Annotated in this window: 53 protein-coding genes (2 of these 53 only partly in view); 22 read left to right on the top strand and 31 right to left on the bottom strand. The window is 60.6% G+C overall.

Going from position 1 to position 56,020, the window contains the following annotated elements:
• From BLU24_RS08915 to BLU24_RS08890, 6 genes are all read right to left on the bottom strand, one after another.
• A protein-coding gene (locus BLU24_RS08915; protein WP_093099340.1) for an alpha/beta fold hydrolase crosses the window boundary here: on the bottom strand, positions 1-546 show its 5' portion. Its footprint begins 261 nt before the window's first position; 546 of the gene's 807 nt are visible here — the first part of the coding sequence; the start codon lies at positions 544-546; its stop codon lies beyond the left edge, outside the window.
• Between the two features lie 315 nt (positions 547-861).
• Positions 862-1,305: a hotdog fold thioesterase gene (locus BLU24_RS08910; protein WP_093099337.1), complete on the bottom strand. Its 444-nt coding sequence runs from the start codon at positions 1,303-1,305 to the stop codon at positions 862-864.
• Between the two features lie 32 nt (positions 1,306-1,337).
• Positions 1,338-2,993, bottom strand: a complete 1,656-nt coding sequence (locus tag BLU24_RS08905) for an AMP-binding protein (protein ID WP_093099335.1) — start codon at positions 2,991-2,993, stop codon at positions 1,338-1,340.
• 201 nt (positions 2,994-3,194) lie between these two features.
• The gene (sixA, locus tag BLU24_RS08900) at positions 3,195-3,647 is read right to left on the bottom strand and encodes a phosphohistidine phosphatase SixA (RefSeq protein ID WP_093099332.1); all 453 of its coding nucleotides are present in this window, start codon (positions 3,645-3,647) and stop codon (positions 3,195-3,197) included.
• Positions 3,644-3,991 (bottom strand): DUF4389 domain-containing protein, encoded by a 348-nt coding sequence (locus BLU24_RS08895; RefSeq protein WP_090285288.1) that lies wholly within the window; start codon positions 3,989-3,991, stop codon positions 3,644-3,646. Before BLU24_RS08895 ends, sixA begins: the two co-directional genes overlap by 4 nt.
• Before the next feature lie 30 nt (positions 3,992-4,021).
• Positions 4,022-5,047, bottom strand: coding sequence for an NAD(P)H-dependent glycerol-3-phosphate dehydrogenase (locus BLU24_RS08890; protein ID WP_093099329.1), 1,026 nt, complete (start codon positions 5,045-5,047; stop codon positions 4,022-4,024).
• 196 nt (positions 5,048-5,243) lie between these two features.
• Between BLU24_RS08890 and BLU24_RS08885 the strand changes: the two genes are divergently transcribed.
• The 6 genes from BLU24_RS08885 (at position 5,244) to BLU24_RS08860 (ending at position 12,776) form a co-directional block, all read left to right on the top strand.
• Entirely contained in the window at positions 5,244-7,367 is a 2,124-nt protein-coding gene (locus BLU24_RS08885) for a TonB-dependent receptor plug domain-containing protein (RefSeq protein ID WP_093099326.1), read from the top strand.
• A gap of 1 nt (position 7,368) precedes the next feature.
• Positions 7,369-8,301, top strand: a complete 933-nt coding sequence (locus tag BLU24_RS08880) for an ABC transporter substrate-binding protein (protein WP_093099323.1) — start codon at positions 7,369-7,371, stop codon at positions 8,299-8,301.
• Positions 8,298-10,202 (top strand): ATP-binding protein, encoded by a 1,905-nt coding sequence (locus tag BLU24_RS08875; RefSeq protein WP_093099320.1) that lies wholly within the window; start codon positions 8,298-8,300, stop codon positions 10,200-10,202. The genes BLU24_RS08880 and BLU24_RS08875 overlap by 4 nt, the downstream gene beginning before the upstream one ends.
• Before the next feature lie 247 nt (positions 10,203-10,449).
• A complete protein-coding gene (fabA, locus tag BLU24_RS08870; protein WP_003227150.1) occupies positions 10,450-10,965 on the top strand; it encodes a 3-hydroxyacyl-[acyl-carrier-protein] dehydratase FabA in 516 nt (171 codons plus the stop codon).
• An 11-nt stretch (positions 10,966-10,976) separates the two neighbouring features.
• The gene (gene fabB, locus BLU24_RS08865; RefSeq protein WP_090285297.1) at positions 10,977-12,197 is read left to right on the top strand and encodes a beta-ketoacyl-ACP synthase I; all 1,221 of its coding nucleotides are present in this window, start codon (positions 10,977-10,979) and stop codon (positions 12,195-12,197) included.
• 390 nt (positions 12,198-12,587) lie between these two features.
• Positions 12,588-12,776 (top strand): hypothetical protein, encoded by a 189-nt coding sequence (locus BLU24_RS08860; protein ID WP_093099317.1) that lies wholly within the window; start codon positions 12,588-12,590, stop codon positions 12,774-12,776.
• Positions 12,777-12,844: 68 nt separating this feature from the next.
• On the opposite strand, the gene BLU24_RS08855 is transcribed toward BLU24_RS08860, so the two are convergent.
• The 8 genes from BLU24_RS08855 to BLU24_RS08820 all read right to left on the bottom strand — a co-directional run bounded on the left by BLU24_RS08855 (position 12,845) and on the right by BLU24_RS08820 (position 22,451).
• Positions 12,845-13,387, bottom strand: a complete 543-nt coding sequence (locus BLU24_RS08855; protein WP_090285301.1) for a DUF2058 domain-containing protein — start codon at positions 13,385-13,387, stop codon at positions 12,845-12,847.
• A 25-nt stretch (positions 13,388-13,412) separates the two neighbouring features.
• Positions 13,413-14,246: a nucleoside triphosphate pyrophosphohydrolase gene (gene mazG, locus BLU24_RS08850; protein ID WP_093099314.1), complete on the bottom strand. Its 834-nt coding sequence runs from the start codon at positions 14,244-14,246 to the stop codon at positions 13,413-13,415.
• Between the two features lie 130 nt (positions 14,247-14,376).
• Positions 14,377-16,620, bottom strand: a complete 2,244-nt coding sequence (gene relA / locus BLU24_RS08845; RefSeq protein WP_090285304.1) for a GTP diphosphokinase — start codon at positions 16,618-16,620, stop codon at positions 14,377-14,379.
• A gap of 101 nt (positions 16,621-16,721) precedes the next feature.
• Positions 16,722-18,098 (bottom strand): 23S rRNA (uracil(1939)-C(5))-methyltransferase RlmD, encoded by a 1,377-nt coding sequence (rlmD, locus tag BLU24_RS08840; protein WP_093099312.1) that lies wholly within the window; start codon positions 18,096-18,098, stop codon positions 16,722-16,724.
• Complete coding sequence (cysM, locus tag BLU24_RS08835; protein ID WP_163004698.1) at positions 18,098-19,000, bottom strand: cysteine synthase CysM; 903 nt, start codon at positions 18,998-19,000, stop codon at positions 18,098-18,100. Before cysM ends, rlmD begins: the two co-directional genes overlap by 1 nt.
• 107 nt (positions 19,001-19,107) lie before the next feature.
• Entirely contained in the window at positions 19,108-20,133 is a 1,026-nt protein-coding gene (locus BLU24_RS08830) for a PDDEXK nuclease domain-containing protein (RefSeq protein WP_093099308.1), read from the bottom strand.
• Positions 20,134-20,317: 184 nt separating this feature from the next.
• Positions 20,318-21,742 carry a sensor histidine kinase gene (locus BLU24_RS08825; protein WP_093099305.1) on the bottom strand — a complete coding sequence of 475 codons (1,425 nt, stop codon included), beginning with the start codon at positions 21,740-21,742 and terminating at the stop codon, positions 20,318-20,320.
• Positions 21,729-22,451, bottom strand: a complete 723-nt coding sequence (locus BLU24_RS08820; protein ID WP_093099302.1) for a response regulator transcription factor — start codon at positions 22,449-22,451, stop codon at positions 21,729-21,731. The genes BLU24_RS08825 and BLU24_RS08820 overlap by 14 nt, the downstream gene beginning before the upstream one ends.
• Positions 22,452-22,670: 219 nt before the next feature.
• On the opposite strand from BLU24_RS08820, the gene BLU24_RS08815 reads away from it, so the two are divergent.
• Together BLU24_RS08815 and BLU24_RS08810 are read left to right on the top strand one after the other, a co-directional pair.
• A complete protein-coding gene (locus tag BLU24_RS08815) occupies positions 22,671-25,424 on the top strand; it encodes a response regulator (RefSeq protein WP_093106549.1) in 2,754 nt (917 codons plus the stop codon).
• An 81-nt stretch (positions 25,425-25,505) separates the two neighbouring features.
• Positions 25,506-26,495: a 2-hydroxyacid dehydrogenase gene (locus tag BLU24_RS08810; protein WP_093099299.1), complete on the top strand. Its 990-nt coding sequence runs from the start codon at positions 25,506-25,508 to the stop codon at positions 26,493-26,495.
• A 10-nt stretch (positions 26,496-26,505) separates the two neighbouring features.
• On the opposite strand, the gene BLU24_RS08805 is transcribed toward BLU24_RS08810, so the two are convergent.
• Positions 26,506-26,958 carry a hypothetical protein gene (locus tag BLU24_RS08805; protein WP_093106546.1) on the bottom strand — a complete coding sequence of 151 codons (453 nt, stop codon included), beginning with the start codon at positions 26,956-26,958 and terminating at the stop codon, positions 26,506-26,508.
• 133 nt (positions 26,959-27,091) lie between these two features.
• Between BLU24_RS08805 and BLU24_RS08800 the strand changes: the two genes are divergently transcribed.
• Both BLU24_RS08800 and BLU24_RS08795 read left to right on the top strand, forming a co-directional pair.
• Positions 27,092-27,526 carry a hypothetical protein gene (locus BLU24_RS08800; protein WP_090285316.1) on the top strand — a complete coding sequence of 145 codons (435 nt, stop codon included), beginning with the start codon at positions 27,092-27,094 and terminating at the stop codon, positions 27,524-27,526.
• Positions 27,526-27,930: an META domain-containing protein gene (locus tag BLU24_RS08795; protein ID WP_093099296.1), complete on the top strand. Its 405-nt coding sequence runs from the start codon at positions 27,526-27,528 to the stop codon at positions 27,928-27,930. The genes BLU24_RS08800 and BLU24_RS08795 overlap by 1 nt, the downstream gene beginning before the upstream one ends.
• Positions 27,931-28,072: 142 nt before the next feature.
• On the opposite strand, the gene BLU24_RS08790 is transcribed toward BLU24_RS08795, so the two are convergent.
• On the bottom strand, positions 28,073-28,540 hold the full coding sequence (locus BLU24_RS08790) for a TlpA disulfide reductase family protein (protein ID WP_093099293.1): 468 nt from the start codon (positions 28,538-28,540) through the stop codon (positions 28,073-28,075).
• Positions 28,541-28,653: 113 nt separating this feature from the next.
• Here BLU24_RS08790 and arsC point away from each other — a divergent pair, with 113 nt between their 5' ends.
• From arsC to BLU24_RS08775, 3 genes are read left to right on the top strand one after another with little or no spacing between them, the layout of a single operon-like run.
• Entirely contained in the window at positions 28,654-29,007 is a 354-nt protein-coding gene (arsC, locus tag BLU24_RS08785; RefSeq protein ID WP_093099291.1) for an arsenate reductase (glutaredoxin), read from the top strand.
• Positions 29,004-29,600, top strand: coding sequence for an NAD(P)H:quinone oxidoreductase (gene wrbA / locus BLU24_RS08780; protein WP_093099288.1), 597 nt, complete (start codon positions 29,004-29,006; stop codon positions 29,598-29,600). Before arsC ends, wrbA begins: the two co-directional genes overlap by 4 nt.
• Before the next feature lies 1 nt (position 29,601).
• Positions 29,602-30,027 carry a DUF2069 domain-containing protein gene (locus BLU24_RS08775; protein ID WP_093099286.1) on the top strand — a complete coding sequence of 142 codons (426 nt, stop codon included), beginning with the start codon at positions 29,602-29,604 and terminating at the stop codon, positions 30,025-30,027.
• A gap of 99 nt (positions 30,028-30,126) precedes the next feature.
• Here the strand turns inward: BLU24_RS08775 and BLU24_RS08770 are convergent, their stop codons facing one another.
• A complete protein-coding gene (locus tag BLU24_RS08770; protein WP_093099283.1) occupies positions 30,127-30,801 on the bottom strand; it encodes a DNA-3-methyladenine glycosylase I in 675 nt (224 codons plus the stop codon).
• A 128-nt stretch (positions 30,802-30,929) separates the two neighbouring features.
• Positions 30,930-31,754, bottom strand: coding sequence for a tRNA 2-thiocytidine(32) synthetase TtcA (ttcA, locus tag BLU24_RS08765; protein WP_090285330.1), 825 nt, complete (start codon positions 31,752-31,754; stop codon positions 30,930-30,932).
• Positions 31,755-32,040: 286 nt separating this feature from the next.
• Here ttcA and BLU24_RS08760 point away from each other — a divergent pair, with 286 nt between their 5' ends.
• Entirely contained in the window at positions 32,041-32,643 is a 603-nt protein-coding gene (locus tag BLU24_RS08760) for a Yip1 family protein (RefSeq protein WP_090285332.1), read from the top strand.
• A 130-nt stretch (positions 32,644-32,773) separates the two neighbouring features.
• Positions 32,774-33,268, top strand: coding sequence for a SprT family zinc-dependent metalloprotease (locus tag BLU24_RS08755; RefSeq protein WP_090285334.1), 495 nt, complete (start codon positions 32,774-32,776; stop codon positions 33,266-33,268).
• A 116-nt stretch (positions 33,269-33,384) separates the two neighbouring features.
• On the opposite strand, the gene BLU24_RS08750 is transcribed toward BLU24_RS08755, so the two are convergent.
• Positions 33,385-34,566 carry a CaiB/BaiF CoA transferase family protein gene (locus BLU24_RS08750; protein ID WP_093099280.1) on the bottom strand — a complete coding sequence of 394 codons (1,182 nt, stop codon included), beginning with the start codon at positions 34,564-34,566 and terminating at the stop codon, positions 33,385-33,387.
• 145 nt (positions 34,567-34,711) lie between these two features.
• On the bottom strand, positions 34,712-36,046 hold the full coding sequence (locus BLU24_RS08745; protein ID WP_093099277.1) for a dicarboxylate/amino acid:cation symporter: 1,335 nt from the start codon (positions 36,044-36,046) through the stop codon (positions 34,712-34,714).
• A 346-nt stretch (positions 36,047-36,392) separates the two neighbouring features.
• Here BLU24_RS08745 and BLU24_RS08740 point away from each other — a divergent pair, with 346 nt between their 5' ends.
• Positions 36,393-37,391: an AraC family transcriptional regulator gene (locus tag BLU24_RS08740; RefSeq protein ID WP_093099274.1), complete on the top strand. Its 999-nt coding sequence runs from the start codon at positions 36,393-36,395 to the stop codon at positions 37,389-37,391.
• A gap of 169 nt (positions 37,392-37,560) precedes the next feature.
• On the opposite strand, the gene BLU24_RS08735 is transcribed toward BLU24_RS08740, so the two are convergent.
• From BLU24_RS08735 to BLU24_RS08725, 3 genes are all read right to left on the bottom strand, one after another.
• Positions 37,561-38,907: an ATP-binding protein gene (locus tag BLU24_RS08735; RefSeq protein WP_093099270.1), complete on the bottom strand. Its 1,347-nt coding sequence runs from the start codon at positions 38,905-38,907 to the stop codon at positions 37,561-37,563.
• A complete protein-coding gene (locus BLU24_RS08730) occupies positions 38,904-39,581 on the bottom strand; it encodes a response regulator transcription factor (protein ID WP_093099267.1) in 678 nt (225 codons plus the stop codon). The genes BLU24_RS08735 and BLU24_RS08730 overlap by 4 nt, the downstream gene beginning before the upstream one ends.
• Positions 39,582-39,730: 149 nt before the next feature.
• Entirely contained in the window at positions 39,731-40,336 is a 606-nt protein-coding gene (locus BLU24_RS08725) for an outer membrane beta-barrel protein (protein ID WP_090285344.1), read from the bottom strand.
• A gap of 144 nt (positions 40,337-40,480) precedes the next feature.
• Between BLU24_RS08725 and BLU24_RS08720 the strand changes: the two genes are divergently transcribed.
• Positions 40,481-41,272, top strand: a complete 792-nt coding sequence (locus BLU24_RS08720) for a dienelactone hydrolase family protein (RefSeq protein WP_093099263.1) — start codon at positions 40,481-40,483, stop codon at positions 41,270-41,272.
• 129 nt (positions 41,273-41,401) lie between these two features.
• A complete protein-coding gene (locus BLU24_RS08715) occupies positions 41,402-42,127 on the top strand; it encodes a 4'-phosphopantetheinyl transferase family protein (RefSeq protein WP_093099260.1) in 726 nt (241 codons plus the stop codon).
• A gap of 141 nt (positions 42,128-42,268) precedes the next feature.
• On the opposite strand, the gene BLU24_RS08710 is transcribed toward BLU24_RS08715, so the two are convergent.
• Positions 42,269-43,879, bottom strand: a complete 1,611-nt coding sequence (locus tag BLU24_RS08710) for an ATP-binding protein (RefSeq protein WP_093099257.1) — start codon at positions 43,877-43,879, stop codon at positions 42,269-42,271.
• The gene (locus BLU24_RS08705) at positions 43,876-44,598 is read right to left on the bottom strand and encodes a response regulator (protein WP_093099254.1); all 723 of its coding nucleotides are present in this window, start codon (positions 44,596-44,598) and stop codon (positions 43,876-43,878) included. Before BLU24_RS08705 ends, BLU24_RS08710 begins: the two co-directional genes overlap by 4 nt.
• Positions 44,599-45,368: 770 nt before the next feature.
• On the opposite strand from BLU24_RS08705, the gene BLU24_RS08700 reads away from it, so the two are divergent.
• On the top strand, positions 45,369-48,263 hold the full coding sequence (locus BLU24_RS08700) for a ribonucleoside-diphosphate reductase subunit alpha (protein WP_093099251.1): 2,895 nt from the start codon (positions 45,369-45,371) through the stop codon (positions 48,261-48,263).
• Positions 48,264-49,313: 1,050 nt separating this feature from the next.
• On the opposite strand, the gene flgE is transcribed toward BLU24_RS08700, so the two are convergent.
• From flgE to BLU24_RS08665, 6 genes are all read right to left on the bottom strand, one after another.
• Entirely contained in the window at positions 49,314-50,642 is a 1,329-nt protein-coding gene (gene flgE, locus BLU24_RS08690; RefSeq protein ID WP_090285355.1) for a flagellar hook protein FlgE, read from the bottom strand.
• A 31-nt stretch (positions 50,643-50,673) separates the two neighbouring features.
• A complete protein-coding gene (flgD, locus tag BLU24_RS08685; protein ID WP_093099245.1) occupies positions 50,674-51,399 on the bottom strand; it encodes a flagellar hook assembly protein FlgD in 726 nt (241 codons plus the stop codon).
• Between the two features lie 15 nt (positions 51,400-51,414).
• A complete protein-coding gene (gene flgC / locus BLU24_RS08680) occupies positions 51,415-51,858 on the bottom strand; it encodes a flagellar basal body rod protein FlgC (protein WP_007899122.1) in 444 nt (147 codons plus the stop codon).
• 3 nt (positions 51,859-51,861) lie between these two features.
• Entirely contained in the window at positions 51,862-52,269 is a 408-nt protein-coding gene (gene flgB / locus BLU24_RS08675; RefSeq protein ID WP_093099242.1) for a flagellar basal body rod protein FlgB, read from the bottom strand.
• A 367-nt stretch (positions 52,270-52,636) separates the two neighbouring features.
• Positions 52,637-53,464, bottom strand: coding sequence for a protein-glutamate O-methyltransferase CheR (gene cheR, locus BLU24_RS08670; RefSeq protein ID WP_016773612.1), 828 nt, complete (start codon positions 53,462-53,464; stop codon positions 52,637-52,639).
• Between the two features lie 46 nt (positions 53,465-53,510).
• The gene (locus tag BLU24_RS08665; protein ID WP_090285360.1) at positions 53,511-54,443 is read right to left on the bottom strand and encodes a chemotaxis protein CheV; all 933 of its coding nucleotides are present in this window, start codon (positions 54,441-54,443) and stop codon (positions 53,511-53,513) included.
• Positions 54,444-54,525: 82 nt separating this feature from the next.
• Here BLU24_RS08665 and flgA point away from each other — a divergent pair, with 82 nt between their 5' ends.
• From flgA to BLU24_RS08650, 3 genes are all read left to right on the top strand, one after another.
• Positions 54,526-55,287 carry a flagellar basal body P-ring formation chaperone FlgA gene (flgA, locus tag BLU24_RS08660; protein ID WP_093099239.1) on the top strand — a complete coding sequence of 254 codons (762 nt, stop codon included), beginning with the start codon at positions 54,526-54,528 and terminating at the stop codon, positions 55,285-55,287.
• A 161-nt stretch (positions 55,288-55,448) separates the two neighbouring features.
• Complete coding sequence (gene flgM, locus BLU24_RS08655; protein WP_090285364.1) at positions 55,449-55,775, top strand: flagellar biosynthesis anti-sigma factor FlgM; 327 nt, start codon at positions 55,449-55,451, stop codon at positions 55,773-55,775.
• 48 nt (positions 55,776-55,823) lie between these two features.
• A protein-coding gene (locus BLU24_RS08650) for a flagella synthesis protein FlgN (RefSeq protein WP_093099237.1) crosses the window boundary here: on the top strand, positions 55,824-56,020 show its 5' end (the start). 271 nt of this gene lie beyond the right edge of the window; 197 of the gene's 468 nt are visible here — the first part of the coding sequence; the start codon lies at positions 55,824-55,826; the stop codon falls past the right edge of the window.

Below are 56,020 nucleotides of genomic sequence, written 5' to 3'. Positions count from 1 at the left end.
TTCGGTGGCCGGATCGAAACGCAGGCGCAATTTGTCGCCGACCTTGTGCAAACCGTGGTGCAGGTAGGCGTCGAAGCATTCCGGGTCAAAACCGCGAAACAGTGTCTTGCCGGCAAAATAACTGCGCGCGCTGTCGAGGTCGGCGAACTCTTCACGCCGGCCCAATGTGCGTCCGGCGGGCGTCAAGCGGTCGATAAAACCAAAGCGCTTGGCCGCACGGATGACCCATTGATCGGTGCGGGTCAGCACCGGCGAATCGAGCATCACCACACCGCGATACAACTCGGGGCAACGCAGCGCCGCGTGCAGGTGCAGCACACCGCCAAACGAATGGCCGACGCCCCACACTGGCTGATCCTGTTGCTGCAAGTGATGGATGAGTTCGTCGACGAGGTTGTACCAGTTGTCGTCTGCGGGAAAACGCGGGTCGTGGGCATGCTGTTCCAGATGCGCTACCCGATATTCCGGCGCCAGCGCCGCGAACAACTTGCCGTAGGTGCCCGAAGGGAAGCCGTTGGCGTGGGCGAAGAAGATCGGTTGCGACATGCTGGGCAAATCCATGGATGGAAAACGTGGCGTTGATTGTCCGTAAGAGCGGCGCTCACAGCAATGACTGTAAGTGCCAGGAATGATGACAGTCTGGCCAGGGTGATGGGTGTCAGTTAGATCGCCCCACCCCCCTCACCCCAGCCCTCTCCCCCAAGGGGCGAGGGGAAAGGGAGCAGATCGGGGGAGTATCCGGGACCTGAGCTCGACTCGATTTATCAGGTCGACGAGGATTGCGAAAACCACACGGTAGGCCCCCTCTCCCTCTGGGAGAGGGCTGGGGTGAGGGCTCGCCCTGACGGAACCCGATAAATGTCAACGCAGCGGCGGCTGCTCACCCAACGGCACCACCGCCATGGTCAGACGCGACACACAACTGGCCTTGCCCTCATCGCTGGTCAGGCGGATGTCCCAGACATGCGTGGTGCGGCCAATATGGATCGGCCTGGCCACTGCCGTCACCCGGCCACTGCGCAAGCCGCGCAAGTGGTTGGCGTTGATCTCAAGCCCCACGCAATAAAATTTGCTCGCATCGATGCACAGATAACTGGCCATCGAACCGACCGTTTCCGCCAATACGACCGAGGCGCCGCCGTGCAGCAAGCCGTAGGGCTGATGGGTGCGATGGTCGATGACCATGCTCGCCGTCAGCGAGTCGTCATCGAACGCCTCGAAACGAATGTCGAGCACTTCGCCGATGGTGTTTTTCTGAATCGCGTTCAACTGCTCGATATTCGGAGTGGTACGCCACACGCTCATCGCAGACTTCCTTTTGTTGTTCTGGTCGTCGCTCAATCCTGCCACAGCACCGCCTCGTTGCGCTCGCTCCATTCTTCGAAGCGGCTGCCATAGGTGTCCTCGATGACATTGCGCTTGATCTTCAGGGTCGGCGTGAGGAAGCCGTTTTCCACCGCCCAACTGTCTTTGACCACCACCAGACGGCGCAGGCGTTCATGCTTGTCGAGGGCGGCGTTGACCTCTTCCAGCAACTTTTCCAGACTCGAATGCAGGCTCGCCCGCCCCTCTTCCTGATTGACGCTCGACAACACGCACAAGCCCAACGGCGCGCTCAATCCGTCACCGACGACACAGACCTGCTCGATGCGCGAATGCACCGCCAAACGGTTCTCGATCGGCGCCGGGGCGACGTATTTGCCCTTGCTGGTCTTGAAGATTTCCTTCAGTCGCCCGGTCAGGCGCAGGCGCCCTTCGCCGTCCTGTTCACCCTTGTCACCGGTGCGCAGGAACCCGTCTGCGGTGATGGTTTCGGCGGTTTTCTGCGGCTCCTTGAAATAGCCGAGCATGGTCGCCTGACTGCGCACCTGCACTTCGCCCGACTCATCGATGCGCACCTCGACCTGCGGGCACGGTTTGCCGATCCAGCCCTGCCGGTATTGCCCCGGCAGGCAGATGTGCGAATAGCCGCAGCCCTCGGTCATGCCGTACACCTCCAGCACGTCGAGGCCAAGTTTCTGGTACCAGGCGAGCAAGGTCTGCGGCACTGGCGCGGCGCCCGACAACGCCACGCGCAGAGCATCCAGACCGAGCCCGGCAAGGACTTTGTGGCCGACGCGCTTGCCGATAAACGGCAGACCAAGAAGAAAATCCAGACGTTTTGCCGGCATCTTGCTGTACACGCCCATCTGGAATTTGGTCCAGATCCGCGGCACACCGAACATCGCGGTCGGCCGCGCGCGCTTCAGATCAGTGATGAAGGTGTCGAGGCTTTCGGCAAAGAACACCGTCTGCCCGGTATAGATCGACGCCAGCTCGACGAACATCCGCTCGGCGACGTGGCACAGCGGCAGGTAAGACAGCAGCCGGTCGTTCTCGTTGAGCCCGAACAATTGCGTGCCATGCGTCGTGGCGAACCCGAGATTGGCGAAACTGTGCATCACGCCTTTCGGGAGACCCGTGGTGCCGGAGGTGTAGATGATCGTCGCCAGTTGCTCGGCGGGCGGGCGCGGGTCGTCCTGGATCGGCGAACTTTTCAGCAGATCAGCCCAACTGAAATCAAATTCGCCGGGCGGATGCAGCGGCAGGCTGATGATTGGCAAACCGGCCGGGATGCCCTTCGACATGCCCGGCCAGTCATCAAGCTTGCCGATAAACGCAATCACGCTTTCGGAGTGCGTCAGCACCTGCGCCACGGAATCGGCAGTGAGATTGGGATACAGCGGCACCGAGACGTGCCCGGCCATCCAGATGGCCAGATCGGCGATGATCCAATGCGCGCAGTTTTTCGAGATCAGGGCGATGTGGCTGCCGGGTGGCAATTCACGCGCACGCAGCCAGTGCGCGGCGCAGCGGGCCTGATGGCCGACATCGGCCCACGTCAGGGTCTCGACCTGCCCGCCGCCGATCGGCTGCACCAGAAAGCGCTGGCGCGGGTGCCGGGCTTCCCGTTCGTAGAACACGTCCAGCGGCAAACGGAAGGCGGCAGACATGCGACTCGCTCCTGTTTTTTTGGTCTGGAGCAAGCGTAGTCAACCAAGCAAGTGCTTGGTTGGATTTTTCAAACAAATATTTCAGATGAATGCGTTCACCTGTAGGAGTGAGCCTGCTCGCGATAGCCATTCAATATCAGCGGTGAGTGACACACCGCTATCGCGAGCAGGCTCACTCCTACAGGGGGCGGTGTTTACAGCTTAAGGGTGTTTCAGGCTGTTGAGGGTCATGGAACCAATCAACAATTCGCTGTGCTCAAGCTCGGCCAGGCCAGCGGTGCTGACCCGCTCCGGCGGATGTCCGGCGCCATGCTGCAGATAGCTGAGCAAATTGCCCACCAACGGGTTGTGGCTGACCAGCAAGACATTGCTCACCGACACCAGTTGCTCGGCGACCTTGTCCGGATCGGACTCCGGAGTCAGCCACTCGACCGTGCGAATCTCCGGCTGGAATCCCAGTGCCTCGCGCACGATCTGCGCGGTTTGCTGTGCACGTATATAAGGGCTGGCATAAATGGCCGTCAGCGGCTGGCCGAGCAAATGCGCCGCGCTACGCAAGACTTCCTGGCGACCGTGTTCGGTCAATTCGCGCTCGGGGTCGACTTTCGAGCCATGAGGCACCGCCTCACCGTGACGCAATACCCAGAGTTTCATAGCTTCGGTTCCTCATCTCGAACCGGATGCGCGGCTGGCGCCACGGCATGCGGCGCTTCGCCTTCCGGGGTGCGCGGCGCCGGCCAGTCGGCGAACGGCCAAGGCTTCTGGTCACTGTGGAAGGTGCCGAAGCGGCCGATCTGCGCGAGAAACTGGCTCAGACTGTCACCGAAATTCATCAGGCTGGCGCTCGGCGCGCCGTAGATCAAACGGTAGATCAGTTGCACCAGGACCACGGCGCCGAGGATGAACTGCGCCACTTGCCAGACCAGCAGGTAAACGATCATCCACAACACCCGCAGAAGGATGGATTCGTACTGGGCTTCGGTTTTCGGATCTTGCATGGCTTGCTTCCTGTCCGTGTAACAGCTGAGTCAGTTGAACCCGCTGGTGGAAATAAAGTCGACGTCGGTTTTCGGCTCGGCGCGCATCAGTAGACCGATCACCTGCTCCAGCGTGCGGCCTTCGAACAGAATTGCATGGAGCCCGGCGACCAGCGGCATATAGACGCCGACTTCCTGCGACTTGGCCTTGAGCACTTTCAGGGTATTGACCCCTTCGGCGACTTCACCCAGACGCGACACCGCTTCATCGAGGCTCAAGCCCTGACCGAGAGCGAAACCGACCTGATAGTTGCGACTCTTCGGTGATGAACAGGTGACGATCAGATCACCGACGCCGGCAAGCCCGAGGAACGTCATCGGGTTGGCGCCCTGATTCACCGCAAAGCGGGTCATTTCCGCCAGCGCGCGGGTGATCAGCATGCTCTTGGTGTTTTCGCCCATTTCCAGCGCCACGGCCATGCCGGCAATGATCGCGTAAACGTTTTTCAACGCCCCGCCCAGTTCGACGCCGAACCGATCGGCGCTGGCGTAAACCCGGAAAGTACGGCCGTGCAGTGCAGCCTGCACCGCTTTGCACAATTCTTCGTCTTCGCTGGCGACCACCGTGGCGGTCAGCGCATGCTCGGCGATTTCCCGCGCCAGGTTGGGCCCGGACAACACGCCGATGCGCGCTTGCGGAGCGATTTCTTCGAGAATCTGGCTCATCAGCTTGAAGGTCTGCGCTTCGATGCCTTTGGTCAGGCTGACCAGCATCTTGCCGCTCAACCGCTCGGCGTGGGCGGCGAGTACCGTGCGCAACGCACTGGAGGGCAGCGCGACGAAGCACAAATCACAGGCGTCGAGGGTTTCCTGCAGGTCGGTGACCGCGGTCACTCCCGGGAGAATCTTGATGCCTTTGAGGTAACGCGGGTTTTCGCGATTGAACCGGATGGCTTCGGCCTGCTCGGGGTCACGCATCCACTGCCGGACTTGATGGCCGTTTTCGGCCAGCAGATTGGCCACGGCGGTACCAAAACTTCCGCCTCCCAGGACCGCAATCGGGCGCTGTTCAGTCATATGCAATCCGTTAATCCATACCAGTGGCGATGGCGGCATTATACGGGGCGACCCGGTCGCGGCCAGCCCCAGCAACAATTACCGACACTTGTAGGAAGAAGACCAATAAAACCTAGGAAAATGCCTGCAACGTAACTGGAAAAGTCGCTGCCCTCGGTTAACATGCGCGCCAATTCTTCGCTTTCAAGGCTGTGTCGTGTCCGCCGGTTCTCTTCCTTCGCGTTCATCCCTGTTGCTGGCGCTGCTGGTCTGCCCGGCCGCGCAGGCGGATGACCTGTTCGTTGACAGCGAAGCACTGCCGCAAGTGCTGACGGCCACGCGCCTGAAGCAAACGCCCGCAGAAGTGCCCGGCAGCATGACCGTACTCGACAACGAATTGATCAACGCCAGCGGCGCCCGCGACATCAGCGAACTGCTGCGCCTGGTGCCGGGCATGATGGTCGGCAACATCAGCGGCAATCAGGCCGCGGTCAACTATCACGGGACCAACGCCAGCGAAGCACGGCGCATGCAGGTGCTGATCGACGGTCGTTCGGTGTATCGCGCCGGGCTGGCGACGGTGGACTGGAGCGACATTCCGGTGGCCATTGAAGACATCGAGCGCGTCGAAGTCTTTCGCGGCCCGAATACCGTCAGCTATGGCGCCAATGCGCTGATGGCGGTGGTCAACATCATTACCCGCCACCCGGCAGACAGCCACGGCACCCGGCTGAAGTACACCCGCGGTCAGCGCGGCATCAATGACTTTTATGCCAGCCAGGGCAGCAGCTGGAATGGCGGCGACTTGCGCCTGTCGTTGTCCGGTCAGGAAGATGATGGCTTCGACAGCGATCGCAGCGGCGCCGATTATCGCGACAGCCGCCGCCTGAATCGCCTGAGCCTCGCCGTCAGTCACACCCTCAGCGATGATCAGAGCCTCGATTGGCAGATCAACGCCAAGGACGGCACCAACCAAAGGCCATATACCTACCAACCGGTGTTCTCTGGGATTACGGCCGCCGGGAACAATTCGGACGTAGTGGCCAAGGATTACGCCGGCTCGGTGCGCTGGAACCTCGACATCAACCCGCAGCACAGCCTGTATGTTCAAGGCTCGGCGCAACACTGGGACCGTCAGCAAACCTGGCGCGCCTGCGATGCCGAGGTATCGTTCAGCCCCGAGCTGACGCAATTGTGGCAACTCAACCCCAATTACACCGAGCGGCTGGCGCGCAACATCACCCGTTTCACCGGCCCCGGCGCGGCACCCGGTACACCACAGGAAATGGCCCTGGCCAATCAGGTGCTCGACCAATGGCGCAACGGCGCGAGCCGAACCCTGTGCGGTGACATCGACCAGAGCGCGCGCGAATCGCGCTATGACCTTGAACTGCAGGACACCCTCAGCCTGTCCGACAGCCTGCGCCTGGTCAGCGGCCTGAACTACCGTTACGACCGCGCCGACTCCGAAACCTATTTCAACGGCACGCTCGACGACACCACCTGGCGCGCGTTCGGCCAACTGGAATGGCGCGCGACCGAACACTGGCTGTTGCAGGGCGGCGCAATGTTCGAAGACACCCGACTGGTCGGCAATTCGCTGACCCCGCGCTTCGCCGTTAATTACCTGATCAACCCGCGCCACAGTCTGCGCGCGGTGTACTCGGAGGCGATCCGCTCGCCGGACATGTTCGAGAACAATGTCAACTGGAGCTATCAGGTCAGCAATCTGCGGCCCTCGGCCTATGGCCAATCCTCGGCACGCTACTTTGTCAAAACCCGTGGCCCGGGTGATCTCGATCAGGAGCACATGCGCTCGCGAGAGCTGGGCTATAACGGTTATTTCGCCGAAATCGGTCTGGCGCTCGACGTAAAGCTGTTTTACGACGAGATCACCGGAATGATCAGCGAACCGCTGCGCAACAACCAATACATCGCCAGCAATGCCAATAATTCACGGTTTCGCGGCACCGAGACCCAGCTCGACTGGCGCGTGAGCCGCGCCGACCGTTTGCGCATCACCTACGCCTTTGTCGATGCCGAGGCGAGCAATCCGCTGGATCAGCAATTCACCTCGCGCAACAGCGGCTCGGCCGGCTGGCTGCGCGATTGGGGCCACGGCTGGAACAGCGCCCTCTTCTATTACGGCGACAACGCGCTCAATGGCTACCGCTTCGAGCGGGTCGACACGCGTATCGCCAAACGCATCCCACTGGGCAAGGCGCAACTGCAGCTGGCCGGCGTGTTGCAGCAGCGCCTGGACCATGAACCGAACACCTTCGTCGACAATAACTACGACGAGCGCCGGGTCATGTATTTCAGCGCCGAGCTGGAGTTCTAGGATGCGCTACGGCCGGTCACGGAAGACGCCGACCCTGAGTCACTGGCTGGCCGGGGTGTTTCTGTTCGTCAGTGCGTGGCTGCACGGGGTCGCGGTGCAGGCCGCCGACATTCTGTTGACCGGCTCCGAAGACAGCCCCGGCGTGCAAGCCTTCGTCCAGGCGCTGAGCGAGTTGCGCCCGACCGACAGCGTCCGTTTCCAGCCATTGGCCAGTCTGCCGGCGCCGGGCAAATTACCGGCCAGCCTGCGCTTGGTTCTGCTGGATCTGCCGAGTCTGGACTGGCGGCTGCAAGAACCCCAGGGCCCGGCGACGCTGGTGTTGCGCATCAGCCGCTTGCAGGCGCGGCAACGCTTGGGCAGCAGCCAGCCGGCGCGCTTGAGCCTGCTGTGGAGTGATCCGCCGTTGAGCCGGCAATTGCAATTGATCCGGCAAATTCTGCCGCAGGCGCGACGCGTAGGTGTGCTGTTCGGCGAGCACAGCGAATTTCTCCTCAAGGAACTCAACCTCGCCGCCGAACCGTTGGGCCTGCACGTGTTCAGTCAACGCTGGGACAACATCCACGACAGCCGCCCGTTGCAAGCCGTGCTGAAAAACAGCGATGTGCTGCTCGGCCTCGACGATCCCGACCTGTACAGCCCGAAAACTGCGAAAAACCTGTTGCTCAGCAGCTACTCGCGGCAGACGGCACTGGTCGGCCCCAACATCGCCTTCGTCCGGGCCGGCAGCCTCGCCAGCACCTACAGCGATCAGCACGACTGGCTGAGCCTGCTCGACCAATTGCTCGACCAGCCACCGGCCAGTTGGCCGCGAGCGCTCTATCCCGCACGCTTCAAAGTCTCAAGTAATGCGCAGGTGGCTCGTTCTCTGGGTATCGAACCGCCCGATGATGTGTCTGTCGCCAGCCTGCTGGCCGAAGGAGAGCGCCGCCCATGAATTTCCGTCGCCGTTGGGACATCAACACCCGTACCCAGTTGATCAGTCTGGGCCCGGCGCTGTTGCTGACCTTGCTGTTGATCAGCTTCTTTACCTTTGTGCGGATTCAGGATCTGCGTCAGGAGCTGACTCACACCGGCCAGTTGATTGCCAATCAACTGGCGCCCGCCACGGAATACGGAGTGATTTCCGGCAATAACGAGGTGCTGGAAAGCCTGCTCAAAGCCACACTCGCTACGCCCAACGTGCGTTTTCTTGAGGTCCAGGACAGCGCCAACCGGATTCTGGTCTACGTCGAGCAACCCGCCGATGCGCACCGCCGACCGCATCAGGTCGAAGTGTTCCAGGCACCGGTGCGCCTGCAACGCATCGCTCTGCACAATGATTTTTTCCAGGATGGCAAAGTCAGCAATGGCGGGACCGGCGAGGATTATCTGGGGCGGGTGATCGTCGGTCTGTCCAACGATGCGTTCAGTCAGCGCCAACAGGAAATCCTCCTCAAGGCCGCCATTCTCGCGTTGTTCGCCCTGCTCTTCACGTTTGTGCTGGCGCGGCGCCTGGCCGGCAGTCTGTCGCAGCCGATCCGTGAAATCGGCGATGCGGTCAAGGCGATCCAGGACGGTGACTACAAAGCCCCGCTGCCGATAGTCGACGACACCGAACTCGGCGCCCTGTCGCAACACATCAACAACCTTGCCCAGGCGTTGGAACAGGCTAGCCGCGAGCAGCATCAGGCGATGGCGCAGCTGATCCAGACCCGTGAAGAGGCAGAAAAGGCCAACAACGCCAAATCCGACTTTCTGGCGATGATGAGCCATGAACTGCGCACCCCCATGAACGGTGTGCTGGGCATGCTGCAGTTACTTGAAACCACCGAGATGACCGAGGAGCAGGTCGAATACGCCGCCCTCGCCTCGGAGTCCACCGAACACCTGCTGAAGGTGATCAACGACATTCTCGACTTCTCGCGCATCGAGCGTTCGGAACTGGAGCTTGAGCACATTCCGTTCAACCTTGCCGAACTGATCGGCGCCTGCGCCCAGTCGTTCCAGCACAGCGCGGCGCAACGTGGCCTGGCCTTGAACCTGCGCATCCCCGATGACCTGCGCGGCCTTCAGGTGCAGGGTGATCCGACGCGGATCCGGCAGGTTCTGGTCAATCTGGTCGGCAACGCGCTGAAGTTCACCGAACAGGGCCGTGTCAGCATCGAGGCGCAGTGGCAATCGCTGGATCACGAACTGCTGTGGTTCACCTGCTCGGTGCGCGACACTGGCATCGGTATCTCTTCGGAAAGTCTGGAGTTGATGTTCAACGCTTTTCAGCAGGCCGACAGCTCGATTTCCCGGCGTTACGGTGGCACCGGTCTCGGCTTGCCGATCGCCCGTACGCTGGCCGAGCGCATGGGCGGCACGTTGCGCGCGCAAAGCGAGGAAGGTCGCGGCTCGGTATTCACTCTGGAAATCCCCCTGGCGCTGTACAAGCAGGCCTTGCCGCCGCTGGCCGCGCCGCGTGCACTCAACGCCAGGGAACACGGCGAAGGCCGCCACGTGCTGCTGGTCGAAGACAACCCGGTGAACCAGACGGTGATCGAAGCGATGCTGCGCAGCCTGGGCTTTGCGGTCAGCGTCGCCACCGATGGCGCGCAAGCGGTGCGCAGTGCCGAGAGCGCCGACTTCGAAGCGATTCTGATGGATTGCCGCTTGCCGATCATTGATGGCTACGAGGCTACGCGGCAGATCCGCCGCCTGCCCGGACGCAGCGAGGTGCCGATCATCGCCCTGACCGCCAACGCCTTGCAGGGCGACCGCGAAACCTGCCTCTCGGCGGGGATGAACGATTATCTGGCGAAGCCGTTCAAACGTAATGATCTGCAGCAGATTCTGCAGCGCTGGGTGTCGTAACGTGGGCCTTTCGACCATCTGCGACTGGCGTGAAAAGCGAAAGTGCGGCAGTCTTAGGCACCCGAACGAGCCCTAAAAGGGGCTTGAATAAAAATTTCAGTGCACAAGTGTACATTCATGTCCTTGGTGCTGTGACTTTCACCACAACGCAATAGTCTATGAGTAGGCTGCCGGTTCGAGGCATGAACGCTTCGAACGGTCGGGAAGATTTGCCCCACCTGCCGCATGGGATTATTGAGGAGCTCGCATGACCAAACAAAACGCCTTTACTCGGGAAGATCTGCTGCGCTGCAGTCGCGGTGAGCTGTTCGGCCCAGGTAACGCGCAACTGCCCGCCCCGAACATGCTGATGGTGGATCGCATCACCCTGATCAGCGAAGAAGGCGGCAAGTACGGCAAAGGTGAATTGGTCGCCGAGCTGGATATCAACCCTGACCTGTGGTTCTTCGCGTGCCACTTCGAAGGCGATCCGGTGATGCCGGGCTGCCTGGGTCTGGACGCCATGTGGCAACTGGTCGGCTTCTTCCTCGGCTGGCAAGGCCTGCCGGGCCGCGGCCGTGCGCTGGGTTCGGGCGAAGTGAAATTCTTCGGCCAGGTCCTGCCGACCGCCAAGAAAGTCACCTACAACATTCATATCAAACGCGTCCTCAAGGGCAAGCTGAACCTGGCCATCGCCGATGGTTCGGTGACTGTCGACGGTCGCGAAATCTACACCGCCGAAGGCCTTCGCGTCGGCGTGTTCACCTCCACTGACAACTTCTAAGGGTTATTCGCATGCGCCGCGTCGTTATCACTGGTCTGGGCATCGTTTCGTGCCTGGGCAATGACAAAGAGACCGTCTCCGCTAACCTGCGTGCAAGCCGCCCTGGCATCCGGTTCAACCCGGAATACGCCGAAATGGGTCTGCGTAGCCAGGTTTCCGGCTCCATCGACCTCAACCTTGAAGAACTGATCGATCGCAAGATCTATCGCTTCGTCGGTCACGCAGCGGCTTACGCCTACCTGGCCATGAAAGACGCCATTGCTGACTCCGGCCTGACCGAAGAGCAAGTGTCCAACCCGCGCACTGGCCTGATCGCCGGTTCCGGTGGCGCCTCCACGCTGAACCAGATGGAAGCACTGGACATCCTGCGCGAGAAAGGCGTGAAGCGCGTTGGTCCGTACCGCGTGACGCGGACCATGAGCAGCACCGTTTCCGCTTGCCTGGCCACCCCGTTCAAGATCAAGGGCCTGAACTACTCCATCGCTTCTGCCTGCGCCACCAGTGCTCACTGCATCGGTACCGCCATGGAACAGATCCAGATGGGCAAGCAGGACATCGTCTTCGCCGGCGGCGGTGAAGAAGAACACTGGAGCCAGTCGTTCCTGTTCGACGCCATGGGCGCGCTGTCCAGCAAGCGTAACGAAACGCCTGAACAGGCTTCCCGTGCCTACGACGCCGACCGTGACGGTTTCGTCATCGCGGGCGGTGGCGGCATGGTCGTGGTCGAAGAGCTGGAACACGCTCTGGCCCGCGGCGCAAAAATCTACGCGGAAATCGTTGGCTACGGTGCGACTTCCGACGGCTACGACATGGTTGCCCCAAGTGGCGAAGGCGCGATCCGTTGCATGCAGCAGGCGCTGTCCACCGTCGACACCCCGATCGACTACCTGAACACCCACGGCACCTCGACTCCGGTCGGTGACGTTGCGGAAATGAAAGGTGTGCGTGAAGTGTTCGGCGACAAGGCTCCGGCGATCAGTTCGACCAAGAGCCTGTCCGGTCACTCCCTGGGCGCCGCCGGCGTTCACGAAGCGATCTACTGCATGCTGATGATGGAAGGCAACTTCATTGCCGGCTCCGCCAACATCGACGAGCTGGACCCTGAAGTGGCCGATCTGCCGGTGCTGACCAAGACCCGCGAAAACGCCACCATCAACACCGTGATGAGCAACAGCTTCGGCTTCGGCGGCACCAACGCCACGCTGGTGCTGAAGCGCTGGGAAGGCAAGTAATTCCCCGCAGCTGAGCCGCACATGAAAACGCCCCGACTGGTTCGGGGCGTTTTTTTTAACCTGCAGAAAACCCAGCACACCTCTGATCCCTGTGGGAGCTGGCTTGCCAGCGATAGCGGAGTGTCAGGTAACGAAGATGTTTGTTGTGCCGACGTCATCGCTGGCAAGCCAGCTCCCACAGGGGTTCTGCGGTGCGCTGGAGATGAAACGTTTGTCATGAAACCAAACGCCCTGCGACCGAATGTCGCGGATTACGCGGGCTGCAGCACTCTTGCAAAATACGCAACAACACCTTGCGCGAATCGGCCGTTTACTTAGCTGACTAACAAATTCTATAACAGAGTCCTGCACAGGCCTTGCTGCAGACAACCTGAGATTTGGAGCTAGCAGATGACTGTAAAAGTAACTGAACGCGACGATTCACACATGTCCCACGAAGGCGTAGCCGCCGGTATCCGCATCTGGGATGTGCATCAACAAGACTTGCTGGTCGGCATGTTCCACAGCGAAGTCGATGCCCACAACTACAAGGCCGAACTCGAAGTCCAAGAGCAGCAACGCGACGCCCGCTCCTCCTGAAGCCACCACAGCATTGAAAACGACAAACCCCGCCATGAGCGGGGTTTGTCGTTGTAGCTTTCAGCGGATTACCACATCAGGTCATCCGGGATCTGGTACGCCGCGTACGGATCGTCCTCGGTGCTGACCTCTTCGGTCTTCACGTTGAGCTGGACGATGCGCTGTGGGTCGCGCTCCTGAATCTTCAGCGCCGCTTCACGCGGGATCACTTCGTAACCGCCGTTATGATGGACGATTGCCAGCGAACCATTGCTGAGCTTGTTGCGCATCAGCGTGTTGACCGAGATGCGCTTGACCTTCTTGTCGTCGACGAAGTTGTAGTAGTCCTCGGTGGTCAGCTTCGGCAGACGCGAGACTTCGATCAATTGCTTGACCTGCGCGGCACGCGCCTTGGCTTCGGCCTTCTCTTTCGCCTGACGGTTCAGCTCCTGGTCGCGCTTGACCTTCTCGGCCATGGCTTCCTGGGCGGCGCGCTGCTGCGAGTCATCCAGTTCGATCTGACCCTTGTGAGCCAGGCGCTGCTGCTTCTGCTTGTCCTTGCTGACCTGCTTGGCCTGCTTTTGGTTGACCAGGCCTGCTTTGAGCAACTGGTCGCGAAGGGAAATACTCATGGTGCTTACTCACTTGGGCAGTGGCTCAGCCGCAGCCGGGCACATTCTTTTCCTGACGTTTGGCTTCGCCCCAGAGGGCGTCCAACTCTTCGAGGGTGCAATCTTCCATGGGACGGTGGGTGTCGCGCAATGCCTGTTCGATAAAACGGAAACGTCTTTCAAACTTGCCGTTGGCGCCACGCAATGCGGTTTCCGGATCGACTTTCAAATGGCGGGCCAGATTGACCACGGAAAACAGCAGGTCGCCGATCTCGTCAGCCACCGCGACGGGGTCGTTTTCGGACATGGCTTCGAGCACTTCGTCGAGCTCTTCACGCACCTTGTCGAGCACCGGCAAGGCGTCCGGCCAGTCGAAACCGACCTGCGCGGCGCGCTTCTGCAATTTCGCCGAACGCGACAATGCCGGCAGCGCGGACGGCACATCGTCGAGCAGTGACAGTTGCTCGGGCGCTGCGGATTTCTCGGCGCGCTCCTCAGCCTTGATTTCCTCCCAGCGCTGCTTGACCTGCTCTTCGCTCAGACGCGGCACGTCGAACGGCGCGTACAGATCGCCGGTGGGGAATACGTGCGGATGCCGGCGGATCAGCTTGCGGGTGATGCTGTCGATCACCCCTGCGAATTCGAAGCGACCTTCTTCCTTGGCCAACTGGCTGTAATACACCACCTGAAACAGCAGATCGCCGAGCTCGCCCTGCAAGTGATCGAAATCGCCACGCTCAATGGCGTCGGCCACTTCGTAGGCTTCTTCAAGGGTGTGCGGAACGATGGTGGCGTAAGTTTGCTTGATGTCCCACGGGCAACCGAACTGCGGATCGCGCAAGCGGGACATCAGGTGGAGCAGGTCTTCAAGGCTGTACATCATTTCTCAGTCTCACCACAAAACCCTGTGGGAGCTGGCTTGCCAGCGATTGCATCACCTCGATTCTCCTGAGAGACCGAGTTGTCTGCATCGCTGGCAAGCCAGCTCCCACATGGGATCAGAGTCATCTTCACGGGGTACGGTTACGCCGCGTTTCGATGATGTTCGGCAATTGCGAAATCCGCCCCAGCAAGCGCCCCAGCGCGTCCAGGCCCGGAATCTCGATGGTCAGCGACATCAACGCGGTGTTGTCTTCCTTGTTCGAGCGGGTGTTGACCGCCAGCACGTTGATGCGCTCGTTGAGCAGCACCTGCGAGACGTCACGCAGCAGACCGGAACGGTCGTAGGCGCGGATGACGATGTCCACCGGATAGGTGAGCACCGGCACCGGTCCCCAGCTGACCTGGATGATCCGCTCTGGCTCGCGCCCCCCCAGTTGCAGCACCGAGGCGCAGTCCTGACGGTGAATGCTCACGCCGCGGCCCTGAGTGATGTAGCCGACGATCGCATCGCCCGGCAGTGGCTGGCAGCAGCCGGCCATCTGCGTCATCAGGTTGCCGACGCCCTGGATCTGAATGTCGCCACGCTTGCCCGGTTTGTAGCCGGTGGCCTTGCGCGGAATCAGTTCCAGCTGCTCGTTGCCGCGCTCCGGCTCGACCAGTTGCTGCGCGAGGTTGACCAGTTGCGCCAGTCGCAGGTCGCCGGCACCGAGGGCGGCGAACATGTCTTCGGCGGTTTTCATGTTGGCCTTGTCGGCCAGCTTGTCGAAGTCCACCGCCGGCAGGCCGAGACGGGTCAGTTCGCGCTCGATCAGGGTCTTGCCGGCCGCGACGTTCTGGTCGCGCGCCTGCAATTTGAACCAGTGCACGATTTTCGCCCGTGCCCGCGACGTGGTGACGTAACCGAGGTTCGAGTTCAGCCAGTCGCGGCTCGGCGTGCCGTGCTTGCTGGTGATGATCTCGACCTGCTCACCGGTCTGCAGGCTGTAGTTGAGCGGGACGATGCGCCCGTTGATCTTCGCGCCACGGCAGTTGTGGCCGATCTCGGTGTGTACGCGATAGGCGAAGTCCAGCGGCGTCGCGCCTTTGGGCAAGTCGATGGCGTGACCGTCGGGGGTAAAGATGTAGACCCGGTCCGGCTCGATATCGACACGCAGCTGTTCGGCCAGCCCGCCGATGTCGCCCAGCTCTTCATGCCACTCGAGGACCTGACGCAGCCAGGAGATTTTCTCTTCGTAGTGGTTGGAGCCGGATTTGACGTCGGTGCCCTTGTAGCGCCAGTGTGCACAAACGCCGAGCTCGGCCTCTTCGTGCATCGAGTGCGTACGGATCTGTACTTCGAGAACCTTGCCTTCCGGGCCGATCACCGCAGTGTGCAGCGAGCGGTAGCCGTTCTCTTTCGGGTTGGCGATGTAGTCGTCGAATTCTTTCGGAATGTGGCGCCACAAGGTGTGGACGATGCCCAGCGCGGTGTAGCAGTCGCGCATTTCCGGAACCAGCACGCGCACCGCACGCACGTCGTAGATCTGGCTGAACTCCAGCCCCTTGCGCTGCATTTTGCGCCAGATCGAATAGATGTGTTTGGCCCGCCCGCTGATGTCGGCCTCGACACCGGTGGCCTGCAATTCGTCCTTGAGCTGGGTCATCACGTCAGCGATGAAACGCTCGCGGTCCAGCCGCCGCTCGTGGAGCAACTTGGCGATCTGTTTGTATTGATCGGGCTCCAGGTAACGGAAGGACAAATCCTCCAGTTCCCACTTGATATGACCGATGCCGAGGCGGTGCGCGAGCGGCGCATAGATGTCGAAGACTTCACGGGCGACGCGGTTACGTTTTTCGTCGTCGGCGGTTTTCACCGCACGGATCGCGCAGGTGCGTTCGGCCAGTTTGATCAGCGCGACGCGCACGTCATCGACCATGGCCACGAGCATTTTGCGCAGGTTCTCTACCTGCCCCTGCGTGCCCATGACCATCGACTGGCGCGGGCTGAGGCTGGCGCTGATGGCGGCCATGCGCTGCACGCCGTCGATCAGCTTGGCCACCACCGGGCCGAAACGCTGGCCGACGGCGGCGAGTTCGATCTGGCCCTCGCGTACGCCGCGATACAGGACCGCCGCGACCAGCGAATCCTGATCGAGCTTGAGGTCGGCGAGGATCTCGGCGATTTCAAGCCCGGTGCTGAAACTGCCGGAGCCCTCGGCCCACAGATTCTTTTTCGCGTTGGATTGCTGCTCCGCCTCGCGAGCGAACTCACAGGCTTCTTTCAAGGCTTCGCGATCCAGTGCCAGATCGACACTGACCGCATGATCGAGCCAAGCCTCGAGATTGATACTGCCGTCGGTGTTGATCGGCTGGTGTGCTCTCACCTGTACCATGTCGCTTTACCTTCCCTACGACGCAGATTCAATGCGTCAAATCGCTGATCCTCATCGCCCGGTTGCGCTCGCGGGGCTCAGGCGAGCGCGGCACGGACAGATCAGACGGATTCAGACGAGCCATCCTGGCTCGCTTCAAATAACGCCATGGCCTCGACATGTGCCGTCTGAGGAAACATATCGAGAATCCCGGCACGTTTTAACCGGTAGCCCTGCTTGATCAATTCGACCGTGTCGCGTGCCAGAGTTGCAGGGTTGCACGACACATACACCAGCCGTTTGGCACCCAGGCTCGCCAGCTTGCGCACCACCTCGAAAGCACCGTCACGGGGTGGGTCCAAGAGTACCGCAGAAAAGCCGTTTCCGATCCACTGGGCATCGCTCAAAGGCTGGGATAAATCGGCTTGAAAAAATTTTGTGTTATGCAAATTGTTACTGGCGGCGTTGGCTTCGGCACGCTCGACCATGGTCTGCACGCCCTCGACTGCCACCACTTCACGCACGCTTTGGGCCAAGGGCAACGCAAAGTTGCCGAGACCGCAAAACAGGTCCAGCACGCGTTCCTCGGCCCTCGGCTGCAGCCAGTCCAGCGCCTGAGCGACCATCGCCTCGTTGACGCCGGCATTGACCTGAACGAAGTCGCCGGGGCGGTAGGCCAGATCAAGGTCCCATTGTTCCAGGCGATAGCCCAGCGCCTGGCTGGCGTCGACCGGTTGCGGTTCGCCGTCGCCATGCAGCCACAATTGCGCCTCATGGAACTGGCAGAAATCCTTGAGGATCGTCAGATCTGCTTCGGAGAGCGGCGCCATGTGCCGCAGCAACACGGCCAGTGACGAGCCGCTGAACAATTCGACATGCCCCAGCGCTTGCGGCTTGCTCAAGCGACGCAGCATCTCCGGCAAACGGGTCATTATCGGTTGCAAGGGCTGTACCAGCACCGGGCATTCGCTGATCGCCACGATGTCCTGACTGCCGGCGGCGCGGAAACCCACTTCAAGTTGCTTTGCCTTCATGTCCCAGCGCACCGCAATCCGCGCGCGACGGCGATAGCCGAATTCCGGACCGGTCAACGGCGCGGCCCATTCTTGGGGCTCAACGCCGGCAACGCGCGACAATTGCTCGGCGAGCATGCGCTGTTTCAGGGCGAGCTGTTCGTCGTGGGGCAGGTGCTGCACGCTGCAACCGCCGCAGCGACCGGCATGCGGGCACGGTGCCGGGCGGCGCAAGTCGCTGGGCTTGAACACACGCTCGGTGCGCGCCTCGACGACTTTGCCGTGGGCGCCAAGCACTCGCGCCTCGACTTCTTCGCCGGCGAGCGCGCCGAGGACGAACCAGGTTTTGCCTTCGAAAAATGCGATACCGCGACCGTCATTGGCCAGGCGCTCAATGTTCAAACGCTGCTTTTTGCCGGTCGGGATTTGTGCGGCCTTGCTACCGCCGGTGGGCTGGAAGCGCAGGCCTCTCTCGTGTTTGGCCATCAGTTGGGCGCGTCGAAAATGCCGGTCGACAGGTAACGGTCGCCACGGTCGCAGATGATCGCGACGATCACCGCGTTTTCAACTTCTTTGGACAAGCGCAGCATCGCTGCCACCGCACCGCCCGAAGACACGCCGCAGAAGATGCCTTCTTCGCGGGCCAGGCGACGGGTGACGTCCTCGGCTTCGCTTTGCGCCATGTCGACGATGCGGTCGACGCGGTCGGCCTGATAGATCTTCGGCAGGTATTCCTGCGGCCAGCGGCGGATGCCGGGAATGGCCGAGCCTTCCATCGGTTGCAGGCCGACGATCTGCACGCTGTCGCTCTGCTCTTTCAAGTAGCGCGAAACGCCCATGATGGTGCCGGTGGTGCCCATGGAGCTAACGAAATGGGTAATGCTGCCCTGGGTCTGGCGCCAGATTTCGGGACCGGTGGTGGTGTAGTGCGCTTCGGGGTTGTCGCCATTGGCGAACTGATCGAGCACCTTGCCACGGCCTTCGGCTTCCATGCGCTGCGCCAGATCGCGCGCGCCTTCCATGCCTTCTTCCTGACTGACCAGAATCAACTCGGCGCCATACGCGGTCATCGCCGCTTTACGCTCGGCGCTGGAATTGTCCGGCATGATCAGGATCATCTTGTAACCCTTGATCGCGGCCGCCATGGCCAAGGCGATCCCGGTGTTACCGGAAGTGGCCTCAATCAGCGTATCGCCGGCGTGGATCTGCCCGCGCAACTCGGCACGGGTAATCATCGACAGCGCCGGACGGTCCTTGACCGAACCCGCCGGGTTGTTCCCTTCGAGCTTGAGCAAAAGGGTGTTGCTGGTAGCGCCGGGCAGGCGCTGCAAACGCACCAGCGGCGTGTTGCCGACGCAATCGGCGATGGTTGGGTACTGCAGGGTCATGGCGTATTCGCAATCCAGACGTGCGGGGGCGCCTATCATACCGGCAAACCCGCGCAGGCCATATCACGCAAAGTGCGGTGCTTATGGTTTATGGGAATAAGCGCACGCTAGTCAGTGTTTTCCATGTGGGCGGTATCCAGTGCGTAGAACTCATGCAACTTGGCTTGCAGCAACTGCTTATCCGGCAAACAGGTTTGATATTGCGCAATCAGCGCAGGCGAGAGGCTACGATTGAGAGCGTACTCGACCACCTCGTCTTCCTTGCTCGCACAAAGCAGAACTCCGATCGCCGGGTTTTCGTGAGGCTTGCGCACGTTGCGATCGAGCGCCTCCAGATAGAAATCCAGCTTGCCGAGGTATTCCGGCTCAAAACGGCCGACCTTGAGTTCAATGGCTACAAGGCAGTTGAGCCCTCGGTGGAAGAACAAAAGTTCGAGTGAGAAATCCCGGCCGCCGACTTGCAGCGGATATTCGGAACCGACAAAGCAGAAGTCGCGACCAAGTTCGATCAGGAATTCCTTGAGGCGGGATAGCAGTCCCTGGTGCAGATCGGTTTCGGAATGAGCAGAGGGCAGATCTAGAAATTCGACCATGTAGGAATCGCGGAAGATCTCGAGTACTGCCGGGTGGGCTTGTTTAAGTGCGGCGGAGGCTTTTGCCGGATCGGTGACGCTTCGCTCAAACAGCGCTGTTTTCAGCTGCCGCTCCAGCTCACGTCTGGACCATCGCTCTTGAACGGCCATTCTTACGTAAAACGCGCGTTCCTCGGGTCGTTTGCACTGGCTGAAGATGACCAGATTGTGCGACCAGGATAATTGTCGCACCAGTGGTGCGACTTTCTCTTCGGCGTGATAAGTCTCATAAAACTGGCGCATTCGAAACAGGTTCGAACGAGTAAAACCGCGCAACCCTGGTTGTGTCATGGCCAAATGATCGGCCAATTGACCCACCACCGAATCCCCCCACTCCGCCCGCGCGATCTTGAGACTGATATGCGCCCCCACCTGCCAATAAAGCTCAATCAGTTGTGTATTGACCGCTTGCATGGCCTTATGTCTGGAACTGTGAATCAGCGCGAGCACTTCGTTGAAACGTTCGCCATCCGGGCTGCCAGTAAGGCTGGATACAGTCATGCGCAATTCCTTGAAGGTTAGGTGAGGCACGAGCCTAAACCGTTCAGGAAGCCTGAAATGACCGCTGGTGCCGCTTGGGAAATGTCACACAGAAAAAGGCGAGCGCTCCGTCAACCCAGCGGTATTGAAGCCATGGATGGACTACATCGCGAGCAGGCTCACTCCTACACGGAACGCGCGTTGTTCACACAACCTGAGGCGAACCGAGTTCCAATGTGGGAGCGAGCCTGCTCGCGAAGGCGTCAGAACTGGCGACACCATCATCCGCCAGCAAGCGCAAATTCAACCGCAATCCCGCCACGGCATTCTCGGCCCAGAGCAACCCGCCCTGGCGCTGCACCGCATTGCGCGCAATGCTCAAGCCCAAACCAAACCCGCCATCCCCTGGCCTCGAGCCGTCGAGTCGGATGAACGGTGAAAAAATCCGCTCCAGATCTGCTTCAGCCACACCGCCGCCCTGATCCTCCAGCCACAAATGCCAATAATCGCCATCGCGCTGTCCATCGAGCCGGACAATTGCGCCCTCGGGCGAATGCCGAATCGCATTGCGCAAAATATTCTCCAGCGCCTGCGCCAGGGTATTCAGATGGCCGCGTACCCAGCACGACGCATCGACCGAACATTGCAACTGCAAGCTCGGCCAGCCGCTTTCGTAACAGGCATTGTCGGTAAGCATTTCCCAGAGGGCCTGAATCTGGATCGCTTCGTCGGGCAGTGGCGTGCGGTCAGTGTCGAGCCAGGCCAGTTGCAAGGTGTCTTCGACCAGCCGCTGCATGCCGTCGACCTCGCGGCCGATGCGTTCGCGCAACTGTGGCAGCCCTTGCTCGCCTTCACTGGCGACGCGCAGGCGGCTCAGCGGCGTGCGCAGTTCATGGGATAAATCGCGCAACAGCTGCTGTTGCACGGCGACGGTGGTTTGCAGGCGTTCGGACATCGAATCGAATGCGCGGGCCAGCTCACCGAGTTCGTCGGGGCGCTGGGTCATGCCACTCGACAGGCGCACATTCAATTGGTCGGCGCGCCAGGCGTTGGCCTGTTCACGCAGGTTGTTCAGAGGTACCACCAGCAAACGGTACAGGCCGACACACAACAACAGCGTGAACAGCCCGGGAATCACGCCATTGGTAATGACGCGCCAGAACACCCGGTATTTGCCCGGCACAAAGCGTTCCGGCAACTCGATGACGAGGATGCCGGCGGACGGTTCTTTGGGAAACGGCACGCGCAGCCACGGTCGGCCCTTTTTGTGGATAGGCCAGTCGAGGCCGCGTAGAAAGGTCAGGTGCTGCACTTCTGCCTCGTTCAACGGCTCGCTGCTCAGCGACTGCAAATTGCCGCCAATCACCCCGACCCAACTGGCCTCGCGCAATTCCATGCTTTGCAGCCAGTCATCCACGCCGTGGCGGCCGCCGTGCTGCCAAGCCTGCTCCGCTTGCGCCGCATAGCGACTGAGCGTTGCGCGCGCGTTGTCAGAGAGGAACTGATTGCGCTCCTCCATGTAGCGACCCCACGACCAACTCAGCCAGATCATCAGCAAACAGAACGCCACCAGCAGCAGAGCCAGTTTCCAGAACAGCGAATGCCGCCCCGGCAGTTCAGAGCGTTTCATCAGCGCCACTCAATACGTAGCCCTTGCCCCAAACCGTGCGCACTTCGCGCTCGGTGTAACCGATGGCTTTGAGTTTGCGGCGGATCTGGCTGATGTGCATGTCGAGGCTGCGGTCGTGGGCGGCATAGCCGCGTTGCAGGACATGCTGATAAAGGAAGGCTTTGCTCAGCACTTCCTCGTCGTTGCGATTGAGGGTGTCGAGCAAGCGGAATTCGCTGCGGGTCAGCCCGGCGGCCTGCTCGCGGAAAAACACCTCGCATTGCTCATCGTCGAAACGCAGCGCCCCGCTTGCCGCTGGCAGCGCAGCCGCCGCCGGACGGCGATCGAGGGCGACGCGGCGCAGGATCGCTTCGATGCGCACATGCAACTCGGCCATGCTGAACGGCTTGGGCAAATAATCATCGGCGCCGAGCCGAAAGCCGCTGATGCGATCAGCCTCGGCGCCGAGGGCCGACATCAGCAGCACCGGGGTGGAATGGCTCTGGCGCAATTGCGTCAGCAGCTTCAAGCCGTCGAGCCCCGGCAAGAGAATGTCCATCAGCACCACGTCGAACGGCTGGTCCCTGGCGATGTTCAGGCCTTCCTCACCATTCTGGCACCAGGTCACCTGAAAGCCGCTGCGGCCCAGATGTTCATGCACGTAGGCACCGAGCACCGGATCGTCTTCGATGGAAAGAATGCGTGGCTGGCCAACGGAAACAGGAGTCATGAGTATCTGCAAGTAATTCTCAGTTGAGCGCGATTATTCAAGATTGCCGGGCTTGCGGCAACTCAAGGTTCGGTCATCAGACCAACGCGCGTGCGCGAGCCTCGCCATCGCTGGCACATTTTTCCGAAGATTGCCTGCGAGCAAATCGCTACACTGCGCCCATGTCGCGTGCCGGATGCACGCATGAGTCAACAGATCAGCGGGATGCAGGAGACGGGCGTGCTCAAGAAACTGGGAATCAAAGGTCGGGTATTGTTGCTGACCTTGTTGCCGACCAGCCTGATGGCGCTGGTGCTGGGCGGGTATTTCACCTGGACGCAGCAGTCCGACTTGCAAACCCAATTGATGCAGCGCGGCGAAATGATCGCCGAGCAACTGGCGCCGCTGGTCGCGCCGGCCATGGGCCACGGCAACACCGAACTGCTCGAGCGCATCGCCACGCAGTCGCTGGAACAACCGGACGTGCGCGCGGTGACATTCCTCGCCGCGGATCGCTCGCCACTGGCCCACGCCGGCCCGACCATGCTCAATCAGGCGCCGAGCGGCGACAGCGCGCAATTGCAACGACGCAGCGGCAATGACGCCACACGCTATCTGATGCCGGTGTTCGGCAAGCACCGCAACCTTGCTGGCGAGCTGATCCCGGAAGAGTCCGACCGCCTGCTCGGCTGGGTCGAGCTGGAGCTGTCGCACAACGGCATGTTGCTGCGCGGCTATCGCAGTCTGTTCGCCAGCCTGCTGCTGATCGCCGCCGGGCTGGCCGGCGCGGCGCTGCTGGCATTGCGCATGGGCCGCACGATCAACCGCCCGCTCGGGCAGATCAAGCAAGCCGTCGCTCAACTGAAGGACGGCCACCTGGAAACCCGTTTGCCGCCGCTCGGCAGTCAGGAACTGGATGAACTGGCCTCGGGCATCAACCGCATGGCCGGCACCCTGCAGAACGCCCGCGAAGAATTGCAGCACAGTGTCGATCAGGCCACCGAAGACGTACGTCAGAATCTCGAAACCATCGAGATCCAGAACATCGAGCTGGATCTGGCGCGCAAAGAGGCACTGGAGGCGAGCCGGATCAAATCGGAATTTCTCGCCAACATGAGCCACGAGATCCGCACGCCGCTGAACGGTATTCTCGGCTTCACTCATTTATTGCAGAAAAGTGAACTGACCCCGCGCCAGCTCGACTATCTGGGCACCATCGAAAAATCTGCCGACAGCCTGCTGGGGATCATCAACGAGATTCTCGATTTCTCGAAAATCGAGGCCGGCAAACTGGTGCTGGATCATATCCCGTTCAATCTGCGCGATCTGCTCCAGGACACCCTGACCATTCTCGCCCCGGCCGCGCACGCCAAGCAGCTGGAACTGGTCAGCCTGGTCTACCGCGACACGCCACTGTCGCTGGTCGGCGATCCGCTGCGGCTCAAGCAGATCCTCACCAACCTGGTCAGCAACGCGATCAAGTTTACCCGCGAAGGCACCATCGTCGCTCGGGCCATGCTGGAAGATGAACACGAAGACAGCGTGCAACTGCGCATCAGCATTCAGGACACCGGCATCGGCCTGTCCAATCAGGACGTGCGCGCGTTGTTCCAGGCCTTCAGCCAGGCGGACAACTCGCTGTCGCGCCAGCCCGGCGGCACGGGTTTGGGGCTGGTAATTTCCAAACGTCTGATCGAACAGATGGGCGGTGAGATCGGCGTCGACAGCACGCCGGGCGAAGGCTCGGAATTCTGGATCAGCCTGAGCCTGCCGAAAACCCGCGACGACGCCGAAGACATGCCCGCCCCGCCACTGCTCGGGCGCCGCGTCGCAGTGCTGGAAAACCACGAACTGGCGCGGCAAGCCCTGCAGCATCAACTGGAAGATTGCGGCCTCGACGTCACCCCGTTCAATACCCTCGAAAGCCTGACCAATGGCGTCACCGGCGCGCACCAGACTGATCAGGCGATCGATCTGGCGGTCATCGGTATCACCAGCAACGACATGCTGCCCGAACGCTTGAACCAGCACATCTGGGACCTCGAACACCTCGGCTGCAAAGTGCTGGTGCTGTGCCCGACCACCGAGCAGACGCTGTTTCATCTGTCGGTGCCCAACCCGCACAGCCAGTTGCAGGCCAAACCGGCGTGCACACGCAAGCTGCGTCGGGCCTTGTCCGATCTGGTCAACCCGCGTCAGCCACGCCATGAACCGGGCGAACCGCTGTCGAGCCGGGCGCCGAAAGTGCTGTGTGTCGACGACAACCCGGCCAACCTGCTGCTGGTGCAAACGCTGCTCGAGGACATGGGCGCCAAGGTCCTTGCGGTGGAAAGCGGATATGCCGCGGTCAAAGCGGTGCAGACTGAATCCTTCGATCTGGTGCTGATGGACGTGCAGATGCCGGGCATGGACGGTCGCCAGAGCACCGAAGCGATCCGCCAGTGGGAAAGCGAGCGACACAGCACCCCGCTACCCATCGTCGCCCTCACCGCCCACGCCATGGCCAACGAAAAACGCGCGCTGCTGCAAAGCGGCATGGACGATTACCTGACCAAGCCGATCAGCGAACGGCAACTGGCGCAGGTGGTGCTGAAATGGACCGGTCTGGCCCTGCGCAATCAAGCGCCGGAGCGCGGCAGCGACAGCGCTGCGAACAGCAATGAATTGCCGGTGCTCGATCATGAAGAAGGTTTGCGTCTGGCCGCCGGCAAGGCCGACCTGGCTGCGGACATGCTGGCAATGCTGCTCGCCTCGCTCGAAGCCGACCGCGAAGCCATCCGCGCCGCTCGCGACAGCCACGATCAGAACGCGCTGCTCGAACGCGTGCATCGCCTGCACGGCGCCACGCGTTACTGCGGCGTACCGCAATTGCGCGCGGCCTGCCAGCGCAGCGAAACCCTGCTCAAGCAAGACGACCCGAAAGCCACTCTGGCGCTGGATGAACTGGAACGGGCGATCAACCGATTGGCGGCGCAGGCGAAGATCAGCGCCTGATCCACGGCAATACCGGGCGGCGCTGTCAGCGCTACAGTGGCTGACGATGATTCAACCCTGTCGATGTTCAAGGAGGATTGCATGCGCACCATCGTTTTCAGCAGCCAGACGTATGATCGCGACAGTTTCCTCGGCGCCGACTGCCCGGCAGGCATCGAGCTGCACTTTCAACCGGCGCGGCTGAGCCTCGACACGGTGGCGCTGGCCGATGCGCATGAGGTGGTTTGCGCGTTCATCAATGACGACCTCAGCGCGGCGGTGCTGGAACGTCTGGCCGCCGGTGGCACACGCCTGATCGCCTTGCGGTCGGCAGGTTACAACCATGTCGACCTGATCGCCGCCAAACGTCTTGGACTGGCGGTGGTGCGAGTGCCGGCGTACTCGCCACATGCGGTCGCCGAACATGCGGTGGCGCTGATCCTCGCCCTGAATCGACGCCTGCACCGCGCCTATAACCGCACCCGCGAAGGCGATTTCAGCCTGCATGGCCTGACCGGTTTCGACCTGGTCGGCAAGACCGTAGGGATTGTCGGTACCGGGCAGATCGGCGCGACGTTTGCGAAAGTCATGCACGGCTTCGGCTGTGAATTGCTCGCCTACGACCCGTATCCGAATCCGGATGTGCTCGCTTTGGGCGCGCGCTATCTGAGTTTGCCGGAACTGCTCGCGCAGTCGCGGATCATCAGCCTGCATTGCCCGCTCAATGAGCAGAGCAAGCACCTGATCAACCGTGATTCGCTGGCGCACATGCAGCCCGGCGCCATGCTGATCAATACCGGGCGCGGCGGTCTGGTCGACACGCCCGCGCTGATCGACGCGCTGAAGGACGGCCAACTGGGTTATCTGGGGCTGGATGTGTATGAGGAAGAGGCGCAGCTGTTTTTCGAGGACCGCTCGGACTTGCCCTTGCAGGACGATGTGCTGGCACGCTTGCTGACCTTTCCCAACGTGATCGTCACCGCGCACCAGGCCTTTCTGACGCGCGAGGCACTGGGCGCGATCGCCTCGACAACCCTGAGCAACATCGCGACCTGGGCGGCAGGCACGCCGCATAACCAGGTCGAGGGTTGAGCCGGGCCGGTTACTTCGGCGACAGCGAAGACGCCAGAATCAGCAGGGCCAGCCAGCCGAAACCGAACAGCCGCTGTTTCGCCGAATGGCCGTTGCGCAGCAGAAACCAGACGAAGACCATTGGCAGCAGAAACACCATGATCTTCAGCCAGCCTTCCACCGGGCGGCTGCCGTCGGGATTGGCGGTCTGTTCAAGCACTTGCTCGCCCTGCTGACGACGGCGTCGCCCCGCCGCGGCCGGCATCACTTTCGGCAGTGGTTGCACAGCGGGGGCAATCGCCGCCTCCGGCACCGCGTTGTTGCGAGGCAGGCTGCCGAACGAAATCGTCGCCGCCTGTGCCGCCGCGGCTACAGGCTGCGCTTGCACTGCGGCATATTCATCGATCGGCGCGCCGCAATGAATGCAGGCCGACGCTTCGGAGCTGATGCTCTTTTTGCATTCATAACATTCGATCAGCGCCATGTTCCGTTCCTTCAGATTCGAGGCCGGCAGTTTGCCATGAGTGCTGGCCGATTTGAACCGGATCGAAGGTCGCACGCGCGCATCATTCTGCAATCGGGGCCGTGCTAGCATGTCGCGCATATTTGGAGGACCCATGGTCGAACACGATTTCCGCTACACCCTGATGAACCCGCAACACACCCTCACCGAATGCCGCGCCCTCGTACCGGGCCGCTATCAGGTCACCGGCAACGGTGGCTCGATCCGCATCGGTGATGTCCTGCTGGTGACCCTCAAAGGCAGCAAGGATTTGTCCATGCGCCTGACCGTCGACACCGTTCGCCACCTGATCAACCCGCCGGGCCAATGGACCGCGATGACCACCGGCCCGCTGTTCGGTGAACTGGCGATCCATACCTGGCAGGTCAACTGCGACAGCTGCGCCAAAGAGCTGAGTTTTGAATTCGCGGTCGATGCCAAACTCGGCAAGACCGCTGAAAAACCGGCCGCCACCGCGCGCATCGCCGAGCTGGGCTGGCAAGCCGTGGGCGACAAGCACCTGTGCCCGAAATGCCAGGAGCCCGCGTGATGAAACGCTTTGCCCTGGCCGCTCTGGTCGGTGTCGGTCTCGCGGGCTGTGCCGCCGAGCCTGTGCAACTGCAACACAACCGCAGCTACATTCTGGAATGGATCGGCGAGCGCCCGTTGATGGATTACAGCCATCTGACCGTGACCCTTGGCGACGATGGCCGCGCCTACGGCAACGGCGGCTGCAACCATTGGTTCGCGCCGTACACGCTGGACGGCGACAAGCTGTCGTTCGGCAAAATCGGCAAGACCCGCAAACTCTGCGCCCCGGCCTTGATGGAGCAGGAACAACGGTTTTTGCAGGCGCTGGAAAAGGTCGAGCGCTGGGACATCTCGCCGATTGAGCAGATGCGTTTCTGGCCGGCCGAAGGCAAGCCTTTGCGCTGGTGGCTGGAAGAGGGTTGAACCTCATAGCTGATCGCTGTAACGATCGTTCCTACGCTCCTGCGTGGGAATGCATCAAGTGACGCTCTGCGTCACAGGGACGCGGAGCGTCCCGGGCGGCATTCCCACGCAGAGCGTGGGAACGATCCTGCCGAACGACCGCCTATTTGGTCGCCTGCAACGCCTCGAGCTTCGCCATCACCCCCGCCGCCGTCTGCTCACCGAGCAACTGCTCCCGCACCTTGCCCTTGTCGTCGATGATGTAAGTCACCGGCAATGCCTCGCTGCGCGGCAATTCGAACAGCTCCGCCGGATCCTGCGCCAGCACGGTGAACTTGATGCCCAGTTTCTCGCTGGCTTCTTTCAGTTCCGCGCCTTGCACGTTGTCGAAGTTGACGCCGAACACGCCGACGTTCTTGTTCTTCAGTTCCTCGGCCAGGTGATTGAGTTCAGGAATCTCCGTGCGACACGGGCCGCACCATTCGGCCCAGTAATTGAGCACCACCCATTGTTTGTCGAGACGCTCGGACGCGACTTTCTGGCCGTTCTGGTCAATCCCGTAATCATTGCCGCAGCCCCCCAGCATCAACGCCCCGATTACCGTCAATGCCGCTGCCAATCGCCGTGTCATGTCGTGTTCCTTGAGAAAATTCGAAGGCGCCTGCGACCCATCGCCTCTGACGGTTCTGGATTGCGCGCTGCACAGTTAGAATAGCCGCCACTTTACGCCAGAAGCGACCCGCCATGACCGATCTGACGCTTTATCACAATCCGCGCTGCTCGAAATCCCGCGGCGCACTGGAACTGCTCGAAGCCCGCGGCCTGACGCCAACCGTGGTGCGTTACCTCGAAACCCCGCTGAATGCTGCGCAAATCAAGGCGCTGCTCGGCAAGCTCGGGATCAGCGCACGGCAGTTGCTGCGCAGCGGGGAAGATGAATACAAAATGCTTCAGCTCGCCGATGAAAATCTCAGCGAAGCGCAATTGATCGACGCCATCGCCGCGCATCCGAAACTGATGGAACGGCCGATCCTCGAAGTCGGCGACAAAGCGGTCATCGGCCGTCCACCGGAAAACATTCTGGAGTTGCTGCCGTGAGCGCGCCGTACATTCTGGTCCTGTATTACAGCCGCAGCGGTTCGACCAACGAGATGGCCCGGCAGATCGCTCGCGGTGTCGAGCAGGCCGGGCTGGAGGCGCGACTGCGCACGGTGCCGGCGATTTCCACAGAATGCGAAGCCGTCGCCCCGGACATCCCCGCAGAAGGCGCGCTCTACGCGACCCTCGATGACCTGAAAAACTGCGCCGGTCTGGCACTGGGCAGCCCGACGCGATTCGGCAACATGGCCGCCCCGCTGAAATACTTTCTCGACGGCACCAGCAACCTTTGGCTGACCGGTGCTCTGGTCGGCAAACCGGCCGGTGTGTTCACCTCCACCGCCAGCCTGCACGGCGGTCAGGAAACCACCCTGCTGTCGATGATGCTGCCGCTGCTGCACCACGGCATGCTGATTACCGGCCTGCCGTACAGCGAGTCGGCACTGCTGGAAACCGAGGGCGGCGGTACGCCTTACGGTGCCAGCCATCATGCCGGCGCCGACGGCAAGAGCGGCCTCGATCAACACGAAGTGGCGCTGTGCCGCGCCCTCGGTCTGCGTCTGGCGAAAACCGCACAGAAACTGGTGAGCTGAGATGGCGAAGAAGCCGAAGATCCTGCCCTCAATCGAGTGGCTGGAGCCGCGGGTGAAGGCGATGCGGGTGCTCAGCCTGCTGAGTTTTTTCGCCCTCGCCGGCCTGCTCGCGGCTTATTACCTGGTGTTCGCCGACCTGCACGGCGCGCGGCCGTGGGTGATTCTGCTGGTCGAACTGATCCCGTGGCTGGTGCTCGCGCCGGCGATGATCATGGGCAGCGCCCGCGGGCACTCATGGATGTGTTTTGTGGTGAATCTGTATTTCATCAAAGGCGCACTGGCGGCGTATGACCCGAACCGGCAGTGGTTTGGTGTGCTGGAAATGGTGGCGAGCCTGGCAGTGTTCTGCTCGGCGCTGCTGTATGTGCGCTGGCGTTATCAGCTTGATCGCAAGCTGGCGGGCGAAGGCGAAATCAGCGTCGCCTGACAAATAGCTATCGCGAGCAGGCTCACTCCTACAGGGGATCTGTGGCGTTCACAAATCCCCTGTAGGAGTGAGCCTGCTCGCGATAGGCGCGACGCGGTCTCAATGATTGACGGTGTAGGCGAGCATCATCGAAATCTGGCTCATTGGCCGCCCGCCGCTCTGTTCGTGCCACTGATTGAACGCGTTCTGCACCGTCGCCAGGTCGCGCAGGCTGGTCGGCGCCTTGTCGACGATCTTCTGGGCATTCAATGCGGCGACGACGTCATAGCTCGGCACAAAGGTGTCCTTGCCGACCATGCGCAAAAAGCGCGGCGCTGACAGCCCGCCCAATTGATGACCGTGCTTTTTCAGGTATGTCCACAGGCCGACGATGTCGGTCACCGGCCAGTCGGCGATCAGCGCGCCGAAGCTGCCCTTGTCCTGCTCCACATCAAGAATGAACTGCGCATTGCGCGGCACGCTCTTCAGCTTGCCCAAGTGGCGGATGATCCGCGCGTCCTGCATCAGGCGCTCAAGGTGCTCGGCGCTCATCAGCACAACTTTTTCCGGGTCGAACTTGAAGAACACTTCTTCGAAGGCCGGCCATTTGGCGTCGACCAGACTGTGCTTGAGTCCGGCGCGAAACACCCGCAGCGCCATTGTCGAGAGGTAGCGGTCGTCGCTGATCTTGCGCAGTTGCGTCGGGGTTTTCGGAACAGGCAGATGGGCTTCCAGTGCAGCCGCCGAACCGAAACGGTTCAGACAGTATTCGTGCAGCCACTTGTAATCGCGCATGCCCTCTCCCGGGAATTGAAAGAAAATCCGTTGTAGGAGTGAGCCTGCTCGCGATAGCGCTGTGTCAGTCGATATCAAAATATCTGACAGACCGCTATCGCGAGCAGGCTCACTCCTACAGGTTTTAATTAAAGGTTTACGACGTTGACGAAGCGCGACGCCGCGGTTTCGTCGATTTTCAGGCTGGTGAAGTCGAACAGGTTGCGGTCGGCCAGTTGCGACGGGATCACGTTCTGCAGGCTGCGGAAAATGCTCTCGGTGCGGCCCGGGGTCTTGCGCTCCCAGTCCTGGAGCATTTCCTTGACCACCTGACGCTGCAGGTTTTCCTGCGAACCGCAGAGGTTGCACGGGATGATCGGGAATTGCTTGAGGTCCGAGTAGGCCTGAATGTCCTTCTCGTTGCAGTACGCCAGCGGACGGATCACCACGTTGCGCCCGTCGTCGGCGCGCAGCTTCGGCGGCATGGCCTTGAGGCTGCCGTTGAAGAACATGTTGAGAAAGAACGTTTCGACTATGTCGTCGCGGTGATGACCGAGGGCCATTTTTGTCGCGCCGATTTCGTCGGCAAAGGTGTACAGCGTGCCGCGACGCAGGCGTGAGCACAGCGAGCACGTGGTCTTGCCTTCCGGAATCAGTTCCTTGACCACCGAGTAGGTGTCTTTCTCGACGATGTGGTACTCGACGCCAAGCTCTTTCAGGTAGGCCGGCAGCACGTGCTCGGGAAAGCCCGGCTGTTTCTGGTCCATGTTCACCGCGACGATCTCGAACTTGATCGGTGCAACCTTCTGCAGGTGCAGCAACACGTCGAGCATGGTGTAGCTGTCCTTGCCCCCGGACAGGCAGACCATGACCTTGTCACCGTCTTCGATCATGTTGAAATCGGCGACCGCTTCGCCGGCCAGCCGGCGCAGGCGCTTTTGCAGTTTGTTCTGGTTGACCGTAAGAGTGCCCATGACGCGAAATCCGTGAGGTGTGACGAAAGGCCGGCATTTTACGCAAAAACCCCGCCGCTGTGGGGACGTGTTGTCGGCCGCCACAGGACACTTGAGACAGACCCCGAGGCGATTATCCGCCCGGTTTACAGCGCGATTTGCTCTAAGCCCCTGATACCGGTGCGGTTCAGTCCTTTCTATACTGCGACATAAGGTCGCACACATCTGAAGACCTGTATTTGCTCGGCCGCCTGGCCCGTAGGCGCTCCGTTGGGGGGCGATGGCAATATCAAGAGGAGTGAATGGCATGATCCATCACGTAGTGGGACTGTTTACCCACCCCGATCAGGAATGGAAGGAAATCCGTGGCGACCAAGAGGAAAGCATCAGCCACATGTACCTCACACACACGCTGATTCTGGCGGCGATCCCCGCCGTCTCGGCGTTTATCGGTACCACCCAGGTTGGTTGGGTGATCGGCAACCGCGCGCCGGTGATGCTCACCTTCGAAAGTGCGCTGTGGATGACGATCATGTCGTACCTGGCGATGCTCGGTGGCGTTGCGGTAATGGGCGCCTTTGTCCACTGGATGGCACGCACGTATGACGCCAACCCCAGTCTGGCCCGTTGCGTGGCCTTCGCCACTTACACCGCGACGCCGTTGTTCGTCGGTGGCCTGGCGGCGCTGTATCCGCACATGTGGCTGGGGATGATCGTCGGTACGGCGGCCATCTGCTACACGGTATATCTGCTGTACGTGGGCTTGCCGACGTTCATGAACATTCCTCCGGACGAAGGCTTCCTGTTTTCCAGCTCGGTACTGGCGGTAGGCCTGGTGGTGCTGGTGGCGATCATGGCGTTTACCGTGATTGTCTGGGGCCTGGGCGTAGGGCCGGTGTACACCAACTGACGATATCCGCCTGGTGAGAGAGGCCGCCGCAAGGCGGCCTTGTCATTTGGGCGATGACCATTCGGCAGCTCGGCGATTCGCAAGCGCCCGGGGTTGCGGCATACTCGGCGTCTCTGGAGATCCATCAAGCATGCCCGAGCAACTCAATACCCGCGTCGAAGATTGTTACCAACTCGCTGAATCCTTTTTCAAACGTTCCTTCAAACGCCCCGTCGTCAGCCTCAAGCTGCGCGGGCAGAAAGCCGGTGTCGCGCATCTGCACGAAAACAAGCTGCGCTTCAATCCGCAGCTGTACCGGGAAAACACCGAACACTTCCTCAAGCAGACCGTGGCCCACGAAGTCGCGCACCTGATCGCTCATCAACTGTTCGGCGACCGCATCCAGCCCCATGGCGAGGAATGGCAATTGATCATGCGCGGCGTTTACGAATTGCCGCCGGATCGCTGCCATACCTACGAAGTCAAACGCCGCAGCGTGACCCGCTACATCTATAAATGCCCGTGTCCCGAGAGCGATTTCCCGTTTACGGCACAGCGCCATAGTCTGGTGCGACAGGGGCGACGGTATTTCTGCCGGCGTTGCCGCACGACGCTGGTGTTCAGTGGTGAGATGCGGGTGGAATAGTCGGTTCCTGCGGTGCCCTGACTGGCCCTATCGCTGGCAAGCCAGCTCCCACAGGTTCCGAGGTGTTTACAAAACCTGTGGGAGCTGGCTTGCCAGCGATGAGGCCCTTACAGGCGCTAAAGAATGACTTTGTTGTGACGCAGGTTTTCAATTTTCAACGGGCTGAATCCCAATTCCCCCAACACCTCATCCGTATGCTGCCCCAGCGCCGCCCCGACATGCCGCGGCGCTGGCAACGCCTCGGAAAACTTCAACGGACAAGCCATCTGCGCCTGCGCCGTACCCTCCCCGCGCGGCACTTGCGTCACCAGTTCGCGCGCCTGCACCTGCGGATGACGCACCGCCTCACCGAGGCTCAACACCGGCTCGACACACGCATCGACCCCGGCGAACAACTCGCACAACTGCGCAAAATCATGCTTTTCAAACTCAACCCGCAACGCCTCCTTCAGCGCCTGCTGTTGCTCAGGTTTGGCTGACAGCCCCTGCGCCGCCAGCTCCGGTCTACCCAGCGCTGCACACAAGGCCTGCATGAATGCCGGCTCCAGACTGCCGACCGACATCCAGCGCCCGTCCCGCGTGCGGTAATAGTCATAAAAGCTACCGCCATTGAGCATCTGATCTTCGCGCCCCGGCTCATCTTCGCAAGCGAGATAACCGGCGCCGGCCATGGCGTTCAGGCTGAACGCGCAATCGGTCATGCTCACGTCGACATGCGTGCCCTGCCCGGTTTGCTGGCGGGCGATGACGGCGGCGAGCAGGCCGATCACCCCGTGCAGCGAGCCACCGGCAATGTCCGCCACTTGCATGCCCAACGGCAGCGGCCCGCTGTCGGCGCGGCCGGTATAACTGGCCAGCCCTGCCAGGGCCAGATAATTGATGTCGTGGCCGGCGCGGTCCTTATAGGGCCCGGTCTGGCCATAACCGCTGATCGAGACGTAGATCAATTTCGGATTGATCGCTTTCAGCGCTTCATAACCCAGGCCCAGACGCTCCATCACACCGGGGCGGAACTGTTCGAGGACGATGTCGTACTCGGTCAATAACTCGCGGATGATTTCCAGCGCCGCCGGCTGTTTCAAGTCCAGCGCCAGACTGCGTTTGTTGCGGTTCAGGTAGGCATGACTGGCCGACACGCCGCCATCGTGCGGTGGCAACACGCGCAGCAGATCCATGCGGGTCGGCGATTCGATGCGCAGTACCTCGGCGCCCATGTCCGCCAGCAATAACGAGGCAAACGGCCCCGGCAGCAGCGTCGAGAAATCGAGAACCTTCAGTGAGGCCAGCGGTGCGGACATGGGCGAACTCCTTGGGCGATGCACTCAGCCTAGGCAGCGATCAGCGATGCGGCAATCACCGAAAATGTCAGCGGGTATGACCGTTGCGCTCAAAACGCAGGCATGAAAAAACCCGCCGAAGCGGGTTTTTCCAGACAAGCGATGCTTACTTCACATGGCTCGGGGTTGCGCCTTCAGCCACACCCAGGTCGTCTTCAGGACGGGTTTCGGCGATACCGCGACCACCCGAAGCCAGTTCGGCTTGCAGTTGATCGGTGTCCAGCTCCTTGACCCACTTGGCAACCACGATGGTGGCTACCGCGTTACCGACCAGGTTAGTCAGTGCACGGGCTTCGGACATGAAACGGTCGATACCGAGGATCAGCGCCAGACCGGCCACCGGCAGGTGACCGACCGCCGACAGGGTCGCGGCCAGCACGATGAAGCCCGAACCGGTCACACCGGCTGCGCCTTTGGAGGACAGCAGCAGTACCAGCAGCAGAGTGATCTGGTGAGTGATGTCCATGTGCGTGTCGGTCGCCTGAGCGATGAACACAGCCGCCATGGTCAGGTAGATCGACGTACCGTCGAGGTTGAACGAGTAACCGGTCGGGATCACCAGACCGACAACCGATTTCTTCGCGCCCAGACGCTCCATCTTGATCAGCATGCGTGGCAGCGCCGATTCCGACGAGGACGTGCCCAGTACGATCAACAGCTCTTCACGGATGTAACGCACCAGCTTGAACACGCTGAAACCGTGAGCACGGCAGATCGCACCCAGCACCAGCACCACGAACAGCACGCAGGTGATGTAGAAGCAGATCATCAGCTGGCCCAGTTGCACCAGCGAGCCCACACCGTAGGCACCGATGGTGAAGGCCATCGCACCGAAGGCACCCAGCGGCGCCAGTTTCATGATCATGTTGATGATGTTGAACATCACGTGGGCGAAGCGATCGATCATGTCCAGCAGCGGACGACCGTACGAACCCAGGCGATGCAGGGCGTAGCCGAAGATCACCGAGAACATCAGCACTTGCAGAATGTCACCGGTGGCGAACGCGCCGACGATGGTGTTCGGGATCACATTGAGGAGGAAGCCGACAATGCTCTGGTCTTTACTGGCCGTCACGTAGGTGGCGATTTTCGAGGCGTCCAGGGTGGTGACGTCGATGTGCATGCCGGCGCCCGGCTGCACAACGTTGACCACGACCAGACCAATCAGCAGGGCAATGGTCGAAACGATTTCGAAATACAGCAGCGCGTAGCCGCCGGTCTTGCCCACCGATTTCATGTTCTGCATGCCGGCGATGCCGCTGACAACGGTACAGAAGATGATCGGGGCGATGACCATTTTGATCAGCTTGATGAACCCGTCACCCAGCGGCTTGAGCGCCACACCGGTCTGTGGGTAGAAGTGACCGAGCAGAATGCCGATGGCGATGGCAACGATCACCTGGAAATACAGGGATTTATACAGTGGCTGACGAGTCGTCATTGCAGGTTTCCTCAAGCGTCCCGCGACAACATCCATCTGTTGGCCGCGAAACCTTAATTGCGAACCCTCCTGCACTGGAGGGATTTGTTGTTGGAGCGGCGTTTTCCCACGGGATAAATGCACGCTTCTGTCGCTTGTATCGCAAACGCCGTGCCAGATTGGTGCGATGGGCAGCCAGCCTTTTGATATCAGGGCTCAGCCACATTTTTGTGTCACCGCGCGGTGACCTGCGCATGGCGGATTTCCGCCAACTGGCCCGCCCTCGTCCTGCAATTTGGCGGAAATCCGCCTTGTTGCCCACTGGCCTCGCCGCTACCATCGGTCGCCTGAACAGGACCTGCCGCTTATGCGTGAACGCACCATCGCCAGTCATTTCGCCCGTGCCGCCCTCGGCGGCGCGCGCCGGCAAGGCTTTGATTATTCAGGCCTGCTCGAGCAGTTGGGGATCAGCCCGGAACTGCTTGAAGAGCCACGTGCGCGCCTCGCACCGGAACAATTCGCCCGTTTGATCCAGGGCCTGTGGCTGGCGCTGGACGACGAATACCTGGGATTGGGCAACGCACCGAGCAAGCCCGGCAGTTTCGCCATGATGTGCCATGCCTCGATCCACTGCCGCAACCTAGAGAAGGCGCTGCAGCGCGGCCTGCTGTTTTACAGCCTGTTCCCCGACGCGCCACGGCTGACCCTCAGCCGCGAAGATGAATGGGTGCGTTTGAGTCTCGACGATTCGCGGTTGTGGGACCCCGATCACTTTCTCACTGAAAGCCTGCTGGTGATCTGGCATCGCCTTGGCAGTTGGCTGATCGGCCAGCGGATCCGCCTCGAGCAGGCGACCTTCAGCTACCCGCGCCCCGACCATGGCGCTGAATATGACTTGCTGTTTCCGTGCCCGCTGAGCTTCGGCGCCGAGCACAGCAGCCTGCTGTTTCACAGCCGCTACCTGTCGATGCCGTTGTTGCAGGACGAGCGCACGCTCAAGCATTTCCTCGAACGCTCACCGGCGGACCTGCTCTCACGCCCGGACGACGGCGACAGCCTGAGCAGTCGCCTGCGCCGCTTGCTCAGCCGCGACAGCAGTCACTGGCCGGACCTGGAAGCGGTTGCGGCACACCTGCACATCAGCCCGCAGACCCTGCGCCGGCATTTACGCGAGGAAGGCACGAGTTTTCAGGAGCTCAAGGATCAACTGCGGCGGGATATCGCCATCTATCATCTGGGGCGCGCGGATCTGTCGTTGCAGCAGATTGCCGAGCAGTTGGGTTTCTCTGAGCCCTCGGCGTTTCACCGGGCGTTCAAGAAGTGGACCGGGTTGACACCGGGGGCTTATCGGGCGCGGGAGTTGTAGGTAGCAGGATCAAAGGCCCCTCACCCTAGCCCTCTCCCAGAGGGAGAGGGGACTGATTGGGGATTGAATCCGAATGCGCTGCCATCGCCCAGGTCGACAATTTTTCGCAAACCACTTCGGTCAGTCCCCTCTACCTCTGGGAGAGGGTTAGGGTGAGGGCAAGCGCCATTCACACCGCCGGAAAATGAATCCTGAACGCCGCCCCGCCCAACGGTGAGTCGCCCAGTGCCAGTCGGGCGTTGTAGCTTTCGATGATGTCCTTGACCACCGCCAGCCCGATGCCCTGCCCCGGATGTTGTGCATCCAGCCGTTCGCCGCGTTCGAGTATCCGCGCGCGCTGATCCGACGGCACACCGGGGCCGTCGTCCTCGACGCATAGCTCGACCCCGGCCAGCGACTCGCGCACGCTGATGCGCACTTCGCCCAGGCACAGCCGGTAGGCATTCTCCAGCAGGTTGCCGAGCATTTCCAGCAAGGCGCCCTGCTCGATCGGCACGTAACAATGTTCAGGCAGATCGAAAACCACGCGCACCTGCTTGTCGCGATAGACCTTGTCCAGCGTGTCGCACAGGCTTTTGAGCACCGGTCGCAGCTTGACCTGATGGCGCACCAGACCGCTTTTGCGCAGGCTCGCCCGTTGCAGTTGATAGCTGATCTGCTGGCTCATGCGTTCGATCTGACTTTGCAGCACCCACGCTTGATCGCGTTCTTGAGGACGCTGGGCCATGTCTTCGCTGACCCCTTGCAGTACCGCCAGCGGGGTTTTCAGGCTGTGAGCGAGATCGTCGAGGGAATCGCGGTAGCGGCTGCGCTGCTGACGTTCGCTGAGCAGCAAGCGGTTGAGCGAGCCGGTCAGGCGCAGCAGTTCGCGCGGGTGTTTTTCGGTCAGGCTTTCGCGAGTGCCGCCCTCGATTTCATCGAGCTCCTGGCTGAGGCGGCGCAAGGCCTTGAGGCCCCAGGTCAGGCCGATCCACAACAGCGCCAGCAACACCAGGAGTGCCGCGCCGAAGCCCAGATAAAGATTTTCGCGCAAGCCTTCGAGGGTGGTTTCGTATTCACGCACCGGTTGCAGGGCGACGATGCTGAACGCGGCGCTTTTGCCGCCGAGCAATTTCACCTCCACGTCGTAAACGAAGAACTCCTGGCCGTTGCTTTCGCGAATGCGCGCGAACTCATTGCCGAGACCGTCATAGCGCGGCTTGTAGTTGATCTGTTCTTCCTGAGTGGCCTTCGAACGCCAGACCAGACGGCCTTCGCGATCATAGATGTAGCCAAGCAAGCGGAAGTCCGTGAGGTTGAAACGCTCGTCCGGCAACTGCGTCGGCATGACCAGCCGACCGTTTTCAATGCGCGCGGCGGAAATCAGCGTGGTCACGTCCGAGGCCAGGCGCTGCTCGATCGAATCCTGCAAGGCCAGGCTGAACGCGCCTTGCATGGCCGGGAGCAAGGCGAGCATGAACAACACCGCCAACGTGGTGGCGGCGAGCATCAAACGAACGCGAAGGGAACGGATCAAGTGCAGCGCTCATTGAACAAGTAGCCGAGGCCGCGCACGGTATCGATTGGCTTGAACCCGGCCGGTCCCTCAAGCTTGCGGCGCAGACGGCCGACCAGCACTTCGATCACGTTCGGATCGCGCTCGTCGTCGTCCGGGTAGAGTTGTTCCATCAGGCGATCCTTGGGCACCACCTGCTGGTGGTGGCGCATCAGGTATTCGAGAATGCGGTACTCGTAGGCTGTCAGCGCCAGCGGCTGCTCGTCGAGGCTGGCCTGCTTGCGATTGAGGTCGAGCAGCAGCGGCCCGGCAACAATGGTCGACTGAGTGAAACCACTGGAGCGGCGCAGCAAGGCATTCAGGCGTGCGTCGAGTTCTTCGAACTGGAACGGCTTGACCACGTAATCATCGGCGCCCGCAGCGAGGCCTTCGACCTTGTCCTGCCAGTTGCCGCGCGCCGTGAGAATGAGGATCGGGAAGGACTTGCCGCCCGAGCGCAACTGGCGGATCAGGTCGAGCCCACCCATGCCCGGCAGGCCAAGGTCGATCACCGCCAGGTCGAAGTTGAACTGTCCGGTCTGGTACAGCGCCTCCTCGGCATTGGCCACGGATTCGACCACATGACCGCTCTCGGTGAGGCGGGTTTGCAGATGATGGCGCAACAGCGCTTCATCTTCGACGACCAACAGTTTCATAAAGCTCTCCCAGGCAATTCAAAAATCTCCAGACAACCCCTGTGGCAGCCGGCCTGCTGGCGATTGCAATTTGGCAGCCGACAAATATCGTCGAATGTCAGGGCGCTATCGCCAGCAGGCTGGCTCCCACAGGTACCGAGGCGACCGACTTAGAAATAATAGTTGGCCGACAGATAAGTCTGCGCGCTGCTGGTCAAGTCCAGCGAGCCCTGCTTGCTGCCGCCGCTTTCTTTCATCTCGGTGCTGGCGTTGCTGCGCAGGTAACGGTAACCGAGTTCGACCGAGGTGTTCTGCGAGACTTGCTGCAACACACCGAGCTGACCGCCGACGGCGTAGCCGATGTCACTGTCGCGGCTGTAGCCTGGTGAATCCTGGGTCAGCTTGGTCAAGCCTGCGGTGGCGCCACCAAACAATTTGGTGCTGCCGCCCACCGGGTAGAACAGATCGTAACTGCCCAGCAAGTTTTCCTGGCGCAGTTTAATGCCATTGTGCGAGCCCGACACGTTGTCGTAAGTGGCGTAGTAGCGGCCCTGGCTGTTTTGCTGACCGAGGCGCACGCCGTAGGTATTGTTACCGTCGATGGCACCGGTGGCGTTCGGATGGTCGAGGTTGTTGTTCAAGGAGCGGGACTTGTCGATCTTGTCACTGGTCTGGCCGAAGGTCAGGCCGGCGAAGTTCGAAGACGTGTCGGCCTGGGCCGCGATACTGGCGCTCATGACGCTCAAAGCCAGCAACAGTTTGTTCAAACGAGTCATGGGTAGTTTCCTCTTGCACAGTGCTGTTGGGGTATGGCGCAAGATTACTGAGCGCCCCCTGTACCGGCCCTGAACCGTCTCTGAACCTGACCTGAATCAAATCGACTAGGCTGTTCTGACCACTTTCGCGAAGGAGACCCGATCATGCGTTTGTTCCTTGCCCTCACCTTGCTGGCCGTCAGCAGCCTCACCCAGGCGGCGATCAAGACCGAAGAAATTCCCTACCAGAGCGCCGACGGTACAAAACTGATCGGTTACTACGCCTATGACGACGCCATCAAAGGCAAGCGTCCCGGTGTCGTCGTGGTTCACGAGTGGTGGGGGCTGAACGATTACGCCAAGCGCCGTGCCCGTGATCTCGCCGCGCTGGGCTACAGCGCGATGGCGATCGATATGTACGGCGACGGCAAAAACACCGAACACCCGAAAGACGCGATGGCGTTCATGCAGGCGGCGACTCAGGATGCGGCGGCGGCCAGCAAGCGCTTCGAGGCCGGGCTGAATTTACTGAAGAAACAAGCACAGACCGACGCGGATAAAATCGCCGCGATCGGTTACTGCTTCGGCGGCGCTGTGGTGCTGAATGCGGCGCGTCAAGGCGTGCCGCTGGCGGGTGTGGTGAGTTTCCATGGCGCGCTGGCCACCAAGACCCCGGCTACGCCCGGCAGCGTCAAGGCGAAGATTCTGGTCGAGCACGGCGCGCTGGACAGCATGGTCACCGCCGACAACGTCACTGCGTTCAAGGCGGAAATGGACAAGGCTGGGGCCGACTACAAGTTTGTCAGCCTTGATGGCGCCAAGCATGGTTTCAGCAATCCCGATGCGGATCGCCTGAGTCATGGTGAGCATGGCGGCCCGGATATTGGTTACAACAAGGCCGCGGATGAAAAGTCCTGGGCGGACATGCAGGCGTTTTTCAAGTCGATCTTCAGCTGATAGCGTCTACCCCGATCGTTCCCACGCTCTGCGTGGGAACGATCTGTGCGGCGGTTGGGAGCGAGCCTGCTCGCGAAGGCCGCACCGCCGTTCTCGACCTTGCCCCGACTAACCGGCAAAATGCCCGCCATGAACCTAGCCCCCACCCTCCCCGCCTGCTGCACCGCGCTCGACAGCCATTGGCCGTTGCCGATCGTGTTGCCCGACACCGTGCTGATCAGCACGCAATTCGATCCGGCCCAATTGCTGGCTGATGATTTTCAGCGCAGCGCGATCGTGGCGCCGCCAAGCATTCAGCGCTCGGTAGCCAAGCGTCAGGCCGAGTTTCTCGCGGGGCGAATTTGCGCCCGCGCGGCGTTGCAACAATTGCAGGGCAACGGCGCGGCTCCGGCGATCGGCGAAGATCGCGCACCGGTGTGGCCGGCGCCTATCTGCGGCTCGATCACCCACAGCAGCGGTCGCGCCGCCGCGATCGTCGCCAACAAGCAGCACTGGCGCGGCTTGGGCATGGACCTGGAAAACCTGCTGAGCGATGACCGCGCCGCGCGTCTGGCCGGGGAAATTCTCACGCCGGCGGAAATGCAGCGCATGGCTGCCGGTTCGAAGGAGCTACGGGCGCTGTGGGTGACGCTGACGTTTTCGGTCAAGGAAAGTTTGTTCAAGGCGCTCTACCCGATCGTGAAGCAGCGCTTTTACTTCGAGCATGCCGAAGTGCTGGAATGGACCGAGGCAGGCGCGGTGAGGTTGCGCTTGCTGACGGATTTGTCGAGCGAGTGGCGCAACGGATCGGAGCTGGAGGCGCAGTTCGGCGTGCAGGATGGGCAGTTGTTGAGTCTGGTGAGCATTCAGGCCTGAAGTTTTGCATTGCCTGCAGGGTCCTCATCGCTGGCAAGCCAGCTCCCACAGTATTCCCGGTAAACACAGAATCCATGTACACCCGCGAAACCTGTGGGAGCTGGCTTGCCAGCGATGAGGCCGGTACTGCCACCACACAACCTACCGCCGTTCCTGATTCCTCGGCCAGCTCAAACTGAAACACGCCCCACCCAGGCTCTTGCTCTTGCCGATGATCGCTCGGCCGTCGTGCCAGTGAATGATCCGGCGCACGATCGACAACCCCAGACCATGCCCGCCCGAAGCTCGCGTGCGGCTGTCATCCAGACGCAGGAACGGCGTGAAGATTCGCTCCCAGGCCACTTCCGGCACACCCGGGCCGTCATCCTCGACATCGACCCGGCAGCGTAATTGCCCGACCTGATAACTCACCGTCACGTTACCGCGCGCATGGCGCATGGCGTTGCTCACCAGATTCTGCAACGCACGGTGCAGATAACGCGGCTCAGCCTCGACCCAGGCATCGTCATTATCGGCGGCGGACAGGCACAAACCGCGCTGCACGGTGACTTCGGCGCGCAGGGGCGCCAGCTCTGCGATCACTTGATTGACCAACGCATCGAGGTCGACACGCTGGAAGGTCAACGCCGGCGAACCCTGCTCCAGGCGTGCATAGGTGAGCATTTCATCGACCAGCTTATCGAGGTCCTCGATGTCGTGGTCCATGCCCTCCCGGTATTTTTCCAGGGCTTGCGGCGTGGTTGCCGAGCCGATCATCTCCAGACCGAAACGCAAACGTGCCACCGGCGTGCGCAATTCGTGGGACACCGCGCGCACCAGTTCGCGCTGGATCGCCAGCAATTGCTGCAAGTGCTCGGCCATGCCATTGAACGCCGCGGCCAGCCGCCCGACCGAGTCGGCACCGCGCGCCGGCACCCGGGTTTCGAGGCTGCCCTTGGCGATGCGCGTGGCTGCGGCTTCAAGGCCACGCAAGCGCCGCTCGAGCTGCCGCACCAGCAGATAAACGATCAGCCCGATCAGGGTCAGGCCCAGCGCGGCGATCAGCACCAGCCATTCCGGCGGGTACGGGTTCATTTGATACAGCGGGCCGATTTCCAGCACCCACGGCGTGCCGACCATGCCGGCAAACACGCGGATCGAGTCGCCGCCCTTGCCCAGCGCCATCACCGTGTCGCCCTCCGAGACCCGCCGACTCTGGTCCTCGTCCATGTCAGCGTCGTTCACCGTGACCAGACGCAGGTCGAATCCAAAGCCCTTCTCTTCCTTTATCTGCGCCAGGCGTTTCGGCTGCTCGGCAACCGGTACGCGCACCAGTTCGTCGGCCAGGAGATAAATCGTCGCCCGCGCCAGTTGCTCACTGATCTGCTGCACTTCACCGGTGAGCACCAGTTGTTCCTTGTCGCTAACCAGCCGATAGACTTTGGCCGCGTGCGGGCCGGTTTGTTCGACCAGCGCCTGCCCGCGCTGCACTCGGGTGCGCTGGGTCAGATCGAGGTCCGTTTCGGTAAATTTCTTCAGCGCCAGCGGGATGCCGAGCAAACGCTCCCACACCAGCAGTGCGCGATGGCGCTCGGTTTCGTTCATCGGCTGCAGATTGTCGGCCATCAGCGAAAATGTGCCGTGGGCCAGGCGTTCACGGTATTGCTCGCTGCGCACCTGATTGAGCAAGTGCAGCGCCAGCACGCCGAGCACAGCGACCAGAATCAGCGCGGCGCACATGCCGCCATAGATGCGCAGGAATATCGAGTTCACAACGAAAGGTCTATGCAGGCTTCGGGAACGAACAGATAGCCTTTGCTGCGAATGGTCTTGATCAGGCGCGGATGGTCGGGGTCGTCGCCAATTTTCGGGCGGATCCGCGAAATGCGTACATCGATCGAGCGGTCCTGGCCGTCATAGCCGATACCGCGCAACGCGGTGAAGATTTCTTCGCGGGACAAGATGCGCCCGGCGTTGGCGACCAAAAGCCAGAGCAGGTCGAATTCGGCGCTGGTCAGTTCGATGCCAATGTCATTCAGCCAGGCTTCGCGCAAGGCGTTATCGACCACCAACGGCCCGAATTGCAGACGACGGGATTTCTCCGCGGCCGGTTCCGCGCTGTCACTGCGCCGCAGCAACGCCTGGATCCGCGCCAGCAACAGGCGCGGGCGCACCGGCTTGCACACGTAATCGTCGGCCCCGAGGTCCAGTCCCTGAATCTGGTCGGCGTCGTCGGTTCGCGCGGTGAGCATCAGGATCGGCCCGTCGAACTGAGTGCGTACCTTGCGACAGATGCTCAGACCGTCTTCGCCGGGCAGCATCAGGTCAAGGATGACCAGGTCCGGCTGTTCCTTGATGATCCGTGCCGCCGCCAGCGCGCCATTGCCTTCGATATCCACGCGCAATCCATTGGCTTGCAGGTAGTCACGCGTCAGCTCGGCCAGACGCTGGTCATCCTCGACGATCAATACCTGAAAGGCTTGTTGCTCCACCGGTGACCTCTGCTTGCTGTTGTTATTGATAATGGAGGATCTGCTGACCAACACGGGACCTGCAGGACTTTCGCCATCCTCCCGTCTTTTTGTCATGTTCAAGGAGGATAAGAATGCCCACGCCGCCAGCGATTGTATAAACGCCGCTCACCCGGAAAACAAGTCGGTAAATGCGTTCGGACCAGGCGAAAAACTATGGTAGGGTTCGCGCCCTTAAAAAACCGCTGAAGCGTTTTTTCCGGGCAAAAAAACAGTGACAAACGGTCTGGCTCAGCCGGTTCGCGGCCTACACGCGTTTTCCCTGTTTCTTACACAATTTACGCACAGGCTTATCCACAGCCAGTACGTTGCAAGCCCCCTCAAAACGCATTATCTTGTAGCACGGCGAAAACAGAGACCCTACATGTAGGGTTTTTGCCTGAAGCGCCCAACCACATTTCAGACCTGAAACTCAAGCGCTTTATTGCGAGTTTCAGGTGGAACGAAGCAAGTTTTTCGAAGCCCAAACCGCGCTTGCGGATGGCACCGTTTTTTTAGTCCGAAGCGGACAAAACGGTATGGGTGTTGCAGTCATTACTGTCACCCGGGAGGGAATCCGGTTTCGGGCATTGGCCCGCAACCAGAACTTCGGCAGGGACGCGGCGTTGCAGCCTTTTTCGTCTGTTCCGAAGTGGTAATTGCCGACGCAAGTCGGTTGCAGTGCTTCGGTACAGAACGGTGAGCACCATGACGGTGCCAAACAAACATAGAGAATGTGGAGACCACCCCCCATGCAAACCGACACAACTCGCGAGAACCCGCAGGGCACCTTGCCGCAGGCCGCCGATTCGACTTCGGATCTGGCAGCTACCGCGCCTGGCCAGCTGCGCGTGATCAAGCGTAATGGCACTGTCGTTCCTTACACTGATGACAAGATCACCGTCGCTATCACCAAAGCGTTTCTCGCAGTTGAGGGCGGCACCGCTGCCGCTTCGTCGCGAATCCATGACACCGTGGCCCGCCTGACCGAACAGGTCACCGCGACCTTCAAGCGTCGCATGCCGTCGGGCGGCACCATCCACATCGAAGAAATCCAGGACCAGGTCGAACTGGCCCTGATGCGTGCCGGCGAGCAGAAAGTGGCCCGTGACTACGTGATCTACCGCGACGGTCGTTCGAAAGAACGCGCTGCCCACGCGCCGGCCGAAGCCGCCGTCAACGCACACCCGTCGATCCGCATCACCCGCACCGACGGTAGCCTGGCGCCGCTGGACATGGGCCGCCTGAACACCATCGTCACCGAAGCCTGCGAAGGCCTGGAAGAAGTCGACGGCGACCTGATCCAGCGCGAAACCCTGAAAAACCTCTACGACGGCGTGGCCCTGACCGACGTCAACACCGCACTGGTCATGACTGCGCGTACCCTGGTCGAGCGTGAGCCGAACTACTCGTTCGTCACCGCCCGCCTGCTGATGGACACCCTGCGCGCCGAAGGCCTGGGTTTCCTCGGTGTCGCCGAAAGCGCCACTCACCACGAAATGGCTGACCTGTACGCCAAGGCACTGCCGGCCTACATCGCCAAAGGTATCGAGTTCGAACTGCTGAACCCTGTGCTGGCCTCCTTCGACCTGGAAAAACTGGGCAAGGCGATCAACCACGAGCGCGATCAGCAATTCACCTACCTGGGCCTGCAAACCCTGTACGACCGTTACTTCATCCACAAGGATGGCGTGCGTTTCGAACTGCCGCAGATCTTCTTCATGCGCGTGGCCATGGGTCTTGCGATCGAAGAGAAGCAGAAAGAAGACCGTGCGATCGAGTTCTACAACCTGCTGTCCTCGTTCGACTACATGGCTTCGACCCCGACCCTGTTCAACGCCGGCACCCTGCGTCCACAGCTGTCGAGCTGCTACCTGACCACCGTGCCGGATGACCTGTCGGGCATTTACCACGCGATCCACGACAACGCCATGCTGTCGAAATTCGCCGGTGGCCTGGGCAACGACTGGACCCCTGTGCGTGCGCTGGGCTCGTACATCAAGGGCACCAACGGCAAGTCGCAAGGCGTGGTGCCGTTCCTCAAAGTAGTGAACGACACCGCTGTGGCCGTGAACCAGGGTGGCAAGCGCAAAGGCGCTGTGTGTGCCTACCTGGAAACCTGGCACATGGACATCGAAGAGTTCATCGAGCTGCGCAAGAACACCGGTGACGATCGTCGTCGTACCCATGACATGAACACCGCCAACTGGATCCCTGACCTGTTCATGAAGCGCGTCTTCGATGACGGCAAGTGGACCCTGTTCTCGCCATCCGAAGTTCCGGACCTGCACGACCTGACCGGTAAAGCCTTCGAAGAGCGTTACGAGTACTACGAAGCGCTGACCGAATACCCAGGCAAGGTCAAACTGTTCAAGACCATCCAGGCCAAAGACCTGTGGCGCAAGATGCTGTCCATGCTGTTTGAAACCGGCCACCCATGGCTGACCTTCAAAGACCCGTGCAACCTGCGTAGCCCGCAGCAGCACGTCGGCGTGGTCCACAGCTCGAACCTGTGCACCGAGATCACCTTGAACACCAACAAGGACGAGATCGCCGTCTGCAACCTGGGCTCGATCAACCTGCCGAACCACATCGTCGACGGCAAGCTCGATACCGCCAAGCTGCAACGCACCGTCAACACCGCCGTGCGCATGCTCGATAACGTGATCGACATCAACTACTACTCGGTGCCGCAAGCGAAGAACTCCAACTTCCGCCACCGTCCGGTCGGTCTGGGCATCATGGGCTTCCAGGACGCTTTGTACCTGCAGCACATCCCTTACGGTTCCGACGCGGCTGTCGAGTTCGCCGACAAGTCGATGGAAGCGGTCAGCTACTACGCGATCCAGGCCTCCTGCGACCTGGCCGACGAGCGCGGTGCGTACGAGACGTTCAACGGTTCGCTGTGGTCCAAGGGCATCCTGCCGCTGGATTCGCAACAGATCCTGATCGAACAGCGCGGCCAGAAGTACATCGATGTCGACTTGAACGAAAGCCTCGACTGGGCACCGGTTCGCGCCCGTGTACAGAAAGGCATCCGTAACTCGAACATCATGGCCATCGCACCGACCGCAACCATCGCCAACATCACCGGCGTATCGCAGTCGATCGAACCGACCTACCAGAACCTCTATGTGAAATCGAACCTGTCGGGCGAATTCACCGTGATCAACCCGTACCTGGTTCGCGACCTGAAAGCGCGCGGCCTGTGGGACTCGGTCATGATCAACGACCTGAAGTACTACGACGGTTCGGTTCAGCAGATCGAACGCATCCCGCAAGAACTCAAAGAGCTCTACGCGACCGCGTTCGAAGTGGACACCAAGTGGATCGTTGACGCCGCCAGCCGTCGTCAGAAGTGGATCGACCAGGCCCAGTCGCTGAACCTGTACATCGCCGGCGCCTCGGGCAAGAAGCTCGACGTGACCTACCGCATGGCCTGGTACCGTGGTCTGAAAACCACCTACTACCTCCGTGCCCTGGCCGCGACCAGCACCGAGAAGTCGACCATCAACACCGGCAAGCTGAACGCTGTCTCCAGCGGCGGCAACCATGGTGATGATTCGGTCCTGGCCGCTCCAGCCGGTCCGGCACCCGTGCCAAAGGCCTGCGCGATTGACGAGCCGGATTGCGAAGCTTGCCAATAAGCTGAGCTGACTCGGGCGTTGCGAGACGCCTGAGACTTCCAGAAAAAAGAAAAACCCCCGACAGACTTCTGGTTTGTCGGGGTTTTCTTTTTTGGGGGGTGGGGATTGGAGATTGGAAGATTGGGGGCATATCCGTTGCTGCGGGGGCTGCCGCTGGCGGTTTCGCTCTTACAGCGACTGACTTTTCCAGACGCCGAAAAGTAAGCAAAAGGCTTTGCCCCGGCGTTCGGCCCCTCGCTGGAGCTCGGGGTTCCTTCGTTACGGAATCGCTCCGGGCGCAGCGGCTACGGTTTGCTTCGCTGCACCTACTTCCGCTGTGTACGACTTCGTCGTACGGTCGCTACGCTCCCACGCCCAGATCGATCCCTTCACTCAGCCTTCCGAAGGGGCAAAAGATCAAAAGCCAGAGCAAAAGCCAGAGCAAAATCAAAAGCCGGATCAAAATCAAAAGCCCCTCACCCTAGCCCTCTCCCGGAGGGAGAGGGGACTGACCGTGGTGGATGTGGGAGATACGCTGAACTGGGATATCGAGTTGAATCCAGCACTTGAAAAGCACACCGATCGGCTCCCTCTCCTCGGGGAGAGGGCTGGGGTGAGGGGCGAATACACCACAAATCCCAAACCAACCACCCGCTTCTAACCACTCAACAATGAGCGCCAGCTCGAGTGCTCTTGATCTTGATCTTGCCTAACCAGCGACATCGGAAGGCTGAGCGCAGGGATTGATCCGGGCGTGGGAGCGCAGCGACCGTCTGGCGCAGCCAGACACAGCGGAAGTAGGTGCAGCGAAGCAAACCGTAGCCGCTGCGCCCGGATCGATCCCGGAGCGAAGGGACCCGAGCCTGCGAGGGCCGAACGCAGGAGCAAAGCCTTTTGGTTCCTTTTTGGCGTTTGAAAAAGGGACTCGCCGTAAGGGCGAAACCGCCAGCAGCATCACCCACAAAAACGGATATTCACCCAAAACCCAAGAGCCTGGTCGGCCCACAGGCCGCCAAGGCCAAAAAAAAAGCCCCTCAAAACGAGGGGCCCAAAAAACCATCACAAACCCAATCAGGTCATCTGAATAATGGTCTGCATAATCGTGCTCTGAGTCGAAATGGTCTTGGCGTTCGCCTGATAGTTGCTCTGACCCTTGATCAGATCAACCAGCTCATTGGTCAGGTTAACGTTCGACTCTTCCAGCGAGTTGGACACCACCTCACCCAACGTACCGGTTTTCGGTGCGTCGTAGCCCGGAATACCCGAAGCGAAAGTCTCTTTCCAGCTAGTGCCACCCACCGCCTGCAAGCCCTGCTCGTTGGTGAAACTGGCCAGCGCGACCTGACCAATCGCCTTGCTCTGGTTGTTGCTGAAGTTGGCAAACATAGTACCGGTGCCATCGATTGTCAGGTTGGTGATCTGGCCAGTGGCGTAACCATCCTGAGTCGGGATCGTGCGCGAGGTATCGGCGTTGTATTGGGTAGTCTTGGCCATCGAAATGGTCACACCCGCCGGGTTCGCCGCTGCACCGTTAGCCTTCCAGACGCCATCGGTCACTGTGCCTGGCACCCAGCCTTTGAGCGTAAGATCGCTGCTGATGATCGCCGGGCCACCCAACGGATTTGGCGTGCTGACCTGGGTCAGCTTGCCGGTCGCGTCGAAGGACAGCGTCGAGGCCACAGGCGCCGTGACTTTCGGATCGCTGCCGGTTGCATCCGGGTTACGACCGTCGACCAGAGTGTAGACCTTCCAGGTGTTGGCACCGGTTTTCACCATGTACTGATCCATGGTGTGCTGGTTACCCTGGCTGTCATAGATCGGGGTGCTGAACGACTTGGTGTAGGTCGCGGTGTTGGTAGGGTCAAACTTGCCCGCCGGCACCGTGTCGTCGATCACAGCAGCAGTCGAATTCAGGTTGATGCTCGAAGTCACTGCCGACGTCGACTTCGGTGCCAGGTTCGAGGTGTCGATCTTCAGATCGGTCAACACGCCGTTGATGATCTTGCCATTGGCATCCACACCGTAACCCTGCAAACGCGAGGTGTAGTCGGTGTTGGTGATGTAACCGGCATTGTCGACCTTGAAGGTACCGGCACGGGTGTAGGACACCGAACCGTTGTTGCTCATGGTGAAGAAACCGGAACCGTTGATACCCATGTCCAACACGTTGCCGGTGTTGTTGATGTCGCCCTGGGTGAACTGCTGGGAAACGTTGGCCAGGCGCACGCCGTTACCGATGACTTTGCTGCCGCTGCCCAGACGAGTCGACGAATACACGTCCTCGAATTCTGCGCGCGAGGATTTGAAACCGGCGGTGGCAACGTTGGCGATGTTGTTGCCGGTCACGTCCAGTTGCTTGTTGGCTGCATAGAGACCGCTAAGGCCGATATTGAAAGACATATTCCACTCCTTTATGCCGGGTTAGTCGGCTCTATATACCAATGGTTTGAACTTTGGACAGGGCGACGGTGCCCTTGCCGGCCAGGTTGAGCATCAGCTCGCCGCCGGTCTGGCTGATCGTCACGCTGTTGACGGTCGCTGGCAGGTAAGTCGCCAGGTCCGTTGCGGCGCCGTTGATCGGTGCGTTGGCCTTGAAGGTGTAAGTACCGACCGGCACCACGGTGCCAGCGGTGTCCTTGCCGTCCCAGGTGAAGCTCGCGTCGCCAGCGGCGCGGCTGCCCAGATCGATGGTGCGAACGGTCTTGCCGTCCTTGTCGGTGATGGTCACGGTGCCACCGGCAATCGACGAAGGCACGGTGACCGAACCAGTCAGGCCTTTGCTCGGATCATCGAGCTGTGCGGTGTTGGTCTGCACGATCACGTTACGGCCAACCAGCGACGACGCTTGCAGCGCCTGCGATGAGTTGTAGTTGCCGGCCAGGCCACTCACGGTGGAGTTCAGCGTGGTGATGCCTTCGAGGCTGCTGAACTGCGCCAGCTGGGCAACGAATGCACTGTTGTCCTGCGGGTCGAGCGGGTTCTGGTTTTTCAGCTGGGTCACCAGCAACTGCAGGAACGCATCCTTGCCCAGCGCTTGCCCGCCGGTGCTGCTGTTGGTCGCCGAAGCAATGCCATCGGTGGTCGAACTGGTCTTTTTCGACGAGTTCGACAGGATGTCATTCATGCTCAGGGAGCTGGTGGTATCGGTAACGCTCATGGCAGTCGCCCCTTATTACTGACCGAGGGTCAGCACCTTCTGCATCATGGTTTTGGCGGTGTTCATCATTTCGGCGTTGGTCTGGAACGAACGGCTCGCGGAAATCATGTCAGCCATCTCTTCCACCACGTTGACGTTCGGGTAGTAGACGTAGCCCTTGCCGTCGGCCGCAGGGTGATTCGGCTCGTAACGCGCTTCGAGGTTGCTCTGGTCTTCGACCACACCGAGCACCTGCACGCCTTGACCGGCCGCGTCCTGGTTCTGGAACAGCGAATCGCTGCCGCCGCTCTGGCCGCCCTGGAACATGGTGGCGAACACCGGGTGACGGGCGCGGTAGGTCTGGTCGATGCTCGACGAGACGGTCTCGGCGTTGGCGATGTTCGAGGCCACGGTGTTCAGACGCGTGGTCTGGGCGCTCATGCCGCTGCCGGCAATGTTGAAAACGCTGGACAGGGACATGGATTACTCTCCGCGCAGGGCTGACACCAGCCCTTTGAATTTGCTGTTGAGCAGGGTGAAGCTGGCCTGGAAGCCGACGGCGTTTTCCGCGTAGTTGGACTGTTCCAGTTGAGCGTCCACGGTGTTCTGGTCGATCGAAGGCTGCATCGGCGTGCGATACATCAGCGACTCGTCGCCATTGCCCAGACCTTCAGCTTCGATGTGACGGCTGTTGGTCTTGTTGAGGGCAATGGTGCCGTTGGCGTTTTTCTGGCTCTGGGCTTCGAGTACTTTCGAGAAGTCCAGATCCCGCGCCTTGTAGTTCGGGGTATCGGCGTTGGCGATGTTGTTGGCCAGCACTTCGGCACGCTGGGCGCGGAAGCCCAAAGCCTTTTCGTGAATGCCGAGCGCTTTGTCGAAGCTGATGCTCATGTCGGGAACCTTCAGGTGACCGGATTTTTCGTAACTGAGCTTTAGCAAGCGTCGTGCCAGAGTGTAAAACTCCCGGTTTCCGTGGCTTTGCGGGCGATCGGCAAAGCGGCAATGCCAGAAAAGCGGCAACCGCCTTCCGCCAGATGCCGCTTTTCTGCCGCTTGGTTGCCTCTCGCCGGTTACATGAACCCTGTGGGAGCGGGCTTGCCCGCGATGACGGTATATCTGGTGAATTTATATCGACTGACAGGGCGCCATCGCGGGCAAGCCCGCTCCCACAGGGGTTATTGGTGTCAGGAACAATTACGGCAGGCACAAAAAAACGGGAGCCCCATGAGGACTCCCGTTTTTGTTATTGCCGCAGCAATCACTTCGCCTTGTAAATGATCCCCGGGCTGCACTGAACCATCTGGTAGTGATCCGGCAAACCGTTCAGCGCTTCGGAAGCGCCAAGGAACAGATACCCGCCCGGCTTCAACGTACTGTGAATGCGCAACAGGATGTCTTTCTTCACTTCGGCAGAGAAGTAGATCAGCACGTTGCGGCAGAACACGATGTCGAATTTGCCCAGCGCGGCATAGCTGTCGAGCAGGTTGAACGAGCGGAACTCCACCCGGCTCTTGATCGGTGCCTTGACCACCCAGCGCCCCGGCCCTTTCGGGTCGAAGTAGCGTTGCAGACGTTCCGGCGACAAACCGCGGCCGATGGCCAGGCTGTCGTACTCGCCGGTCTTGCAGTTGTTGAGCATAAGGCCCGACAGATCGGTGGCAACGATCTGCACGCCCATCTTCAACTGGCCGAGATTGCTGCGCTCGAACTCGTCGATCGACATCGACAGCGAGTACGGTTCCTGACCCGACGAGCAGGCCGCCGACCAGATGCGCAAGCGCTGGTTGGGGCTGGCCTTGATCGCTTCCGGCAGGACCTTGTTCTTCAACACTTCAAACGGATAGGTGTCGCGAAACCACAAGGTTTCGTTGGTCGTCATGGCATCGACCACCTGCTCGCGCAAACCGCTGCGCGGCTGGGTCTGGATGCGTTGCACCAGCTCACCCAGCGACTTGATGCCTTGCTGCTCCATCAGTTTGTTGAGACGGCTGGAGACCAGATATTGCTTGTTTTCACCGAGCAAAATGCCACAGGCCTTTTCCAGGAAGACCCGGAACTGTTCGAAATCCAAATTACCCGTAGACAATGGTGCCGCCTCTTAAATCGTGTTGACTACCAGGGACAGTAGGTCCCTAGCTGATATCTGCTGCTTTGATCCGGTCGACTACCCGGGATGCCAGGTCATCAGGACGGAATTTAGCCAGGAAGTCATCGGCGCCGACTTTCTTGACCATCGCCTGATTGAATACCCCCGACAACGAAGTATGCAGGATGATATGGAGCTTTTGCATGCGTGCGTCGCCGCGGATTTCCGCCGTCAGGGTGTACCCGTCCATCTCCGGCATCTCGATGTCGGAAATCATCATCAGGAACTCTTCTTCCGGTTTCTTGCCTTCGTCGACCAGCTTGCGCAGGTAATCCAGCGCCTGCTTGCCGTCGTTCAGCGCCACCACTTCGACGCCGATCGTCTGCAGACAACGGGTGACCTGCTTGCGCGCCACCGACGAGTCATCGACCGTCAACACCCGCAGCGACAACGCCTTGGTCTGGGTCTCGACATCGACCACGCCCACCGAAATCGCTTCCGGCGTCGGTGCGACTTCCGCCAGCACTTTCTCGACGTCGATGATTTCGACTAACTGATTGTCGACCCGAGTCACAGCCGTCAGGTAGTGATCGCGACCGGTGCCCTTGGGCGGCGGATGGATCTCTTCCCAGTTCATGTTGACGATGCGCTCCACCGAGCGGACCAGGAAACCCTGGGTCTTGGTGTTGTACTCCGTGATGATCACGAACGGACTGTTCTTGTCTTTCAAAGCCCCGGAACCGGTCGCCATTGCCAGATCGAGGATCGGAATGGTCGCCCCGCGAATATTTGCCACCCCGCACACCACAGGACTGGACTTGGGCATCAACGTCAGCGACGGGCATTGCAACACTTCCCGTACCTTGAACACGTTGATGCCATAGAGCTGCTGACCGTCGAGACGGAACAACAACAGCTCCAGGCGATTCTGCCCTACCAGTTGCGTGCGCTGGTTCACCGAATCCATTACACCCGCCATGCCCAGACTCCTACATCAACGCCAAGTGTTGTTGCGACGCACATTCATTGCTAAACGGCACGGCGCTTGCTTTTTAACCCGTATGAACATTCAAACGACATTTTCCCGACACCTGACAGCGCCTCTCCGCAGAGCGCTTGCCAGTGCGTGCGCCATTTGCTGCTTGTTCTTTGGCAGTCCTGCCAATGCTGATGCGGTTACCTTGCCTGACATGCTTATCGGCGTCACTCAGGGCTTTCTTGAGTTCACCGTAGAAGACTATCTGACGAGCAGTCAAACCGAAGGCCGTTATGAAATCGAAGTCAACCAGCTCGACCCACGCATGCGCATGCCGATGTGCGACAAGGAATTGACAGCGACGCTGGAGAGTCCGGCACGTCCTTTGGGCCGGGTTACGGTGAAGGTTCGCTGCGAGGGTACATCGCCCTGGACGGTGTTCGTACCCGCTCAAGTCCGGCTGTTTCGCGAGATTGTGACGACCACGCGTGCGCTCAAACGCGCCGGCATTATCGAGCCGCAGGACGTGACCTTGCGCGAGCGCGACGTCAGCCAGATCAATCAGGGCTTTCTGACTTCGGTGGACGAAGCGATCGGGCAGAAATTGACCCGACCAACGGTCGCCGATCAGGTCATCACCCAGGTTCATCTGGAGCAGGCGGAAGTCATTCGCAAGGGCGATCAGGTCGTCATCACCGCACGCAGCGGGACATTGGCCGTGCGCATGCCGGGCGAAGCCCTGGCCAACGGCGGCCTGAAAGAACAGATCCGGGTAAAAAACCTCAATTCACAACGGGTGATCAAGGCGCAGGTCACCGCGCCGGGACAAGTGGAAGTGGCCATGTGAACGCCCTGTGAGAAAACTGGCGCCGACCTCGCCGCTTCCCTAAACTGTGTCGCAGCAGGACAAGCCGCGATGCAGCCAGGCGCATTGGAAAAATGTGCCTAAAGTTTTTCATGGGATAGCCGAAAACATGGCAAGCGTCCAAATTCCCAGAGGTTTTTATCATGGTCATCGATTTCAGCCGTTTGAACAGTTCCTCGTCACTGACAGGCAGCACACGTACCAGCAACGCCAAGGAAAGCGCTGAAAACAGCCCCTCCGCGCCGCTGAATACCCAGGCCGAACAGGCCAATGCCGCCAAAAGCGGGGAATCGGTACACCTCAGCAATGAGGCTCAACAGTTGCAGAAGGTCACTGACAAGCTGCGCGATCAGCCTGCTGTCGACAAAGCCCGTGTGGCCGAGTTGAAAGCCGCGATTGCCGATGGCAGCTATAAAGTCGACAGCAACCGTGTAGCCAGCAAACTGCTCAACTTCGAAGCCCAGCGCTAGGCTTTTGCCGGCGCCAGGCTTTTGGACGCTTAAACCCCAAGGCCAGCCATGCACGACACTACTTTATTGCAACTGATCGACGACGACTTTGCTCCAGCGCAAGAACTGCTGGAGTTGCTGCAAACCGAATCCCTCGCGTTGCACGGTCGTGACATGCCCCTGCTGGAAGAAATTCTGGCGCGCAAGCAGGCGTTGATCATTCTGCTGGAACAGCATGGCCGCAAGCGCAGCGAAATTCTCGCCAG

This window comes from Pseudomonas sp. Z003-0.4C(8344-21) (assembly GCF_900104975.1).
Classification (GTDB): Bacteria; Pseudomonadota; Gammaproteobacteria; order Pseudomonadales; family Pseudomonadaceae; genus Aquipseudomonas; species Aquipseudomonas granadensis.
Note: the sequence above shows the minus strand (reverse complement) of the source record. Positions and strands in the feature narration are given on the sequence as shown.

What these genes read in the sequence shown, in the direction of transcription:
- BLU24_RS08800 (WP_090285316.1), top strand. Translation starts at nt 27,092, where the DNA reads ATGGTCGAACACGATTTCCGCTACACCCTGATGAACCCGCAACACACC.
- BLU24_RS08665 (WP_090285360.1), bottom strand. Translation starts at nt 54,443, where the DNA reads ATGGCGGGTGTAATGGATTCGGTGAACCAGCGCACGCAACTGGTAGGG.
- BLU24_RS08905 (WP_093099335.1), bottom strand. Translation starts at nt 2,993, where the DNA reads ATGTCTGCCGCCTTCCGTTTGCCGCTGGACGTGTTCTACGAACGGGAA.
- BLU24_RS08715 (WP_093099260.1), top strand. Translation starts at nt 41,402, where the DNA reads ATGAACCTAGCCCCCACCCTCCCCGCCTGCTGCACCGCGCTCGACAGC.
- BLU24_RS08820 (WP_093099302.1), bottom strand. Translation starts at nt 22,451, where the DNA reads ATGACTCCTGTTTCCGTTGGCCAGCCACGCATTCTTTCCATCGAAGAC.
- BLU24_RS08875 (WP_093099320.1), top strand. Translation starts at nt 8,298, where the DNA reads ATGAATTTCCGTCGCCGTTGGGACATCAACACCCGTACCCAGTTGATC.
- BLU24_RS08910 (WP_093099337.1), bottom strand. Translation starts at nt 1,305, where the DNA reads ATGAGCGTGTGGCGTACCACTCCGAATATCGAGCAGTTGAACGCGATT.
- fabB (WP_090285297.1), top strand. Translation starts at nt 10,977, where the DNA reads ATGCGCCGCGTCGTTATCACTGGTCTGGGCATCGTTTCGTGCCTGGGC.
- BLU24_RS08750 (WP_093099280.1), bottom strand. Translation starts at nt 34,566, where the DNA reads ATGTCCGCACCGCTGGCCTCACTGAAGGTTCTCGATTTCTCGACGCTG.
- flgE (WP_090285355.1), bottom strand. Translation starts at nt 50,642, where the DNA reads ATGTCTTTCAATATCGGCCTTAGCGGTCTCTATGCAGCCAACAAGCAA.
- fabA (WP_003227150.1), top strand. Translation starts at nt 10,450, where the DNA reads ATGACCAAACAAAACGCCTTTACTCGGGAAGATCTGCTGCGCTGCAGT.
- BLU24_RS08895 (WP_090285288.1), bottom strand. Translation starts at nt 3,991, where the DNA reads ATGCAAGATCCGAAAACCGAAGCCCAGTACGAATCCATCCTTCTGCGG.
- BLU24_RS08805 (WP_093106546.1), bottom strand. Translation starts at nt 26,958, where the DNA reads ATGGCGCTGATCGAATGTTATGAATGCAAAAAGAGCATCAGCTCCGAA.
- flgC (WP_007899122.1), bottom strand. Translation starts at nt 51,858, where the DNA reads ATGTCCCTGTCCAGCGTTTTCAACATTGCCGGCAGCGGCATGAGCGCC.
- BLU24_RS08745 (WP_093099277.1), bottom strand. Translation starts at nt 36,046, where the DNA reads ATGACGACTCGTCAGCCACTGTATAAATCCCTGTATTTCCAGGTGATC.
- flgA (WP_093099239.1), top strand. Translation starts at nt 54,526, where the DNA reads ATGAACATTCAAACGACATTTTCCCGACACCTGACAGCGCCTCTCCGC.
- mazG (WP_093099314.1), bottom strand. Translation starts at nt 14,246, where the DNA reads ATGTACAGCCTTGAAGACCTGCTCCACCTGATGTCCCGCTTGCGCGAT.
- flgD (WP_093099245.1), bottom strand. Translation starts at nt 51,399, where the DNA reads ATGAGCGTTACCGATACCACCAGCTCCCTGAGCATGAATGACATCCTG.
- BLU24_RS08890 (WP_093099329.1), bottom strand. Translation starts at nt 5,047, where the DNA reads ATGACTGAACAGCGCCCGATTGCGGTCCTGGGAGGCGGAAGTTTTGGT.
- BLU24_RS08790 (WP_093099293.1), bottom strand. Translation starts at nt 28,540, where the DNA reads ATGACACGGCGATTGGCAGCGGCATTGACGGTAATCGGGGCGTTGATG.
- BLU24_RS08775 (WP_093099286.1), top strand. Translation starts at nt 29,602, where the DNA reads ATGGCGAAGAAGCCGAAGATCCTGCCCTCAATCGAGTGGCTGGAGCCG.
- BLU24_RS08770 (WP_093099283.1), bottom strand. Translation starts at nt 30,801, where the DNA reads ATGCGCGATTACAAGTGGCTGCACGAATACTGTCTGAACCGTTTCGGT.
- BLU24_RS08880 (WP_093099323.1), top strand. Translation starts at nt 7,369, where the DNA reads ATGCGCTACGGCCGGTCACGGAAGACGCCGACCCTGAGTCACTGGCTG.
- BLU24_RS08720 (WP_093099263.1), top strand. Translation starts at nt 40,481, where the DNA reads ATGCGTTTGTTCCTTGCCCTCACCTTGCTGGCCGTCAGCAGCCTCACC.
- sixA (WP_093099332.1), bottom strand. Translation starts at nt 3,647, where the DNA reads ATGAAACTCTGGGTATTGCGTCACGGTGAGGCGGTGCCTCATGGCTCG.
- ttcA (WP_090285330.1), bottom strand. Translation starts at nt 31,754, where the DNA reads ATGGGCACTCTTACGGTCAACCAGAACAAACTGCAAAAGCGCCTGCGC.
- BLU24_RS08740 (WP_093099274.1), top strand. Translation starts at nt 36,393, where the DNA reads ATGCGTGAACGCACCATCGCCAGTCATTTCGCCCGTGCCGCCCTCGGC.
- BLU24_RS08730 (WP_093099267.1), bottom strand. Translation starts at nt 39,581, where the DNA reads ATGAAACTGTTGGTCGTCGAAGATGAAGCGCTGTTGCGCCATCATCTG.
- BLU24_RS08755 (WP_090285334.1), top strand. Translation starts at nt 32,774, where the DNA reads ATGCCCGAGCAACTCAATACCCGCGTCGAAGATTGTTACCAACTCGCT.
- cysM (WP_163004698.1), bottom strand. Translation starts at nt 19,000, where the DNA reads ATGACCCTGCAGTACCCAACCATCGCCGATTGCGTCGGCAACACGCCG.
- BLU24_RS08830 (WP_093099308.1), bottom strand. Translation starts at nt 20,133, where the DNA reads ATGACTGTATCCAGCCTTACTGGCAGCCCGGATGGCGAACGTTTCAAC.
- BLU24_RS08860 (WP_093099317.1), top strand. Translation starts at nt 12,588, where the DNA reads ATGACTGTAAAAGTAACTGAACGCGACGATTCACACATGTCCCACGAA.
- relA (WP_090285304.1), bottom strand. Translation starts at nt 16,620, where the DNA reads ATGGTACAGGTGAGAGCACACCAGCCGATCAACACCGACGGCAGTATC.
- BLU24_RS08700 (WP_093099251.1), top strand. Translation starts at nt 45,369, where the DNA reads ATGCAAACCGACACAACTCGCGAGAACCCGCAGGGCACCTTGCCGCAG.
- BLU24_RS08725 (WP_090285344.1), bottom strand. Translation starts at nt 40,336, where the DNA reads ATGACTCGTTTGAACAAACTGTTGCTGGCTTTGAGCGTCATGAGCGCC.
- BLU24_RS08795 (WP_093099296.1), top strand. Translation starts at nt 27,526, where the DNA reads ATGAAACGCTTTGCCCTGGCCGCTCTGGTCGGTGTCGGTCTCGCGGGC.
- BLU24_RS08825 (WP_093099305.1), bottom strand. Translation starts at nt 21,742, where the DNA reads ATGAAACGCTCTGAACTGCCGGGGCGGCATTCGCTGTTCTGGAAACTG.
- arsC (WP_093099291.1), top strand. Translation starts at nt 28,654, where the DNA reads ATGACCGATCTGACGCTTTATCACAATCCGCGCTGCTCGAAATCCCGC.
- BLU24_RS08760 (WP_090285332.1), top strand. Translation starts at nt 32,041, where the DNA reads ATGATCCATCACGTAGTGGGACTGTTTACCCACCCCGATCAGGAATGG.
- BLU24_RS08855 (WP_090285301.1), bottom strand. Translation starts at nt 13,387, where the DNA reads ATGAGTATTTCCCTTCGCGACCAGTTGCTCAAAGCAGGCCTGGTCAAC.
- flgM (WP_090285364.1), top strand. Translation starts at nt 55,449, where the DNA reads ATGGTCATCGATTTCAGCCGTTTGAACAGTTCCTCGTCACTGACAGGC.
- rlmD (WP_093099312.1), bottom strand. Translation starts at nt 18,098, where the DNA reads ATGGCCAAACACGAGAGAGGCCTGCGCTTCCAGCCCACCGGCGGTAGC.
- BLU24_RS08810 (WP_093099299.1), top strand. Translation starts at nt 25,506, where the DNA reads ATGCGCACCATCGTTTTCAGCAGCCAGACGTATGATCGCGACAGTTTC.
- flgB (WP_093099242.1), bottom strand. Translation starts at nt 52,269, where the DNA reads ATGAGCATCAGCTTCGACAAAGCGCTCGGCATTCACGAAAAGGCTTTG.